43 protein-coding genes, 1 tRNA gene and 1 pseudogene are annotated in these 45,405 nt (G+C 73.5%); 15 read left to right on the top strand and 30 right to left on the bottom strand.

The features are described from left to right. Positions 1–285 (top strand): annotated as a pseudogene (locus GRQ65_RS23055) (hypothetical protein); the annotation flags it as partial. Positions 286–347: 62 nt separating this feature from the next. On the opposite strand, the gene GRQ65_RS19125 reads toward GRQ65_RS23055, so the two are convergent. The 5 genes from GRQ65_RS19125 to GRQ65_RS22250 all read right to left on the bottom strand — a co-directional run bounded on the left by GRQ65_RS19125 (position 348) and on the right by GRQ65_RS22250 (position 5,692). Continuing rightward, positions 348–421: transfer RNA gene (locus tag GRQ65_RS19125), tRNA-Met, on the bottom strand. An 80-nt stretch (positions 422–501) separates the two neighbouring features. Further along, on the bottom strand, positions 502–3,627 hold the full coding sequence (locus GRQ65_RS19120) for a UPF0182 family membrane protein (protein ID WP_160879602.1): 3,126 nt from the start codon (positions 3,625–3,627) through the stop codon (positions 502–504). Beyond that, positions 3,624–4,199: a PPA1309 family protein gene (locus GRQ65_RS19115; protein WP_337191881.1), complete on the bottom strand. Its 576-nt coding sequence runs from the start codon at positions 4,197–4,199 to the stop codon at positions 3,624–3,626. The genes GRQ65_RS19120 and GRQ65_RS19115 overlap by 4 nt, the downstream gene beginning before the upstream one ends. A 3-nt stretch (positions 4,200–4,202) precedes the next feature. Continuing rightward, positions 4,203–5,270: a YlbL family protein gene (locus GRQ65_RS19110; RefSeq protein WP_160879601.1), complete on the bottom strand. Its 1,068-nt coding sequence runs from the start codon at positions 5,268–5,270 to the stop codon at positions 4,203–4,205. Between the two features lie 86 nt (positions 5,271–5,356). Then, a complete protein-coding gene (locus tag GRQ65_RS22250) occupies positions 5,357–5,692 on the bottom strand; it encodes a hypothetical protein (RefSeq protein WP_202388374.1) in 336 nt (111 codons plus the stop codon). 31 nt (positions 5,693–5,723) lie between these two features. Here GRQ65_RS22250 and GRQ65_RS19100 point away from each other — a divergent pair, with 31 nt between their 5' ends. From GRQ65_RS19100 to GRQ65_RS19090, 3 genes are read left to right on the top strand one after another with little or no spacing between them, the layout of a single operon-like run. Further along, complete coding sequence (locus GRQ65_RS19100; RefSeq protein WP_160879600.1) at positions 5,724–6,173, top strand: molybdenum cofactor biosynthesis protein MoaE; 450 nt, start codon at positions 5,724–5,726, stop codon at positions 6,171–6,173. Between the two features lie 31 nt (positions 6,174–6,204). Continuing rightward, positions 6,205–7,545: a zinc-dependent metalloprotease gene (locus tag GRQ65_RS19095; protein ID WP_160879599.1), complete on the top strand. Its 1,341-nt coding sequence runs from the start codon at positions 6,205–6,207 to the stop codon at positions 7,543–7,545. Then, the gene (locus tag GRQ65_RS19090) at positions 7,538–8,149 is read left to right on the top strand and encodes an NUDIX hydrolase (RefSeq protein WP_337191880.1); all 612 of its coding nucleotides are present in this window, start codon (positions 7,538–7,540) and stop codon (positions 8,147–8,149) included. Before GRQ65_RS19095 ends, GRQ65_RS19090 begins: the two co-directional genes overlap by 8 nt. Here the strand turns inward: GRQ65_RS19090 and GRQ65_RS19085 are convergent. From GRQ65_RS19085 to GRQ65_RS19075, 3 genes are all read right to left on the bottom strand, one after another. Further along, complete coding sequence (locus GRQ65_RS19085) at positions 8,128–8,706, bottom strand: M48 metallopeptidase family protein (RefSeq protein ID WP_160879598.1); 579 nt, start codon at positions 8,704–8,706, stop codon at positions 8,128–8,130. The genes GRQ65_RS19090 and GRQ65_RS19085 overlap by 22 nt on opposite strands. 9 nt (positions 8,707–8,715) lie before the next feature. Beyond that, a complete protein-coding gene (locus tag GRQ65_RS19080) occupies positions 8,716–9,786 on the bottom strand; it encodes a PHP domain-containing protein (protein ID WP_237448545.1) in 1,071 nt (356 codons plus the stop codon). A 124-nt stretch (positions 9,787–9,910) separates the two neighbouring features. Next, positions 9,911–10,723: an enoyl-CoA hydratase/isomerase family protein gene (locus GRQ65_RS19075; RefSeq protein ID WP_160879597.1), complete on the bottom strand. Its 813-nt coding sequence runs from the start codon at positions 10,721–10,723 to the stop codon at positions 9,911–9,913. A 137-nt stretch (positions 10,724–10,860) separates the two neighbouring features. Here GRQ65_RS19075 and GRQ65_RS22245 point away from each other — a divergent pair, with 137 nt between their 5' ends. Then, positions 10,861–11,019: a DUF5679 domain-containing protein gene (locus GRQ65_RS22245; RefSeq protein ID WP_202388373.1), complete on the top strand. Its 159-nt coding sequence runs from the start codon at positions 10,861–10,863 to the stop codon at positions 11,017–11,019. Between the two features lie 88 nt (positions 11,020–11,107). Beyond that, positions 11,108–11,905, top strand: coding sequence for a hypothetical protein (locus tag GRQ65_RS19070; RefSeq protein WP_160879596.1), 798 nt, complete (start codon positions 11,108–11,110; stop codon positions 11,903–11,905). Between the two features lie 15 nt (positions 11,906–11,920). On the opposite strand, the gene GRQ65_RS22240 is transcribed toward GRQ65_RS19070, so the two are convergent. From GRQ65_RS22240 to GRQ65_RS19050, 5 genes are all read right to left on the bottom strand, one after another. After that, complete coding sequence (locus GRQ65_RS22240; RefSeq protein WP_202388416.1) at positions 11,921–12,082, bottom strand: hypothetical protein; 162 nt, start codon at positions 12,080–12,082, stop codon at positions 11,921–11,923. Positions 12,083–12,203: 121 nt separating this feature from the next. After that, positions 12,204–12,536, bottom strand: a complete 333-nt coding sequence (locus GRQ65_RS24320) for a putative WhiB-interacting protein (RefSeq protein WP_500690543.1) — start codon at positions 12,534–12,536, stop codon at positions 12,204–12,206. Then, positions 12,440–12,769 carry a WhiB family transcriptional regulator gene (locus GRQ65_RS19060; RefSeq protein WP_160879594.1) on the bottom strand — a complete coding sequence of 110 codons (330 nt, stop codon included), beginning with the start codon at positions 12,767–12,769 and terminating at the stop codon, positions 12,440–12,442. The genes GRQ65_RS24320 and GRQ65_RS19060 overlap by 97 nt, the downstream gene beginning before the upstream one ends. 164 nt (positions 12,770–12,933) lie before the next feature. Then, the gene (locus GRQ65_RS19055; RefSeq protein WP_160879593.1) at positions 12,934–13,122 is read right to left on the bottom strand and encodes a hypothetical protein; all 189 of its coding nucleotides are present in this window, start codon (positions 13,120–13,122) and stop codon (positions 12,934–12,936) included. A 179-nt stretch (positions 13,123–13,301) separates the two neighbouring features. Next, complete coding sequence (locus tag GRQ65_RS19050; protein ID WP_160879592.1) at positions 13,302–15,329, bottom strand: UvrD-helicase domain-containing protein; 2,028 nt, start codon at positions 15,327–15,329, stop codon at positions 13,302–13,304. Between the two features lie 94 nt (positions 15,330–15,423). Between GRQ65_RS19050 and GRQ65_RS19045 the strand changes: the two genes are divergently transcribed. Continuing rightward, entirely contained in the window at positions 15,424–15,672 is a 249-nt protein-coding gene (locus tag GRQ65_RS19045; protein ID WP_160879591.1) for a mycoredoxin, read from the top strand. Positions 15,673–15,678: 6 nt separating this feature from the next. Here the strand turns inward: GRQ65_RS19045 and nudC are convergent, their stop codons facing one another. Beyond that, the gene (nudC, locus tag GRQ65_RS19040; RefSeq protein WP_160879590.1) at positions 15,679–16,626 is read right to left on the bottom strand and encodes an NAD(+) diphosphatase; all 948 of its coding nucleotides are present in this window, start codon (positions 16,624–16,626) and stop codon (positions 15,679–15,681) included. Positions 16,627–16,714: 88 nt separating this feature from the next. Between nudC and aztD the strand changes: the two genes are divergently transcribed. The 3 genes from aztD to GRQ65_RS19025 are packed head-to-tail and all read left to right on the top strand — an operon-like array spanning position 16,715 to position 19,837. Beyond that, positions 16,715–17,977 carry a zinc metallochaperone AztD gene (gene aztD, locus GRQ65_RS19035; protein ID WP_160879589.1) on the top strand — a complete coding sequence of 421 codons (1,263 nt, stop codon included), beginning with the start codon at positions 16,715–16,717 and terminating at the stop codon, positions 17,975–17,977. A 24-nt stretch (positions 17,978–18,001) separates the two neighbouring features. After that, positions 18,002–18,730: a purine-nucleoside phosphorylase gene (deoD, locus tag GRQ65_RS19030; protein ID WP_160879588.1), complete on the top strand. Its 729-nt coding sequence runs from the start codon at positions 18,002–18,004 to the stop codon at positions 18,728–18,730. Between the two features lie 48 nt (positions 18,731–18,778). Beyond that, positions 18,779–19,837 (top strand): FAD-dependent oxidoreductase, encoded by a 1,059-nt coding sequence (locus tag GRQ65_RS19025; RefSeq protein WP_160879587.1) that lies wholly within the window; start codon positions 18,779–18,781, stop codon positions 19,835–19,837. Here the strand turns inward: GRQ65_RS19025 and GRQ65_RS19020 are convergent. From GRQ65_RS19020 to GRQ65_RS18985, 8 genes are all read right to left on the bottom strand, one after another. Continuing rightward, positions 19,810–23,061 carry an ATP-dependent helicase gene (locus GRQ65_RS19020; RefSeq protein WP_337191879.1) on the bottom strand — a complete coding sequence of 1,084 codons (3,252 nt, stop codon included), beginning with the start codon at positions 23,059–23,061 and terminating at the stop codon, positions 19,810–19,812. The two genes, GRQ65_RS19025 and GRQ65_RS19020, sit on opposite strands and share 28 nt — an antisense overlap. A gap of 8 nt (positions 23,062–23,069) precedes the next feature. Continuing rightward, complete coding sequence (locus tag GRQ65_RS23565) at positions 23,070–26,318, bottom strand: ATP-dependent helicase (protein WP_337191878.1); 3,249 nt, start codon at positions 26,316–26,318, stop codon at positions 23,070–23,072. Between the two features lie 42 nt (positions 26,319–26,360). Next, on the bottom strand, positions 26,361–27,029 hold the full coding sequence (locus GRQ65_RS19010) for a lysophospholipid acyltransferase family protein (RefSeq protein WP_337191877.1): 669 nt from the start codon (positions 27,027–27,029) through the stop codon (positions 26,361–26,363). A gap of 42 nt (positions 27,030–27,071) precedes the next feature. Further along, the gene (locus GRQ65_RS19005; protein WP_160879585.1) at positions 27,072–27,404 is read right to left on the bottom strand and encodes an MGMT family protein; all 333 of its coding nucleotides are present in this window, start codon (positions 27,402–27,404) and stop codon (positions 27,072–27,074) included. 49 nt (positions 27,405–27,453) lie between these two features. Further along, complete coding sequence (locus tag GRQ65_RS19000) at positions 27,454–28,326, bottom strand: hypothetical protein (RefSeq protein ID WP_160879584.1); 873 nt, start codon at positions 28,324–28,326, stop codon at positions 27,454–27,456. A gap of 121 nt (positions 28,327–28,447) precedes the next feature. Then, positions 28,448–28,933 (bottom strand): deaminase, encoded by a 486-nt coding sequence (locus tag GRQ65_RS18995; RefSeq protein ID WP_160879583.1) that lies wholly within the window; start codon positions 28,931–28,933, stop codon positions 28,448–28,450. A gap of 34 nt (positions 28,934–28,967) precedes the next feature. Continuing rightward, positions 28,968–29,534, bottom strand: a complete 567-nt coding sequence (locus GRQ65_RS18990; protein WP_160879582.1) for a dihydrofolate reductase family protein — start codon at positions 29,532–29,534, stop codon at positions 28,968–28,970. Positions 29,535–29,538: 4 nt separating this feature from the next. Next, positions 29,539–30,183: a dihydrofolate reductase family protein gene (locus GRQ65_RS18985; protein WP_160879581.1), complete on the bottom strand. Its 645-nt coding sequence runs from the start codon at positions 30,181–30,183 to the stop codon at positions 29,539–29,541. A 61-nt stretch (positions 30,184–30,244) separates the two neighbouring features. On the opposite strand from GRQ65_RS18985, the gene GRQ65_RS18980 reads away from it, so the two are divergent. The 4 genes from GRQ65_RS18980 (at position 30,245) to GRQ65_RS18965 (ending at position 34,867) form a co-directional block, all read left to right on the top strand. Beyond that, on the top strand, positions 30,245–30,664 hold the full coding sequence (locus GRQ65_RS18980; protein WP_337191876.1) for an NUDIX domain-containing protein: 420 nt from the start codon (positions 30,245–30,247) through the stop codon (positions 30,662–30,664). Between the two features lie 376 nt (positions 30,665–31,040). Continuing rightward, positions 31,041–32,621 carry a peptide chain release factor 3 gene (locus GRQ65_RS18975; RefSeq protein ID WP_160879579.1) on the top strand — a complete coding sequence of 527 codons (1,581 nt, stop codon included), beginning with the start codon at positions 31,041–31,043 and terminating at the stop codon, positions 32,619–32,621. A 19-nt stretch (positions 32,622–32,640) separates the two neighbouring features. Continuing rightward, on the top strand, positions 32,641–34,281 hold the full coding sequence (gene abc-f / locus GRQ65_RS24175) for a ribosomal protection-like ABC-F family protein (RefSeq protein WP_160879578.1): 1,641 nt from the start codon (positions 32,641–32,643) through the stop codon (positions 34,279–34,281). Between the two features lie 4 nt (positions 34,282–34,285). Next, the gene (locus tag GRQ65_RS18965) at positions 34,286–34,867 is read left to right on the top strand and encodes a GNAT family N-acetyltransferase (RefSeq protein WP_160879577.1); all 582 of its coding nucleotides are present in this window, start codon (positions 34,286–34,288) and stop codon (positions 34,865–34,867) included. Here GRQ65_RS18965 and GRQ65_RS18960 read toward each other — a convergent pair. The 4 genes from GRQ65_RS18960 to GRQ65_RS18945 form a co-directional block, all read right to left on the bottom strand. Further along, on the bottom strand, positions 34,801–36,276 hold the full coding sequence (locus GRQ65_RS18960) for an MFS transporter (RefSeq protein WP_160879576.1): 1,476 nt from the start codon (positions 36,274–36,276) through the stop codon (positions 34,801–34,803). The genes GRQ65_RS18965 and GRQ65_RS18960 overlap by 67 nt on opposite strands. A 92-nt stretch (positions 36,277–36,368) precedes the next feature. Next, a complete protein-coding gene (locus tag GRQ65_RS18955) occupies positions 36,369–37,607 on the bottom strand; it encodes an MFS transporter (protein WP_337191874.1) in 1,239 nt (412 codons plus the stop codon). Between the two features lie 60 nt (positions 37,608–37,667). Further along, entirely contained in the window at positions 37,668–38,453 is a 786-nt protein-coding gene (locus GRQ65_RS18950) for a hypothetical protein (RefSeq protein WP_160879574.1), read from the bottom strand. Positions 38,454–38,500: 47 nt separating this feature from the next. Then, positions 38,501–39,127, bottom strand: coding sequence for a DJ-1/PfpI family protein (locus GRQ65_RS18945; protein ID WP_160879573.1), 627 nt, complete (start codon positions 39,125–39,127; stop codon positions 38,501–38,503). Positions 39,128–39,189: 62 nt separating this feature from the next. Between GRQ65_RS18945 and GRQ65_RS18940 the strand changes: the two genes are divergently transcribed. After that, the gene (locus GRQ65_RS18940; RefSeq protein ID WP_160879572.1) at positions 39,190–40,527 is read left to right on the top strand and encodes an aminotransferase class I/II-fold pyridoxal phosphate-dependent enzyme; all 1,338 of its coding nucleotides are present in this window, start codon (positions 39,190–39,192) and stop codon (positions 40,525–40,527) included. Here the strand turns inward: GRQ65_RS18940 and GRQ65_RS18935 are convergent. The 4 genes from GRQ65_RS18935 to GRQ65_RS18920 form a co-directional block, all read right to left on the bottom strand. After that, positions 40,524–41,270 (bottom strand): GntR family transcriptional regulator, encoded by a 747-nt coding sequence (locus tag GRQ65_RS18935; RefSeq protein WP_160879571.1) that lies wholly within the window; start codon positions 41,268–41,270, stop codon positions 40,524–40,526. The two genes, GRQ65_RS18940 and GRQ65_RS18935, sit on opposite strands and share 4 nt — an antisense overlap. Before the next feature lie 51 nt (positions 41,271–41,321). Beyond that, the gene (locus GRQ65_RS18930; protein WP_160879570.1) at positions 41,322–42,818 is read right to left on the bottom strand and encodes a carboxyl transferase domain-containing protein; all 1,497 of its coding nucleotides are present in this window, start codon (positions 42,816–42,818) and stop codon (positions 41,322–41,324) included. Next, entirely contained in the window at positions 42,815–43,936 is a 1,122-nt protein-coding gene (gene bar, locus GRQ65_RS18925) for a barbiturase (RefSeq protein ID WP_160879569.1), read from the bottom strand. Before bar ends, GRQ65_RS18930 begins: the two co-directional genes overlap by 4 nt. Before the next feature lie 115 nt (positions 43,937–44,051). Further along, positions 44,052–45,218 (bottom strand): CoA transferase, encoded by a 1,167-nt coding sequence (locus GRQ65_RS18920; RefSeq protein WP_160879568.1) that lies wholly within the window; start codon positions 45,216–45,218, stop codon positions 44,052–44,054. Positions 45,219–45,405 lie beyond the last annotated feature (187 nt).

Here is a 45,405-nt window from a genome sequence, read left to right as displayed (position 1 = left end):
GCCGCCCCCGGCGCCGACCGCAGCTCAGACACCCACGCCCGGGTACGCCACGACACCATCGACGCATCTGGCTGCGTCACCCTGCGCCACAACGGCCGGCTCCACCACATCGGCATCGGCCGGACCCACGCCCGAACCCGCGTCATCCTGCTCGTCGCCGACCTAGAGATCAGAGTCGTCAACGCCGCCACCGGCGAACTCCTCCGCGAGCTCACCCTCGACCCCACACGCGACTACCAACCCACCGGAGCACCCAAAGGACCCACCCGAACAACCCCGAAATGAACAACACCCGGACCTGCAACCGCAGGTCCAGGTGTCGCCGATGTCCTGAGACATCACATGTGTAGCGGGGGCAGGATTTGAACCTGCGACCTCTGGGTTATGAGCCCAGCGAGCTACCGAGCTGCTCCACCCCGCGTCGGTGAACAGAACGTTACCGGTGGGGCGGCCCGAACCCAAATCGGGCCTGCCCCACCGGCGTCACGTCACTGCCTCACGTCACTGGGCGGGCGTCGGCGACGGCGCCGGCGAGGCCGACCCGGCACCAGAACCCGAGCCGGATCCCGAGCCCGTCCCGGAGGCGCTGTCGTCCTCCAGGGCGATGGCCTGCGAGATCAGGTCGCGGGCCTGGTCGTTGCGGCTCTGGTACTCCGCGAGGTCGCCGGACTCGAGTGCCTGCTGGGCGAGCTGGAACTGCTGCTCGGCCTGCGAGAGCAGCTCGGCCACCGTGCTGCCGGGCGTGACCGTCGGCTCGTCCGAGGGGGTCGGCTCGTCGCTGGGGCTCGGCTCCGCCGACGGCGTCGGGGTCTCGCTGCCGGTGTCGCCGCCGGTGCTGACGCCGTTCGTCGGCGCGTTGTTCTGGGCCCGCTGCAGCGCACCACTCAACGTCGTGTCGATCCCGACGCCCCCGCGGTAGGAGACGAGGACGTAGCGCAGGATCGGGAAGTTGGCGTCGCTCGTCGTGTCGCGTGCAGCGTAGACCGGCTCGACGTACATCAGCTCGTCGCCGACGGGCAGCGTGAGCAGGTTGCCGTAGATCGGCGCGCTGCCGGAGCGGTTGAACTGCGCGAGCTCGTCCGCGACGGTCGGGTCGGAGCGCAGGTTGTTGGACACCTGACCCGGGCCCTGCTGCTGCTCGTCGATGACGTCGATGACCCGGATCTGACCGTAGGTGTCGGAGGTCGCGTCGGAGTCGACCGAGACGAACGCCGCGAGGTTGTTGCGCTTGTAGGGCACGAACGTCGAGGTCATCGACCAGGTCTGCCCGTCCGGCACCTCGGCCTCCTCAGCCGTCGCATTGTCCGGAACCAGCCCGGACGGCTGCGTCACGAACATCCGGTACGGCGGCTGCAGGGTGTTGGCGCCGTTCGGGTCGTCCGGGACCTCCCACCGGTTGTTGTCCTGGAACCACGCGTTGGGATCGGTGACGTGGTAGCGCGCGAACTGGTAGCGCTGCACCTTGAACATGTCCTCGGGGTAGCGCAGGTGGTCGAGCAGCGACTCGGGGATGTCAGACTTCGGCTTCACGGTGCCGGGGAACGCCGCTGCCCAGGCGCGCAGGATCGGGTCCTGCTCGTCCCAGCCGTAGAGCGTGACCGTGCCGTCGTAGGCGTCGACCGTCGCCTTGACCGAGTTGCGCATGTAGTTGATCTCGTCGGTCGGGAGCGTGCGCAGCCCGGTCTGGTCCTGCAGCGTGTCGTCGGTCATCCGCTCGAAGGACTCGCGCTCCGAGCCGGGGAACCGGTCGGTGGTCGTGTAGCCGTCGACGATCCACTGGATGCGGTTGTCGATGATTGCCGGGTAGATGTCGTCGTCCAGCGTCAGCCAGGGCGCGACCTTGCGGACGCGGTCGGCCGGGTTGCGCTCGTAGATGACCTCGGAGTTGGCGTTGACGCGCTGGGAGAGCAGGAAGTTCGTGCTGCCGAACTTGATCGCGTAGAGCAGCTGCCGGAACGTCGAGCCGACCGGCACTCCGCCCGCCCCGTCGTAGGTCGTCTCTGCCTCGTTGGTCGCATCCGAATCGTCCGTCGAACCGTCGTTCGGGCCGGTTGCGCGCTGCAGGTCCAGCTCGACGCTCGGCGCGTCCTCGGAGGCCTTCCCGACCACGGAGTAGTTCGGGCTGTTCTCGCCGAAGTACACCCGGTCCTCGTAGCCACCGAGGGCCTGCGCCAGGTCGTCCTGTCCGACCTGGTTGCCCTGCGCCCACTGGGTGTTGTCGATGTTCCCGTCACCACTGGCCTCGAGCTGAGCGTTCTCGGCGTCACGCTGGTTGGCGTACGCCGCGATCACGTCGTTGCCGTGGGTGTAGACGGTGTGCAGGTTGAGCCAGTTGCGCACCTCGCTGCTGAGCGCGTCCTGGTCCAGTTCGCGCACGCCGAGCACGAGCGCCCGGTCGACGCCGTTGATCTCGTAGTGGTCGACGTCGAGGACGTCGGCCACGGAGTAGTAGCCGCGCACCTGCTGGTTCTGCTCGAAGGCGCGGCGCACCAGCTGCGGGTCGACCAGCGGCACCGAGGCGACGCTCGGGTCGGTGGCCGCGTCGACGGCGGTCGCGGGAGTGCCGGCGGCGGGTAGCTCGTACTCCTCCACCGTGTCGATGTCGTACGCCGCGCGCGTGGCCGCGATGTGCTTCTCGATGTAGGGCGCCTCCTTGTCCGCCTCGCTCGGGCGGACCTGGAACTGCTGCACGATGCCGGGCCACACCAGGCCCAGCAGGATCGCGGAGACGACGAGCAGCGCGAGCCCCATCGACGGCAGCAGCCAGGTGCGGCGCCAGACGTTGACGAAGAACAGCACGGCGCAGATGAGCGCGATGCCCATGAGGATCGCCTTGGCCGGGAGGATCGCGTTGTCGGCGGTGTAGGTGATGCCCGTCAGCCGCGAGCCGGAGCGGCTCGCGAGGTCGTAGCGGTCGAGCCAGTAGTCGACGGCCTTGGCGAGCACGAAGACGCCGAGGAGCAGCGAGAGCTGCGCCTGCGCCGCGCCGGACAGGCGGTCGGTCGGCTGCTGCAGCCGGATCCCGCCGTAGAGGTAGTGCACGACCGCGGCGGCGAGCAGCGCGACGACCGCGGCGGCCATCACGAAGTCGACGAGGTAGTGGTACCAGGGCAGGTCGAAGACGAAGAAGCCGATGTCCTTGCCGAAGTAGGCGTCGTCGCGCTCGAAGGGCACGCCGTTGCGCCACAGCATGTACGTGCGCCACTCCCCCGCCCCGGAGGTGCCGGCGAAGATGCCGAACAGCCCGGCGAGGCCCACGACCAGCCAGGTGCGGATCGGCGTCACGGCCTGGCGGTAGCGGTCGAGGCCGCTCTGGTCCTGCGAGGGCGGGTGGAACAGCGGCCGCGTGCGGAAGGCCACCACCATGCTCACGGCCACCACGACGGCCATGAGCAGCCCGAAGACCGCGAAGAGCCCGATGCGCGTCCAGAGCAGCCGGCTGTAGACGCCGGAGAAGCCGATGTCGCGGTACCACAGCACGTTCGTCCAGAAGTTGGCGAACGTCGTGAGGCCGAAGAAGGCCAGCACCAGGACGATGGCGGTGATGACCAGCGCCCGTGAGCGCCGCGAGGGCCCCGGGTCGGCGGGCCCGGTGGCCCGCGGGTCGTCGTCGAACAGCTCGCTCATCGGTCGTCCTCGTCCTCGGGGTCCTCAAGGGTGGCGCCGAGCAGCTCGATGAGCTCGGGCACCAGGTCGGCTCCGCCGACGACCGAGTGGTCGTCGTCGTGGGCACGCAGCCGCATCGCGCAGTACGACGAGCCGTCGCGCATCACGCCGACGACCATCCGCACCTCCTGGCGGTCGGGGTGCTGCGCGGCGTACGCCGCGGCTGCGGTGGGGTCGTCGGGGATGTCGTCGTCGGCGTCGGGCGGCAGCACGAGGCGCTCGACGACGGCGGCGCAGCCGGCCACCTCGGGCCCCCAGGTGATCGTCGCCAGCGTCGACTCGAAGCGGTCCTGCGGCAGCTGCTCCTGCTCGACCGGGGTCAGCGACCCGTCGGCGGAGGCGTCGTCGAGGCCCATCGCGCTGGCGAGGGCGGGCTCGCGGCGCACGAGCTCGGCGGTGTCGACGAGCGCGTAGAGCCGCCCGGCCTGGTCCCAGCCGAGCCCGGCGGCGTGCTTCTCGATCTCGAGCACCGCGACCGCGAGCGCGGGGTCGGTGTCGAGGTCGGCGAGCTCCTCGGACAGGTCGTCGTTCACGCGTCAGCTCCCACAGCTCGGAAGTGTGGCACCGTGGTCTGCCGCCCACGCCTCGATCGCCTCACGAGCGTCGTCGAACGTCGCGACCTTCGCGAGCCGCATGTCCTGGTTGTCGGCCCCGCGGGCGTCGTCGCAGTTGTCGGCGGGCACCAGGAAGAGCTGGGCCCCGGCCTGGCGGGCTCCGACGATCTTCTGCTGGATGCCGCCGATCGGTCCGACGCTGCCGTCGGCCTCGATCTCGCCGGTGCCGGCCACCTCTCCGCCGCCGGTCAACGAGCCGGGCGTGAGGGTGTCGTAGATCGCGAGGGAGAACATCAGCCCCGCGCTCGGCCCGCCGATGCGCGGGTCGATGTCGACGTTGACGGAGAAGGGCAGGTCGTAGCCCTGGCCCATGATGATCCCGATGCGCGGCTTGCCGTCGTCACCCGCCTCCGGCACGACCGGCACGGTGACCTCCTTGCCGTCGCGCAGCACCGTGAGCTGCACGGGCTGGCCCGCCGGGGCCGCGGCGATCGCGTCGGTGATGGCGGTCGAGGCGGCCTGCAGGTCGTCCTGGGCCAGCCGGGTGCCGTTGACGGCGACGAACAGGTCGCGCAGGTCGAGCGCGCCGTCGGCCGGCGCACCGCTGTCGATGCCCTGCACCTCGACGTAGGACGGCACGTCGTAGCCGAGCGCCCGCAGCGCGATGGCCGAGGCGGTGTCCTGCGAGGACAGCATCTGCACCTGCCCCTCGGTCTCGTCCTGCTCCGCGGTGCGGTCGTCGGGGTAGACCGCGTCGCGCGGGTAGACCGCGTCGCTCGAGCTCAGCCAGGACTGCATGACCTCGAACAGGTTGACCTGGGCCGTGCGCGGGGTGACGGACACCGTCGTCATCCGCAGCTGCCCGCTGTCGCGGTAGGTCTTCTCACCGCCGCCGACCTGGATGATCTCCTTGCCGTCGGGTGCGGCCAGGACGTCGACCGTCGGTCCGGGCGAGTAGGTCGTGTAGGGCAGCGGGGCCAGCAGGGCGACGAGCACGAGCGCGGCTGCCAACGGCGTCGCCAGCAGGGCGGCGATCACGCGCTGGTTCATGGCGGAAGCCTCTCAAACGCGTGGTTGCCCGCCAGGACGCACCTGGGCAACCTGTGGACGCGCTGTGGGCCGTGGGACCGCGAGGGTCAGGACGCGCGGCGCTCGCGCCGCTCGCGGCGGTTCTCGTCGACCGGCGTCGCCGGTGCGGCCGGCGGCGCGTCGGGGTTGCGGGGCAGCCCCCGCGGTCGGGGCGGCGTACGCCGGACCGCGACGCCGCTCGACCGGGCCGGCGTCGACCGGTCGCGGGCGCCGGGTCGGGTGCGGGCGCGTCTCAGGCGCGGCTCCTTGTCCAGAGCGGCGCCGAGACGGCGCACGGCCTCGTCCTGGTCGAGCTCGGCGCGCTCGCGGCCGACCCACGAGACCCAGAGCATGGCGACGACGGTGACGACGACCGGCGGCGCGAGCCAGAGCAGGATCTCCACCTCCCCCACGCTAGGTACTAACGTCGTCCGCATGTCGGAGCCCACGCCGGACGAGCAGCACAGCCCAGTGCGGCTCGTCGCCCTGCGCGAGACGCCGCTCGACGTCGACGAGGTCGTCGCCGCCCTCGACGACGACGCCTCCGGCGGCCTCACGCTCTTCGTCGGCCGGGTGCGCGACCACGACGGCGGCAAGGGCGTGCTCGGACTCGACTACTCGGCCCACCCGACCGCGCTCGGCATCCTGCGCGAGGTGTGCGAGGAGGTCGCCGCCGCCCACGAGGTCCACGGCGTCGCCGCGGTCCACCGGGTCGGCTCCCTCGACATCGGCGACGTCGCGGTCGTGATCGCGACGACCTCGGCCCACCGCGGGACGTCGTTCGACGCCTCCCGCGCGCTCATCGACACGCTCAAGGACCGGGTGCCGATCTGGAAGCACCAGCGCTTCGGCGACGGCACCGAGGAGTGGGTCGGTTCGCCGTAGGGGGTGACCGGCACCGGCGTAGTCTCGGGGCATGGCAGACGACCGCTCCGGCTCGGGCGAGGATCCGCAGAACCCCTTCAAGGGCACGCCCTTCGAGCAGCTCTTCGGCCAGATGATGGGCGGGATGATGGGCGGGCCGGGCGGGGCCGGTGGCCCCGGCGGGCAGATGCCCGACCTGGGCCAGCTCTTCGGCCAGCTCCAGTCGCTGCTGCAGCCGCACGACGGCCCGCTCAACTGGGAGGTCGCCACCGACCTCGCGCGCAAGACCGTCGCCCGCGAGCCCGACCCGACGCCGACCGGGACCCAGCAGGACCGCGTCAAGGACGCGCTCGTCCTCGCCGACCACTGGCTCGACGCCACCACGTCTTTCCCCTCGGGGGTCACGACCGCGCAGGCCTGGAGCCGCGCCGAGTGGGTCGTGCAGACCCTCGAGGTGTGGAAGGTGCTCGTCGAGCCGATCGCGCGGCAGTCCGTCGACGCGCTCGGCACGGCGATGCCGCCGGAGGCCCGCGCCCAGGCCGGCCCGATCCTCGGCTTCCTCGGCCGCGCCATCGGCGCCGTGCTCGCCAACCAGGTCGGGTCCGGGCTCGGCACCCTCGCCACCGAGGTCCTCTCGGTCTCCGACGTCGGGGTGCCCCTCGCGCCGGCCGGACGCGCCGCGATCGTGCCGGCCAACGTCGCGGCGTTCGCCGAGGGCCTCGACGTCCCCGACGACGACGTGCTGCTCTTCCTCGCCCTGCGCGAGGCCGCCCACCAGCGGCTCTTCGCCGGCGTGCCATGGCTGCGCGAGCACCTCGTCGGCGCGGTCACGGCCTACGCCGAGGGCGTGGAGCTCAACATCGAGGGCATCCAGCAGCGCGTGGAGGAGCAGATGCGCGGGCTCGACCCCAGCGCGCTCGGCAACCCCGAGGCGATGCAGGAGCTGCTCGACGGCGGCATGTTCGACCTGCCCGAGTCGCCGGCGCAGAAGGCCGCCCTGGCGCGCCTCGAGACCACTCTGGCCCTGGTCGAGGGCTGGGTCGACGAGGTCGTCGGGCAGGCGGCCGAGGGCCGGATGCCGACGTTCGCCAAGCTGCAGGAGGCGATCCGGCGCCGCCGCGCGACCGGCGGTCCGGCCGAGCAGACCTTCGCCACCCTGGTCGGCCTCGAGCTGCGTCCGCGCCGCCTGCGCGACGCCTCGACGCTGTGGGGCTCGCTGCGCACCCGCCAGGGCACCGAGGCCCGCGACGGTGTGTGGATGCACCCCGACCTGCTCCCGACGGCCGAGGACCTCGACGACCCGCTGGGCTTCCGCGAGGACGCCGCCAAGCCGGAGGAGCTCAGCGAGGCCGACTTCGACGCGGAGCTCCGCAAGCTGCTCGACGGTGAGTGAGCCCCACCCGGACGCGCTGCGCGCTGACGCTCTGGAGGTGCTGCGGGCCTGGGAGCCGCCCTCGCCCGAGCAGGCCGAGCTGCGCCAGCGCTACGTCGCGCACCTCGAGGCCCACCCCGACGGCCTCGCCCGCTCCTGCTCGCCCGCCCACGTCACGGCGAGCCTGCTGGTGCTCGACCCGACGCTCCGCCACGTGCTGCTCACGCTGCACGCCAAGTCGGGTCGCTGGTTCCAGTTCGGCGGTCACACCGAACCGGTCGACCGCACGCTCGCGGGCGCGGCGCTGCGCGAGGGGGTCGAGGAGTCCGGGATGGATCGCGACGACCTCGACCAGGACCCGGTGCCGCTCGTGCTCGACGCCCACGAGGTGCCGTTCTGCGGCTCACCCGTCGACGGCGGCGTCACCGTGCACCTCGACGTGATGTTCTGGGCCACCGCCCGAGAGGGCGCGTCCACCGAGGTCAGCGAGGAGTCGCTCGACGTGCGCTGGTGGCCGGTCGACGAGCTCCCCGACCCGGAGCTGTCGGCGTTCGTCGGCGCCGCGGTGCGACGGGCGGGTCGACCGGCGGGTCGGCCGGCGGGTCAGTCGACCTCGCCCTCCTGACCCGGGGGCGGACCGAGCCGCGCGGCGGCCGACCAGCCGAGCAGGTAGCCCTGGGCCCGCTGGCTCTGCGGGTAGCGGTCGACCCAGCCCCAGAACGCCGCGTCGTGGCCCGGCTCGAGCAGGTGGGCCAGCTCGTGGACCAGGACGTAGTCGACCACCCAGCCGGGCATGGCCTGCAGCCGTGCCGAGAGCCGGATGCTGCGGTCGCCCGGGGTGCACGAGCCCCAGCGGTGCTTCTGGTTCTCGACCCAGCGCACCGACGAGGGCGGGGCGAGGCCCCCGAGGTAGCGGTCGCTCAGGGTGAGGGCCCGCTCCATCAGCTCGGCGTCGGAGGCGGGCGGTCGCTCCTCGGAGCGGCGGACCCGGGCGACCATCCGCTCGACCCAGGTCGCCTCCTCGTCGCGGCTCAGCGATGCCGGGAGCAGCACGACGATGCGGTCGCCGTCGCGGTACGCCGACACCGTGCGCCGGCGCCGCTTGCTGCGACGGACCTCGACGAGCGGCTCGGCGCTGCCGTCACCACCGTCCGCCCCGTCCTCGCCCCCGCGGTCCGTCATGGCCGGAGGTTAGCCCTTCGGGTGAGCCCACTCCAGGAGCCGCTCCAGGGGCCAGGTGTTGACGATCCGCTCGGGCTCGATGCCGGCGGCCTCGGCGCGCTCGGCCCCGTAGGCGATGAAGTCGAGCTGGCCCGGGGCGTGGGCGTCGGAGTCGATGGAGAACAGACAGCCGAGGTCGCGGGCGAGGGCGAGCAGGTCGCTGGGCGGGTCGCGCCGCTCGGGGCGGGAGTTGATCTCGACGGCCGTGCCGGTCTCGGCGCACGCCCGGAACACCGCGGCGGCGTCGAACTGCGACTGCTGACGGGTGCCCCGTGACCCCGTGACCATCCGGCCGGTGCAGTGGCCCAGCACGTTGGTCAGCGGGTTGCGCACGGCGGCGACCATGCGCCGGGTCATCGCGCGCTCCTCCATCGCGAGCTTGGAGTGCACGCTGGCGACCCGGACGTCGAGTCGCTCGAGGAGCTCGTCGTGCTGGTCGAGGCTGCCGTCGTCGAGGATGTCGACCTCGATGCCCTTGAGCAGGGTGAACCCGCTCCCGGCGAGGTGCTCGTTGACCGCGTCCACGACCCCGAGCTGGCGCCGCAGCCGGTCGGCACTGAGGCCGTTGGCGATCCGCAGCCGGGGCGAGTGGTCGGTGAGCACCTGGTAGTCGTGGCCGAGCTCGATCGCGGTGAAGGCCATCTCCTCGATCGGCGAGCCGCCGTCGGACCAGTCGGAGTGGGAGTGCAGGTCGCCCCGCATCGCCGCCCGGACGCTCGCCCCGCCCTCGGTGAGCGGGCCGCCGTGCTCGGCCTCGAGGTCGGCGAGGCGCTGCGGCAGCTCGCCGCGCAGCGCGGACACGATCACCTTCGCCGAGCTGGAGCCCACCCCGGGCAGGTCGGTCAGCGTGCCCTCGTCGGCCCGGGCCCGCAGCTCGTCCTCGGGCAGCGGGAGGATGGCCGCGGCCGCGCCTCGGAACGCCTTGACCTTGAAGGTGTCCTCGCGTCCGCGCTCCAGGAGGAAGCCGATGCGTCGCAGCGCTGCGACCGGCCCCCCGTCGTACCCCCCGTCGTCCCCCCCGTCGTGCATCGCCTCGCTCATCTCGCCACCCTACGAGCAGTCGGGCCGCCCGCGCGACGGCTGTGCACAGCCCTCCACACGCTGTCCACACCTGCGTCCACAGTTTTGTCCACAGGCTGGGGAGAACCGTTTGTGGAGGAGCGGCTCAGCGGCCCTCGAACACCGGGGCCCGCTTCTCGCGGCTGGCCCGCACCCCTTCCTGGAGGTCGGCCGTCGCCAGCGTCACGGGCTGGGCGAGCGCCTCCCACTGCAGCGCGGTCTCGAGGTCGCTATGGCCGCCGTCGAGCAGCGCCAGCTTGGTGAGCCGGCTCGCGATCGGCGCCGTCGCGGCCACGTCGCGGGCGATCGACAGCACCTCGTCGCCGAACCCCTCGCCGGACCCGTCGCGCCCGAGCACCCGGGAGACCATCCCCATGCGCAGCGCCTCGTCGGCGTCCACCACCCGACCCGTCAGCAGCAGGTCGCGGGCGTGCGCCTGCCCGACCACCTCCGGCAGCAGGTGGGTGCCGCCCATGCCGGCGTGCATGCCGAGCTTGACGAAGGGCACGCCGAGCTTCGCGCCCGCGGCGGCGTAGCGCAGGTCGCAGGCGAGCGCGAGGCAGAGCCCGGCTCCGATGGCCGCTCCGTTGACGGCGGCGATCGTCGGCACCTCGAGGGTGCGGATCGACAGCCACGAGCGGTAGAAGGGCAGCATCCGCTCGCGCAGGTCGTCGACGGTCGCGTCGGGCTCGCTCGCGATCCACGAGGTGTTGCCGCCCGAGCAGAACGCCGAGCCCTCCCCCGTGACCACGACGACCCGCACGGTGCGATCGGCGCGCAGGGCCGCGATCGCCTCGGTCCACGAGGCCGTCATCTCGTCGGACATCGCGTTGCGCAGGTCGGGGTTGTCGAGGGTGAGGCGGGCGACGCCGTCGGCGGGCCGGTCGAGACGCAGGTGGGTGAGCGTGGGAGCGGACATGCAGCGCAGGCTATAGAGCCGCGACCGGGCGCGCCGTGAGCGATCCCACGCCTCGCTGTGCAGTAGCGTCGCAGCGATCCACCACCCCCGATCACCACCCGATCACCACCCCGATCACCATCAGCGAGGAGTCCGACATGGCCGAGACCTGGAGCGGCGAGTTCTACTGCGTCAAGTGCAAGGAGAAGCGCGAGGCGGAGGGCGAGGTCAAGGTCAGCGAGAAGGGGACCCGCATGGCCAAGGGCGTCTGCCCGGTCTGCGGCACCAACCTCAACCGGATCCTCGGCAAGGCCTGACGCTCTCCCCCTCTCCCGGGGCCGGGCCCTGCAGAGGCCCTGTGGAGAGGGGCCGACGCTCCGCGGTGATCCGTGTGAGCGTGGCTCGGTGACCTGGCTCCTCGTCCCCGGCCTCCGGCTCCTGCGGCGCGACGAGCGCCACCTGCAGGTCGGCCTCGACGCACCGCACGCCGCGGTCCTGCCCGACTCCCCCGGCGTACGACGCCTCCTCGGCGACCTCGCAGCCGGCGCCCCGCTGTCGACCCTCGACGACCAGACCGGCCGCGCCCTCGCCAGCCTCGTGCGCGCCGGCCTGCTCGTCGGCGCGGACGCGGAGGCGGCGCAGACCGCCGCCCGCGCCCGGTGCGCGGTGCACCTCGACGTGCCGCCCGACCTCGAGGCGACGGCCCGCGACCTGACCGAGCGCAGCGGCCTCGGTGCCCCCGTCGCCGGCGAGGCGTCGGTCGCCCTGGTCTGGACGTGCGGCGAGCCCGACCGCGAGCGGCTCGACGCCTGGATGCGCTCCGCGACCCCGCACCTGCCGGTGGCCGAGCTGCCCGGGGGCGAGGTGCGACTCGGGCCCTACGTCGACCCCGGGCGCACCGCGTGTCTGCGCTGCGTCGACGCGCACCTGCGCGAGCGCGACCCGCGTCGGGACCTGCTGGTCGCCCAGCACGCCGACGGTGACCCGCTGCGACCGCTCGCGCCCGACCCGGCCCTGCGCACCCTCGCCCTCGGTTGGGCGGTGCGCGACCTGGCGCTGGCCGCCGTCGGCGACGAGCCTTCCACCTGGTCCGCGGTCGTCACCCTCGGTGAGACCGAGCCGGAGCGGACGGCGTACCGCAGGCACGTGCACTGCGGGTGCAGTTGGGACGAGGAGGTCGCGCAGCGAGCCGCCAGCGCCTGAGCTGCGGGTGCCGGGCTACCAGTGCTCGCTGTCGAGCTTGCCCTCCATCGAGCGCAGGTGCTCGCGCGAGCAGCGGTCGCAGAACCTCAGCTGCCGACCGCGTTCGACCGCCGTGCTCCAGGTCAGCGTGCGCGCCTCGTCGCTCTCCTGGCGTCCGCAGAAGTCGCAGGTGATCACGCGAGCACGCTACTGCGGACGCCGTCGCTCGGACATGACAGAACCGGGCACGACCAGTGGTCGTGCCCGGTTCCGGTGTTCCACCCGCGATCAGGGTGACCCCCGCGGGATCCGCGAGGCTCTACAGGGCGCGGGCCAGGGCGAGACGCGCCTGCAGAGCAGCCCGCTCCGCCTTGCGGCTGAGCCGGCGGGCGCGGGCCAGCTGGTGGCCACGCCGCATCTGGTGCGCCTCTCCCAGGCGCGCGGACATCTGTGCGCGCGCCAGGTTCTCGTTCATCAAGTTCATCTCGGTGCTCCTGCTTCGGTGGTCGGTCATGAGAGGTGAGGTGGTTCCTTCTGGGACTGGACGGGCGTCGGTCAGGCGGCTGACTCGCTCTTGCGAGGGCGACCGCGCGGACGCTTGCGGGCGACGACGACGCCAGCGATGAACAGCTGGCCTCCCCAGACGCCCCACGGCTCGCGGCGCTCGAGAGCGCCGTCGAGGCACAGGGCGCGGACGGGGCAGTCGACGCACAGGGCCTTGGCGTACTCCACGTCGCTGGGCGACTCGGCGAACCAGAGCTCCGGGTCCTTCACCCGGCACGGGAGGTCCGCCGCGTCCACCCCCGAGGCGGCATCGTGCAGGCCGCCCAGTGAGGCCCCGGTGGCCGGCTGGTCGACGGGCCGGTCGAGAACGCTGATGGTCATGTCTTTCACCTCCTCTGCTTCACCTTGATCGCGGATGGTCGTGGTCAGTGGTGCTGGCATCAATCGGTCCTGCTCTCGGACGGTGGTCCGCGCCCGAGAAACAGAAAGGCCGCGGAACCCTGTCGTGGGTTCCGCGGCCTGGAGGCTGCCGATCAGCTGATGTCTCAACTGAGGGGCGGACTCCAGGCAAGGGTCCCCGGGACGTAGGCGACGGTGCGACCCAGGAAGCCCTGGGTGGTCTGGATGGCCTGGGTGCGATCGCGCTCGATGGTCGTGAGGGAGGCGTGGGCGCACGCGGGCATGGCGAAGCCGGACGGGTCGATCACCGTCCACAGGTTCGTGTTGAGCGTCATCGGTTCCACACCTCCGTCTCTCTTCTCGTGCGCCGGGTCGTCAGCCCGTGTGTGCGCGTTCGGCTTGGAGCAGCAAGGTATCGCTCCGCGCGAGTAAGGGGCAAACGATTTAATGGGTATTTCTCGGAAATTGTTCGACCGTGGTGTCCCTCGACCACGGGACACGGGTCCGGGGCCGCTCACTCCACGAGTGCGAGCAGCTCCTCGCCGTACTTCTGCAGCTTCTCCGGCCCGACGCCGCTGACCGCGAGCAGCGCTTTGGGCGACTGCGGACGGCGCGTCGCGATCTCCTCGAGGGTGGCGTTGCTGAAGACCATGAACGGCGCGATCTCCTCCTCGCGGGCACGCTCGGTGCGCCACTCCCGCAGCCGGTCGAAGAGCGCCTCGTCGTAGGGCGCCGGGCAGGTCGCGCAGCGACGTCGGGCCTTGTCGGCGGCGCTCTGCAGGGGCTTGCCGCACTCCAGGCACATCCGGGCGCCCTTGGCCGATCGCTTCGACGGCGCCGGCGCCGCGTCGGCGGGCAGCAGGGGGGTGAGGAAGCGGGAGGGCTTGCGCGAGGCGCGACCGCCGGGGTTGCGGGCCATCGCCCAGGACAGGGCGAGGTCGCGACGGGCGCGGGTCATGCCGACGTAGAGCAACCGCCGCTCCTCCTCGACCTGGGCGGGCGTCTCAGCGTAGGTGATGGGCAGGGTGCCGTCCTGCAGGCCGACCAGGAAGACCGAGTCCCACTCGAGTCCCTTGGCCGCGTGGAACGTCGCCAGCGTGACGCCGTCGGCGACCGGGGCGTGCTGCTCGGCGGCACGCCGGTCGAGCTCGTCGACGAAGGCGTCGAGGTCGCCCTCACCGTCGGCGGCCTCGGCGGCCTGGTCCACCAGCGCCTGCCACGACTCCCAGCGGTCACGGGTCTGCCCGCGGGCGGTCGGCGCCTCGGCCGTCCAGCCCATGCCCGCGAGCACGGCGCGGACCGCCTCGAGCAGCTCGGGCCCGCTGGCCCCGCCCTGGCCGCCGCGGGCGGCCCCGCGGATGCGGGTCACGGCCTCGCGGACCTCGGGGCGCTCGAAGAAGCGGGCGGCGCCACGGATGACGTAGGGGATGCCCCGGGCGGCCAGCGCCTCCTCGTAGGCCTCGGACTGGGCGTTGATGCGGAACAGCACGGCGATCTCGCCGACCTCGCGACCCGAGCGCCGCAGCGCCAGGACCTGGGCGGCGACGTGCTCGGCCTCGTCGACCTCGTCGGGGCGTCCCTCGTAGGACACCTCCGGCCCGGACTGCTGCTGGGAGCGCAGCTGCACGCCCGCACTGGGGGTGCCCTCGAGCAGGGTGTTGGAGGCCTCGACGACCTGGGGCGTGGAGCGGTAGTTGCGCACCAGCTCGACCGAGGTGGTGCCGGGGTGCTTGCGGGCGAAGTCGCGCAGGTAGTCGGCGTTGGCCCCGGCGAAGGAGTAGATGGTCTGAGCCGGGTCGCCGACCACGCAGATCTCGTGGCGACCGCCGAGCCAGAGGTCGAGCAGCGCCGACTGGAGCGGCGAGACGTCCTGGAACTCGTCGACGACGAACCACTTGTACTGCCGGCGCACCTGGGCGGCGACGCGCTCGTCGTCGGCGAGCATGCCGGCGTTGAGGAGGAGCACGTCCTCCATGTCCATGCGGCCCTGCTCGCGCTTGATCGTCTCGTAGGCCGCGAAGACGCGGGCCACGACCTCGGGCCCGTGGTGGGCCACCGTGCGGCCGCGGCGGGTGGCGACCTCGGCGTAGGTGTCGGGCGAGACGTTGCTGACCTTGGCCCACTCGACCTCGGAGGCGAGGTCGCGCAGCAGCGCCTGGTCGACGTTCATCCGCAGCGAGCGGGCCGCGCCGGCCAGCAGGCCGATCTTGGACGCCGTCAGCTCGGGCAGCTCGGTGCCGTGCACGTGCGGCCAGAAGTAGCGCAGCTGGCGCAGCGCGGCGGAGTGGAAGGTGCGGGCCTGCACTCCCCCGGCACCGAGCTGGCGCAGGCGGGTGCGCATCTCGCCGGCCGCGCGCGTGGTGAAGGTGACCGCCAGCACCTCGGTGGGGGCGTAGACGCCCGTCGCCACACCGTGGGCGATGCGGTGGGTGATCGCCCGGGTCTTGCCGGTGCCGGCCCCGGCGAGCACCCGCACGGGTCCGCGCAGGGCCTCGGCCACCTGTCGCTGCTCGGGGTCGAGCGCGTCGAGCAGGTCAGGCACGGAACAACCCCCGGGTCACCATGGTTCACTCGACGGCAGATGCAGTCGAGTCGGTCGATGGACCGAGCCTAGAGGTCGGAGGGGACAACCCGAGATGAGCCAGAGCTTCACGATGTACACCACCCCGTGGTGCGGCTACTGCCACCGCCTGAAGAGCCAGCTGGACCGCGAGGGGATCACCTACGACGTCGTCGACATCGAGCAGGACCCGGCGGCCGCGAAGGTCGTGGAGACGGCGAACGGCGGCAACCAGACCGTGCCGACCCTGGTCTACAGCGACGGCTCCGCGCAGACCAACCCCTCGCTGGCCCAGGTCAAGGAGAAGATCGCCTCGCTGGCCTGAGGCTGCTCACCAGCCCCCGGGCAGCGGAGCGCCGTACCAGTCCTCGACGAGCGAGTGGCTGATGGAGACGCCGCCCGGGAGCACCAGCGTCCCGGCCTCGGCCTCGGCGCGCATCTCGGCGCGGGTGAACCACCGCGCCGCCTCGATCTCGTGCTCGTCGACGGTGATCCGCTCGCTGGTCGCGCGCCCGGTGAAGCCGACCATCAGGCTGGCGGGCAGCGGCCACGGCTGGTTGCCGAAGTAGGTCACCTCCCCGACGTGGACGCCCACCTCCTCGAGGACCTCGCGACGCACGGCGTCCTCGAGGGTCTCGCCGGGCTCGCAGAAGCCGGCGAGCGTCGAGAACCGGCCCGCCGGCCAGACCGCTTGGCGCCCGAGCAGGCACCGCTCGTCGTCGGACCCGGGCTCGCCGTCGGCGATCAGCATGATCACCGCGGGGTCCGTGCGCGGGAACTGCGCCCGACCGCACCGGGTGCACCTCAGCTCGTGACCGGCCGCCTCGGGGCGCAGGTCACCGCCGCAGCGTGGGCAGAACCGCGTCACGTGCAGCCACTCGGCGATGCCGAGGGCGTGCAGGACGAGCGGTGAGGCCACGGCGTCCTCGCGCACCCCGCCCGGGACGTCGCTGGCGTCCTCGGCGAGCAGGGGCAGCACCGACCGCAGGGGCACCCACTCCTCACGGTCCGACCCGTCCGACGCGTGCTCCGGCAGGGCGACGACGGCGAACCAGGTGCGCCCCTCGCGCTCGCCGAGGAGCACCCGCAGCCCCTCGGGAGCCTGAGCCGGCGTCGTCCACGGGACGACCCCGTCGACCGGGCGCACGCGGGTGCCGGCGACGACCAGCACCCTCGTCGCGGGGTCGGACCACTGCTGGTCGAGCCAGGCCTCGTCGCGCCGGTGCAGCGCCGCGCGGTCGTGTGCTCCGGACGAGATGCGTTCGTGCGGGAAGGCCACGTCGTCGAGGCTAGGGCGTGGCCCCAGCGTGTCCCGGCCGACCCAGCCTTTTTGACAATGGTTCTCACTAGTGTTGAGAATCGCTCTCATGAAGCTCCGGCGCACCCGCCTCCCCGTCCTGCTCGCCCTGTCCATCTCCTGGCTCGCCGCCGGGTGCGGTTCCGACTCCTCGCAGCCCGCAGCCGAGCCCGGGACCGACCCCAGCGCCGAGGTGACCGTCCCGACGGTGACCTCCGTCGACGACGCCGTCGCCCGCCTCGCCGTCACCTACGACGGCGGCGTGCTCGTGGTCGGCGCCGACGACGGCGAGGTCCTGGCCGACCTGCCCGCCGAGGGCTACCTGCGGGTCAGCCCGGCCGGGGACGACCGTCACGTCTTCCTGGCGAGCCCCGGCTCGTTCCGCGCGGTCGACCTCGGCGTCTGGACGATCGACCACGGCGACCACGCCCACCACTACGCCGACGACCCCGAGCTCACCGACTTCACCGTGGCCGCGGAGGAGCCGGGTCACGTCGTCCCGCACGACGGCACGACCACGCTCTTCGACGACGCGACGGGCGAGATGACCGCCCTGCCGACCTTCCAGCTCGGCGAGCTCGACCGCGGCGAGCCGGACCTCGAGACCCTCCGGGCCGAGCACGCCCACCACGGCGTCGCCGTACGCCTCGAGGACGGGTGGGTCCACACCGTCGGCACCACGGAGGAGCGCACGGGCGTGCAGCGCCTCGACGAGGACGGAGCGGTCGTCGCCAGCAGCGAGGAGTGCCCCGGCGTGCACGGCGAGACGTTCGCGACCCGCGGCGAGGAGGAGATCACGGTCTTCGGCTGCGAGGACGGGGTGCTGCTGGTCGACGACGCGGGCGTCACCAAGGTGAGCGCGCCCGACGACTACGCCCGGATCGGCAACCTGGCGGGCGCCGAGGACTCGGCGTACGTCCTGGGTGACTACAAGGTCGACGAGGACGCCGAGCTGGAGCGACCGACGCGGGTCAGCCTCGTCGACACCCGCGACGGCTCGCTGCGCCTCGTCGAGCTCGGCACGAGCTACACGTTCCGCTCGCTGGGCCGCACGCCGGAGGGCGACGGTCTCGTCCTCGGCACCGACGGGGCGCTCCACCTCGTCGACGCCGAGCGTGGCAAGGTCGCCTCGTCGCTGCCGGTCGTGGCGGCGTGGGAGGAGCCGCTGGACTGGCAGGAGCCGCGTCCGGCGCTCGAGGTCGTCGGCGACCGCGCCTTCGTCACCGAGCCCGCCACCCGCACCCTGCACGTCGTCGACCTGACGTCCATGAGCGTGGTCGCCTCGCACGAGCTGCCGCAGGTGCCCGACGAGCTCGCGGGCGTCGCCGGCTGAGCTCCGAGGTCCTAGTCTCGCCGGGTGAGCACGCACATCGGCGCCGCGCCCGGCGAGATCGCCCCCCTGGTGCTGATGCCCGGTGACCCCCTGCGGGCCCGGTGGATCGCCGAGACGTTCCTGGACGACGCCCGGTGCGTGACCGAGGTGCGCGGGATGCTCGGCTACACCGGCACGTGGCGGGGCCACCGGGTCTCGGTCCAGGGCTCCGGCATGGGTCAGCCGTCGCTCGCGATCTACGCCACCGAGCTGTTCCGCGACTACGACGTCCAGAACATCGTGCGGGTCGGCTCGGCCGGCGCGCTGAGCGAGCGGGTGGCCGTGCGCGACGTGGTCATCGCGACCGGGGCGTGCACCGACTCGAGGATGAACGTCATCCGCTTCGAGGGCCTCGACTACGCCCCGGTCGCCGACTTCGCGCTGCTGCGCGCGGCCGTCGAGGCGGCGGAGGCGGCCGAGCTGTCGGTGGGCCTGCACGTCGGGCTCGTCCACAGCAGCGACTCGTTCTACCCCGCTCGGCCCGAGCTGGTCGCCCGGCTGGCGGAGTACGGCGCGCTCGCCGTGGAGATGGAGGCGAGCGCGCTCTACACGATCGCGGCCGGGCTCGGGCGCCGCGCGCTCGCGGTCTGCACCGTCTCCGACCACGTGCTGACCGGCGAGGAGACCAGCGCCGAGGAGCGTGAGCGCACCTTCTCCGACATGGTCGGGATCGCACTGAGCGCCGGCACCCGGGTGACCGACGACCTCGCCTGAGCGGGACCGTCCCGGGACTGTCTGAGGCCGCGTCGGCGTTGACCCGGCGTGGACATCCTCGACTCGGTGGTCGTCGGTGCCGGTCAGGCCGGGCTGTCGGCGTCGTACCACCTGGTGCGACGGGGCGTCGAGCACGTGGTGCTCGACGCCGACGAGGCACCGGGCGGGGCCTGGCAGCACCGGTGGGACTCGCTGTCGATGGACGACGTGCACGGCATCGCCGAGCTTCCCGACGCCACCCGCCCGACCGACCACGGGCGGGCCAACACGGTCGTGCCGGCGTACTTCGGTGACTACGAGGCCGCGCACGGGCTGCCCGTGCTCCGTCCGGTCCGCGTCGACGAGGTCCGCGACGCCGGGGACGGGCTGCTCGAGGTCGTCAGCGGCGCGAGGTCGTGGACGACGCGCACGCTGGTCAACGCCACCGGCACCTGGACCCAGCCGTTCGTGCCGCACTACCCCGGTGTCGAGACCTTCGCCGGGACCCAGCTGCACACCCACGACTACGGCGGCCCCGCAGCGTTCGCCGGACGACGGGTGGTCGTGGTCGGTGGCGGCGCCTCGGCCGTGCAGCTGCTGGGCGAGATCGCACCGGTCGCCGCGGACACGCTCTGGGTGACCCGCCGCCCGCCGGTGTGGCGCACCGACGAGTTCACCCCCGAGGTCGGCCGCGCGGCGGTGGCCCTCGTCGAGGACCGGGTGCGCCGCGGGCTTCCGCCGGCGAGCGTCGTGAGCGTCACCGGTCTCGCGCTGCGCGAGCAGGAGCGCGAGGCCGAGCGGCTGGGGGCCTACACGCGCCGGCCGATGTTCGTCGCCGTCGAGCCGGACGGTGTGCGGATGCCCGACGGCAGCCTGTGGCGCTCCGACGTCATCCTGTGGGCCACCGGCTTCCGGCCCGCGGTCGCCCACCTGGCGCCGCTGCACCTGCGTTCACCGCACGGCGGCATCCAGCTCGACGGGACGACGGCCGTCGCGGACCCGCGCGTCCAGCTCGTCGGCTACGGCCCGAGCGCCAGCACCATCGGCGCCAACCGCGCCGGCCGCGTGGCCGCACGCTCTGTCGCGCGGACCCTCGCGGGTCAGCTGAGCAGCGTCTCCAGCGCCTGACGGTCCGGCAGCTCGGGCTCCACCGTCCGCCCGGTGCGGACGTAGTGGAACGCCGCGCGCACCCGCTCGAGCGGCACGCCGCGCAGCTCGGCCCAGGCCACGCGGTAGAGCGCGAGCTGCAGCGGGTCGGCGTCGGCGGAGCGGCTGGTCTTCCAGTCGACCAGCAGGAAGCCCGGACCGTCCGCGGTGGGCTCGTCGTAGACGGCGTCGATGCGACCGCGCACCACCTGCCCGGCCAGCACCAGCGCGAACGGCGCCTCGACGGCGAGCGGCACGCGGTCGGCGAAGGGGCCGGCCTCGAAGGCCGAGACCACGGCGTCGAGGTCGGCGTCGTCGTCGATGCCGTGGTCGGAGCGGCCCGGCAGGTCGTCGGGGTCGAGCAGCGGCTGCTGGTCGAAGCGAGCCTCCACCCAGGCGTGGAACAGCGTGCCGAAGCGGGCGGCCCGGCTCGGCGGCCGCGGCATCGGCCGGGCGAGCTCGCGGGCGAAGGCGTCGGGGTCCTCGCGCAGGCGCACCAGCGCCGTCGCCGAGAGGCTCGAGGGAAGGACCACCTCGACGTGGGGGCTGCGGTCGGCGCGCGCCTCGGTCAGCAGCCGCTCGACCTCGTCGTCCCACTCGGCCGCCCGCGCCGCCTCGATGACGTCGAGCTCCGAATCCTCCGCACCGGGGTCGACGGAGCCGACCAGCTCGGCCGCGGCCAGGCGCCGCGCCGCCTCCTCGCCGTACGGCGTGGGCCAGGGGCGCGACGGGTCCTCGTCGTCGTAGGGGTTGGGGGTGCCCTTGACCGGCTTGTCGAGCCACGCCGGCGCTGGCTCGCCCCACTCGGCGAGCAGGTCGCGCACGACCTGCTGGTAGGGCGAGGGACCGTAGGGCGTGGTGCGCGGCGTCCAGCAGTACGACGTCACGCTGAGCGCGTGGGCGGCGCGGGTGAAGGCGACGTAGCCCAGCCGCAGCTCCTCGAGGGCGTCGTGGTCGCGGGTCGCGGCGCGGTAGGCGTCGAGGGCGGCCTTGTCGTAGCCGTCGAGCTGCGGCAGGTCGACGGCGTCTCCGCGCAGGGGCGCGGGCAGCGTCGCGGGTGAGGTGGTCCACAGCGTGCGCGAGCGGTTGGACGGGAAGCGGGTCTCGCAGACGCCGACGAGGAAGACCGTGGCCCACTCGAGCCCCTTGGACCGGTGGACCGTCAGCAGCTTGACCGAGTCGGCCGCGGTCGGGGTCGCGATGTCGAGGCCGTTGCCCTGGTCGTCCTCGGCGGTGAGGTAGGCCAGCAGCGCGGCCAGCGACACGTCGCCGTCGACCGCCTGGAAGTCGGCGACCGCCTTGACGAACAGGTCGAGGTTGTCACGGCGGGCGGCCGCCGCCGGGCTGACCGCCGACGCCAGCTCGACGTCGACCCCGGTCGTGTCGATGATGCGGCGCACCACGTCGAGCAGCGGCTCGCCGACGTGGCTGCGCAGCATCCGCAGCTCACCGGCGAGCAACGCGAAGCGCTCGCGCGCCTCGGGTGAGTAGGCGTGGTCGGGGCCCTCGCCGGGGTCGACGAGCGCGTCGTCGAGGCAGGTGATCTCGGCAGGATCGACCCCGTCGGCGATCTGCACCAGGTGGGCGTCGAGGTCGGCGGGCTCCGCACTCCTCCCCCGCGCTCCGGCGAGCTCCTCAGCCCTCCGGCTGAGCAGTCGCAGGTCGCGCGGTCCGACGGACCAGCGAGGGCCGGCGAGCAGCGACAGCAGCGCGGCGTTGGCGGTGACGTCGTGCATGAGGTGGAGCACGGCGACGATCTCGGCGACCTCGGGCAGCCGCAGCAGACCGGAGAGACCGACGATCTCGACCGGCACCCCGGCGTGGGTGAGGGCGTCGAAGACCTCCGCTGCGTGGGCGTTGTCGCGGACGAGCACCCCGATGTCGGACCACGCGTCGCCGGCCTCGTGGGAGGTGTGCACCCCCCGGACCAGGGCGGCGAGCTCCTCGCGGTGCGTCTCGAACACCGTGGTCGTGACCCGGCCCGGGGCAGCACCTGGCGCGGCCTGCAGCTCGGCGACCGAGGCGTGCTCCTCGTAGAGCGGGCGGGCCAGGCGGTTGGCGACCTCGAGAATGCGCCGGTCGGAGCGCCGGTTGACCGTGAGGGGGTACGTCGGCACGCCGGCCCGTCCGCCGTCGGCGTCGCGTGCCGGGAAGGTGTCGGCGAAGTTGAGGATGTTGGAGACAGAGGCGCCTCGCCAGCCGTAGATCGCCTGGTTGGGGTCGCCGACCGCCGTGACGGCGTGGCCGCCGCCGAAGAGGCGCGAGAGCATCACGGCCTGGGCGACCGAGGTGTCCTGGTACTCGTCGAGCAGCACGACCGCGAACTTGTCGCGCTCGAGCGCGCCGACCTCGGGCTCCTCGCGGGCCAGCCGCGCGCCGAGCTCGATCTGGTCGGAGAAGTCCATGAGCCCCAGGTCGGCCTTGAGCCGGCGGTAGGCCGCGACCAGCCCGAGCAGCTCGCCACGCCGGTCGACGGCGCTCAGCGCCTTGTCGATCTCGCCGAGGTAGGTCTTGCGGGCCTTGCCGGCCGCCTCCTCCTCCCGCGCCGCGACGAACCCGGCGCGGGCGCGGGCGTCGAAGGCGCGCACGTCGTCGGGGGTGACGAGGTGCTCGCTCATCGCCGAGTCGAGGGCCAGGAGGTTCTGGATGACCGTCTCGGGGTGGTCGCTCAGCAGCGCGACGACACCGTCGTAGCGGTCGACGACCCGGGCGCCGAGCTGGTAGCGGGCGGCGTCGGTGATGACGCGCGTGTCGGGCTCGTGGCCGATCCGCAGGCCGTGGTCGGTGAGCAGGCCGGCGGCGTAGGCGTTGTAGGTCAGCACCGTCGGCTCGAGGACGTCGTCGGTGTCGTTCCCGTCGACACCGTCCTCGCCGGGCCGGACCGGCACCGCGTCGAGCGCGCCGGCGTCGAGCAGGGCCGTGCGGATGCGCGAGCGCAGCTCGCTGGCGGCCTTGGTGGTGAAGGTGAGGCCGAGCACCTGGTCGGGGCGCACCTGCCCGGTCAGCACCAAGTGGACCACCCGGGCCGCCATCAGCGTGGTCTTGCCGGACCCGGCCCCGGCGATGACGACCGCCGGCGTCAGCGGTGCGGAGATCGCGGCCCACTGCTGGTCGCTGGCCTCCCACCCCACCTTCATCGCGGCGGCGAGGTCGCGCGGGGTCTCGATGCGCACCCCGTCTCCGACGGCGGCCACTGAGTCGATCACCGGGTCCATCACTGGGCCACCACCGGCCCGGCGCTCCTGATCGGGCACAGCGGGACGAAGGCGCAGTCGCGGCAGTGCTCGCCCGCGATGGCGGGGAACTCCTCGGCCCGCAGCTTCGACGCGGCCCAGGACAGCCGGGCGCGCAGCTCGTCGCGGGCGGAGCCGTCCTCGTCCTGCACGGACTGGGCCTGCACGTCGGCGGTCGGCCCGCCGTCGGTGAGCCCGAGCTGCACGAGCTCGGCGCCGCCGGCCACGGCCGGCCGCTGGGGCAGCGTCTCGAGGTCGTCCACCGCACCGTGGTCCACGGCGAGCTGGTAGAGCCCGAGCTGGACGTGGCGCTGCACGGCCGGTCCGCTCGGCTTGGTGCGCCCGGTCTTGAGGTCGACCACGACCACCCGGCCGTCGGCGTCGAGCTCGAGGCGGTCGGCGTAGCCCGTCAGTCGCACCTGCTCGCCCGGTCCGCCCTCGGTGCCGGGCAGGTCGATGAGCGCCTTGAACGGCTGCTCGATGCCGAGCAGCGTGCGCGGGTTGTCGTGGTGCCAGCGCAGGAACCGGGTGAGGGCGGCCTGGACCCGCTCGAGCTCGCGCGCCTTGGCCCACGGCGTGCGGAACTCCATGCGGTCCCAGACCGCCTCGACGTGCGCCATCAGGGTCGGGACGTCGTCGATGCCGGCGGCCAGCTCGCCGGCGGCCACGCGCTGGGCCAGCGCGTGGACGATGAGGCCCATGTTGGCCGACTGGTGCTGTCGCACCACGCCCCCGGCCTCGCGGCTGAGGAACCAGCGGGTCGGGCAGACGCTGAAGGCGTCGAGCAGGCTCGGTGAGATCGGGACGGGTCGGTCGGGCTCGCGCACCGGGACCGCCGAGCGCGAGGCGGCACGGGTGCCCCACCAGGTGGCGGGGTCGGCGATCGACACCCCCTCGGCGGCCAGCCGGGCGAGCCGGCGCGCAGCCGCGTGCCGCAGCCCAGGGCTGCCGGCCGGGTCGGCGACGGTGCGGCGCAGCTCGCTCACCAGGCCGCCCATCGACAGGGTGCGCGCGGGGCGCCCGGTCACCGCCTCGACGGTGACCCCGAGCTCGTCGAGGAAGCGGGAGGGCTGCTCGCCCTCGTCCTCGGGTGAGCGGACGGCGGTCACGACCAGCCGCTCGCGGGCGCGGGTGCAGGCGACGTAGAAGAGCCGGCGCTCCTCCATCAGCGCCGCTCGCGCGGTGGTCGGCGGGACCAGCCCGTCGGGACCGATCCGGTCGGCGCCGAGGATGGTCGAGCGGCGGCGCAGGTCGGGCCAGCCGTCCTGCTGCACGTGGGCCACGACCACCAGGCGCCACTCCAGGCCCTTGCTGCGGTGGGCGGTCAGCAGCCGCACGGCCGCGCCGCGGGCGCCGCGCTCGGCGAGCGTGTCGGCCGGGATCTGCTGGGCGACCAGGGTGGCGAGGAACTCGCGCACGCCCACGTGGTCGCGGGTCTCCTCGGCCCGGGCGGCCGCCTCGAAGAGCGCGCAGATCGAGTCGAGGTCGCGGTGGGCGCGACGCGCCGTGCCGCCCCCGCGCTCGACCGAGCGCCGCAGCCGGGTCGGCCAGGCCGTCCCGGACCACAGTGACCAGAGCAGCTCCTCGGCGCTCGCTCCCTCCTCCAGCTGGGCCCGGGTGCGGGCGACGAGCTCGCCCACCGCACGGGCGCGGGCGACCTCCGGTGCGTCGCGACCGTCGTGCCCGTCGAGCAGCCCGTCGAGCAGCCCCGGGTCGAGCACCGCCCGGCGCACCAGCTCGCGCGAGGGCACGGGCAGTCGCCCCTCGGCGGCCGCCGCCTCCTTCTCGCGGACCCGGAGCCGCCGCGCGAGGCGGCGCACGTCGCCCGCGTCGAGGCCCCCGAGCGGACCGGTCAGCAGCGACTCGGCCCGCGACGCGTCGACGTGGTCGACGTGGTCGGGGTCGTCGTTGTCGAGGTTGAGCACGATCCGCAGGGCGTCGACGAGCGGCAGCGCGGCCGGGTCGCGCACGAGCGGCACCTCGTCGCTGGCCACCTCGACGGGCACCCCGGCGGCACCCAGGGCGCGGCGCAGGGGCGGGATCGAGGCGCGTCCGGAGCGGACCAGCACGGCCATCTCGTCCCAGGCGACGCCGTCCTCGAGGTGCGCACGGCGCAGCAGGTCGGCGAGGTGCTCGGCCTCACCGCGGTCGCTGTCGAAGGTGCGCACGGTGACCCGGCCCTCGCCGTGCGGGCCGGGCACGGCCCGAGGGCTGAGGAACGCCGCACGCGCGTCGTCGTCGATGCTGCCGGGCAGACCGATGCGGCCGGCGACCCGCTGGGCGGCGGTGAGGATGCGGGCGCCGAAGCGCCGGGTCGTGGCCAGCGCCACGACCTCCGCGGGGCGTCCGGAGACCTGGGGGAACTCGGTCGGGAAGTCGAGGATGCCGCGCACCTCGGCGCCGCGGAAGGCGTAGATCGACTGGTGCGGGTCGCCGACGGCGACCAGGTTGCGACCGTCGCCGGCCAGGGCCCGCAGCAGTGCGACCTGACCGGGGTCGGTGTCCTGGTACTCGTCGACGAAGACGTGCTGGTAGGTCGCGCGCAGCTCGTCGCGGTGGTCCCAGGCCTCGATCGTGGCGCGGCGGATGAGGTCGGAGTAGTCGACGGCGCCGCGGCTGTCGAGGACGGTGAGGTACTGCTCGAGGAAGGCCCCGGCGGCCACGAACTCCGGGAGGTCGTGCTCGCGCCCGAGCCGGGCCAGGTCGTCACCGTCGAGGCCCTTCTCGCGGGCCCGCGAGAGGACCCCGTGCACCTCGCGGGCGAAGCCGCGGGTGCCGAGCGCGCGGCGCAGGCCGTCGGGCCAGCGCACGGACTCGGGGTGGTCGGTCAGCAGCTCGCGGAGCACGACGTCCTGCTCGGGCGCCGAGAGCAGCCGCAGCGGGCCGACGTAGAGCTCGGCGGGCGCGTAGCGCCGGATCAGGCCGTAGGCGAAGGAGTGGAACGTCGAGCCCAGGCCCGCGCTCATGGTGCGGCCGACCCGGGCGGCGACCCGGTCGCGCAGCTGCTCGGCGGCCTTGCGGGAGAAGGTGAGAGCGAGGACGGAGTCGGGGTGGGCGCCGTCGTCGATGCGGCGCACGATCGCCTCGACCAGCGTCGTGGTCTTGCCGGTGCCGGGGCCGGCGAGCACGAGCAGCGGCCCCGCTGCGTGGTCGACGACGCGCTGCTGCTGCTCGTCGAGGCGCGGCGGCGGGGCCCCGGCCTCGGGTCGCACCAGCACGTACTCGGTCACGGCTCCACCCTGCACCCCGCCACCGACAGTGGACTGCTGGGGTCAGGCGTCGACGGGTCGCTCGTTGTAGACGCCCGCCTCGACCTGCCCGGTCAGCCGCTGGACCGCGGCCATCACCTCGTCGGTGACCTCGCGGCGGGCGCGGCCGGACGGCACGCCCTCGAAGCGACCGGCGACGTGGATCGGCTCGCCGAAGCGCACGGTGATGGGCACGAGGTGCGGCACGCTGGAGCCGACCGGCTGCACGCGCTCGGTGCCCGTGAGCCCGACGGGCACGATCGGCACCCCCGCGGTGAGGGCGAGGTGCGCGACGCCGGTGCGGCCGCGGTAGAGCCGCCCGTCGCGCGAGCGGGTGCCCTCGGGGTAGATGCCGAACGCCTCCCCGCGCCCCAGCACCTCCAGGGCGACGTCGAGGCTCTTGATCGCGGCCCGGGTGTCGTCACGGTCGACCGGCAGCATGCCGAGCCCCTCGAACCACGCACGGGACGCGGCGCCCTTGAGCCCGGTGCCGGTGAAGTAGTCGGACTTGGCGAGGAAGACGACCTGGCGCGGCGCGACCACGGGGATGACCACCGAGTCGACGAAGCTGAGGTGGTTGCTGGCGAGGATGACCCCACCGTGGCGGGGCACGTGCTCGAGGCCGTGGACCGTGGGCCTCCAGACCGCGCGCAGGACCGGCGGGACCAGTCGGTGCATCACGTCGTAGAGCACGGGCCGAGTCTCGCGGCTACCTGCAGGTACGGCGAATCCGTCTCACTCCCGCGTCTCGGGGTCCCAGAACGCCGCCGGCATGTCGACCGCCCCGGTGGAGCGCAGCGGGGTGCCCTCGTCGAGGTAGTGCGGGCGCGCGTTCTCCTCGTGGCTCGGCGGCAGGGAGCCGTCGGCCCGCACGACCCGCCACCACGGCACCGGCGCGCCGTGTCGGGCCAGGACGTTGCCGACCCGGCGCGGTCCGCTGCCGACGACGCCCGCGATCGCGCCGTACGACGTCACGCGGCCCGGTGGGACCTGCTCGACGACGGTGAGCACGGACTCGACGTACCGCTCGCGCGCGTCCTCGGCAGACAGGTCGGGGCCGGTCACCATGCGTGGCACGGTACCGGCCCCGACGGGGTCGTCTCGGTGGAGAGGCAGGTCAGAGGATCGGGTCGAACGGCTCGGTGCCGTTGACCAGCTCGAGCCCGTCGATGCCCGAGTGGGCCTGGGCGAACGCGAGCTCGCGACCGAGGTCGCCGATGTTGTTGGACAGCGGCAGCGGGGCGAGACCCAGCGTCGAGAGGGTGCCGACGGCCTTGCCGTCCTGCGACACGAACGCCGAGCCCGAGTCACCCGGGACGCCCGGGGTCACGGTGTAGAGCGGGTGCGTCCAGCCGCCGGTGGCGGCGTCGTCGCCGAGGCTGGTGCCGGTCTTGGGCGAGAGGGCGGTGATGCCGCCGCGCAGGCTGGAGTTGCCGTACGACCAGACCCGGTCGCCGGCCGCGGTGCCGTCGGTGTCGATGCCGGTCGGGCCGCCCCAGAACGGGATCGACGGGTTGACCTTGCCGGTGTCGGCGGCGTCGACCTCTACCAGGGCGAAGTCGTTGTAGGCGCAGGTGTTGGCGTCGGTGGTGCCGAGGCGGTCCATGGTCAGCCAGGAGGAGTAGACGAGCGTCCCGGCGCCGACCTGGGTGCCCTCGCTGAGGAGGCTGCCGCCCTCGTTGAAGGTGACCCGCGTGCCGAGCGGCAGGGAGTCGGCTAGGCAGCCATCGGTGTCGGTGGCCTCACCGAGGCCCGCGCAGTGGGCCGCGTAGCCCACGTAGACGTTGCTCGCGGCGTCGGTGAAGACGAAGTTGCCCGTGCACTGCGCACCGTCGGTGTACATCTGCGTGCCCGGGGTGATGGTGGCGCTCGCGGCCGGTGCCCACTGCGGTGCGGCGGAGGCCGGCGCGGCGTTGACGGCGGCGGCGCCGAGTGCGACGACGGAGAGGCTGGCGGCCGCGGCGGCCGTGCGACGAAGACGTGTGCTCATCGGGTTCCTTCGGTCGGTCGGGTGCCCGGTCCCGAGACCGGGCGTGACACGACCTCAACGACGCTCACCCGTTCGGGTCACGCCTCATGGCCCGGTCGGGCCATCCGACCCTGGGGTCGCCTCAGGCCTGCTGCCGCTCCCACAGCGCCCGGTGGAGGCTGCGCACGTCGTCCTCGAGCTCGGGCGCGGGGCCGTCGACGGGGAGTCCGGGCGCGACGTCCTGGATCGCCAGGGGCCGGACCGGAGCCGGCCCGGCGCCCCACTGCGCGTGCCAGGCAGTCAGCTGGGCGGCCGAGGCGGCGTAGACGATGCGCCCCAGCCCCATCCAGGCGTGCGCGGCCGAGCACATCGGGCAGTGCTCGCCGGAGGTGTAGACCGTCGCGACGGCCCGTTCCGCCGGCGCCAGCCGGAGGGACCAGCGGGCCAGCTCGATCTCGGGGTGGCGGGTCTGGTCGCCGTCGCCGACCCGGTTGCGGTCCTCGGCGAGCACCTCGCCGCCGGCCGAGACGAGCACCGAGCCGAACGGCTCGTCGCCCGCCTCCAGCGCCTCCCGCGCCAGGTCGACGGCGCGGCGCAGGTGGACGAGGTCGGCGTCGGTGGTGCTCACGTCCCGACGCTAGCCAGCCGCGCCGCCCCGCGTGTCAGCGCGGCCGGTAGCGCAGGAACACCACGCCGTTGCCGAACGCTCGGTGCTCGACGAGCGCGAGTCTGAGCCGGACGTCCACCGGCCAGAACTGCGCACCGCCGGCACCGGCGTCGGGCGTCAGGAAGAGGTGGTACTCGTCGACGAGCCCGGCGCGGACCGCCTCGGCGGCCAGCGTGGGGCCGTTGACGGTGAGGTCGTGGTCGGCCTCGGCCTTGAGCCGCTCGACCGCCACGGGATCGAAGCTGCGCTCGAGGCTCGTGCGCTCGCTCACGACGTCCTCGAGTGTGGTCGAGAAGACGAGCTTGCGGGCCGACTGCCAGCCGCGGGCGAAGTCGACCATCGCCTGCGGCGCGTCCGGCAGCGCATGGGCGGTCTCCCAGAACGCCATCGTCTCGTAGGTGCGCCGGCCGTACAGGTAGGTGCCGACCCCGCGGTAGTGCTCGTCGATGAAGGCGTGCAGCTCCTCGTCGGCGTTGCCGTCGCCGTCCCCGGGCTCGCCCTCGCCCACGACAGCGACCCGCCCGTCCAGCGCCGTGAGCATCGAGTAGATCAGCTGTCCCACGCGCTCACTCCCGCCAGAACAGGTGGTGCACCATCTCGTGCGGACCGGGCACGACGTCGTGCCGGAAGCGGTCCTCCAGCTCGTCGGGCGACTCCCACAGCCGCGAGCCCGCCCCCAGCTCGAGGGGCGCGACGGCGACGTGGAGGGTGTCGACGAGCCCCGCGTCGAGGAACTGCCGCAGCGTCTGCGCGCCGCCCCCGATCCGCACGTCCTTGCCGTCGGCCGCGGCGAGCGCCTGCTCGAGCACCTCCGCGGGTTCGCCGGAGACGAAGTGGAACGTCGTGTCCGAGAGCGTGAACGACGGCCGCGGGTGGTGCGTCATCACGAACACCGGCGTGCGGAACGGCGGCTCGTCACCCCACCAACCCTGCCACTCCTCGTCGGTCCACGGCCCGCGCTGCGGCCCGAACTTGTTGCGACCCATGATCTCGGCGCCCACGTTGCGGTGGAACTCGCGCACCAGGAGGTCGGCGAAGCCGCGGCTGCCGCCCGGCTCGTCCCGCCCGGGGAAGCTCTCCGCCTCGAACGCCCACGACATGAGCTGCCTCGGGTCGGCGTGACCGAACGGCCGCTCGAGGCTCTGTCCCTCGCCCGCGGCGTACCCGTCGCGCGACACCGCGATGTTGTGGGCCCTGACCTGCTGTGCCACTGCTGCTCCTCCTCGATCGTGTCCTGCTCCGACCAGCGCTGCCGTACGGAATCATCGCGTTGTGCGCGAGCGATCGGCGGCAGTCATCGAGCGAGACGGCCGGCTGCTCATGGTGCGCCACCGGAGCCGCGGGCCGACGGGCCGCCACGACGGCGACACCTACCTCACGCTGCCTGGCGGTGGTGTCGAGGACGGAGAGTCGCCGGAGGCCGCCGCTGTCCGCGAAGTCGCTGAGGAGGTGGGACTCCGGGTGACTGCGGCGACCCGTTTGGCCTGGATCGAGCACGGCGCCGGAGCGACAACCGTGTTCCGGGTCGAGGTGGATCCGGGCGATCCCGTGCTCGGCACTGACCCCGAGCTCGCCTGCGACTGCCCTCGCCTCGTCGGGTTGACCTGGGTGGACGCGCCCGCGGCCGCGGTGTGGGACGGCCCCCACGCGAGGGCATGGCTCAAGTTGTCCGACGAGGGAGACCGACACTGAGACGTCCGTGGTTCCAGACAGGACTTCGTCCTTCCTCAACCACCGGGCGCTGGGCTCCCAGCGTCGCCCTGCGAGGTCTCGACGACGCTCGCCAGGGCTCGCTGCTCGACCAGCGGGATCGCCGCCACCGCTGGTCGAGGAAGTCGCGCTGGCGACTGTCTCGAAACCAGTCGGCCAGCACCACCGCGACAGCGTTCCCGGCGAGTGGTTTCGAGACAGGACTCCGTCCTTCCTCAACCACCGGGCGCTCGGCTCCCAGCGTCGCCCTGCGAGGTCTCGACGACGCTCGCCAGGGCTCGCTGCTCGACCAGCGGTGGGCGGCGCCACCTCCGTCAGCGATGGGGAGGAGGGGCCCGGTGGCCGGTAGATTCGAGCGGTGCACGACACCCGCCCACGCCGTACCTTCGCCGTCATCAGCCACCCTGACGCCGGGAAGTCGACGCTGACGGAGGCGCTGGCGCTGCACGCGCGGGCGATCAACGAGGCGGGCGCGGTGCACGGCAAGGGCGACCGCAAGGCCACGGTCTCGGACTGGATGGCGATGGAGAAGGCGCGAGGCATCTCCATCACCTCGGCCGCGCTGCAGTTCGTCTACCGCGACCACGTGATCAACCTCGTCGACACCCCCGGTCACAGCGACTTCTCCGAGGACACCTACCGCGTGCTGTCGGCGGTCGACTCGGCCGTGATGCTGGTCGACGCGGGCAAGGGGCTCGAGCCCCAGACGCTGAAGCTGTTCCGGGTCTGCGCGCTGCGCGGCATCCCGGTCATCACGGTCATCAACAAGTGGGACCGGCCCGGGCTCGCGGCGCTCGAGCTGATGGACCTGATCCAGGAGAAGATCAACCTGCGCCCCACTCCCCTGACCTGGCCGGTGGGCGAGGCGGGCGACTTCCGGGGGGTGCTGGACCGGCGCACGGGCGAGTTCGTGAAGTACACCCGCACCGCCGGCGGCGCGACCCGCGCGCCCGAGACCCGGATGGCGGCGAGCGAGGTCGGCGAGGACGACGCCCAGGTGTGGGCGGCGGCGGTCGAGGAGCACGAGCTGCTCGAGCTCGACGAGGCCGACCACGACCAGGGGCGGTTCCTGGCCGGGGAGACGACGCCGGTCATGTTCGCCTCCGCCCTGCAGAACTTCGGCGTCGCGCAGCTGCTCGACCTCCTGCTCGACCTGGCCCCCGCCCCGGCGGCCACCGAGGGCGTCGACGGCACGGTGCGCAGCCCGGACGACGAGTTCAGCGCGTTCGTCTTCAAGGTGCAGTCGGGCATGAACGCCGCGCACCGCGACCGTCTCGCCTACGCGCGCGTCGTCTCCGGCACCTTCGAGCGCGGGATGGTCGTGACCCACGCGGGCACCGGGCGGCCGTTCGCGACGAAGTTCGCCCAGGCCGTCTTCGGCCGCGAGACCACCTCGGTCGAGAACGCCGAGCCGGGCGACATCATCGGCCTCGTCAACGCCAACGCCCTGCGCGTCGGCGACACGGTGTACGTCGGCGACCCGGTGGAGTACCCGCCCGTGCCGACGTTCGCCCCAGAGCACTTCGTCACCGCGAGCGCCGGCGACATCGGGCGCTACAAGCAGTTCCGCCGCGGCATCGAGCAGCTCGACCAGGAGGGCGTGGTGCAGGTGCTCCGCTCCGACCTGCGCGGCGACCAGAACCCCGTCCTCGCCGCCGTCGGACCCATGCAGTTCGAGGTCGTCGAGGACCGGATGACCCATGAGTTCAACTCGCCGATCCGCTTCCACCGCCTCGACTACCAGCTCGCGCGGCGCACCGACGCGGCCGGCGCGGTCGCCCTGTCGGGCATCCGCGGCGTCGAGGTGCTGCAGCGCAGCGACGGCACCCACCTCGCGCTCTTCGTCGACCAGTGGCGCGCCAAGGTCGTCGCCCGCGACCACCCCGACGTCATGCTCGAGGCGCTGCCGGCCGGCGGCGACGTGGTCGCAGCGAAGTGATGACGGGAGTGAGGGTCAGGTGACGGCGACCCTCGTCGCCAAGGACCTTGCCGGCGGCCACGCCCACCGCACGCTCTTCGAGGCCCTCGACGTCACCGTCGCCCCGGGCGACGTGGTCGGCGTGGTGGGCGCCAACGGCGCCGGCAAGACCACGCTGCTGCGGATCCTCGCCGGCGACCTCGAGCCGCTCGGCGGCACCGTGACCACGGCCCCGGGCGACGCCTTCGTCGGCTGGCTGCCGCAGGAGCACGAGCGGGTGCCCGGCGAGACGGTCGCGGCGTACGTCGCCCGGCGCACGGGCGCCACGGCCGCGACGACGGCGATGGAGGAGGCCGCGGCCGCGCTCGAGGCCGAGGTGAAGGGCGCCGACGACGCCTACGCCGCCGCCCTCGACCACTGGCTCGCCACCGGCGCACCCGACCTCGACGAGCGGCTGCCCGCGACACTGGCCGACCTCGGCCTCGACGTGGGCCCGGACGCGCTGATGACCTCGCTGTCCGGCGGCCAGGCCGCGCGCGCGGCGCTGGCGGCGCTGCTGCTGAGCCGCTTCGACGTCGTCCTGCTCGACGAGCCGACCAACGATCTCGACCTGGCCGGGCTGGAGCGGCTCGAGACGTTCGTGCGCGGGCTGCGCGCGGGCGTCGTGCTGGTCTCGCACGACCGCGAGTTCCTGGCACGCGTGGTGACGCGCATCGTCGAGCTCGACCTCGCCCAGCACCAGGTCGCGGTCTACGACGGCGGCTACGACGCCTACCTCGAGGAGCGCGCGGTGGCCCGCCGGCACGCGCGTGAGGCCTACGAGGAGTTCGCCGAGAAGAAGGCCGACCTCGTCGCCCGGGCGCGCACCCAGCGCGAGTGGAGCTCGCAGGGCGTGCGCAACGCGATGCGCAAGTCGCCCGACAACGACAAGATCCGGCGCAAGGCAAAGGCCGAGTCCTCGGAGAAGCAGGCGCAGAAGGTGCGCCAGATGGAGTCGCGGATCGCCCGCCTCGAGGAGGTCGAGGAGCCGCGCAAGGAGTGGACGCTGCAGTTCACCATCGGCAGCGCGCCGCGCTCCAGCTCGGTGGTGGCGACCCTCGACGAGGTGACGGCCACCCTGGGCGAGTTCACCTTCGGTCCGGCGTCGCTGCAGCTCAGCGCGCGCGAGCGGGTCGGCCTGACCGGGCCGAACGGCGCCGGCAAGACCACGCTGCTGCGCCTGCTGCTCGGGCGCCTCGAGCCCACGACCGGACGGGCCAGCCTCGGCGCCTCGGTCGCGGTCGGCGAGATCGACCAGGCCCGCACCGGCCTGGCCGAGGACCAGCCCCTCGGGGCGGCGTTCGAGGCGGTCATGCCGGACATGACCCCGGCCGACCTGCGCACGCTGCTGGCCAAGTTCGGGCTCAAGGCCGACCAGGTGACCAGCCTCGTCGGGCGCCTCTCCCCCGGCGAGCGCACCCGCGCCGCGATGGCGCTGCTCCAGGCCCGCGGGGTCAACCTGCTGGTGCTCGACGAGCCCACCAACCACCTCGACCTGCCGGCCATCGAGCAGCTCGAGGAGGCGCTGGAGTCCTACGACGGCGCGCTGCTGCTCGTCTCGCACGACCGGCGCCTGCTCGACAACGTCCGCCTCGACCAGCTCTGGCAGGTCGAGGAGGGGCGGGTCACCGTCGTAGTTTGAGGCCGTGGTCCCCACCCCCACCCTGCGCTCCGACCGGCTCCTGCTGCGCCCCTTCGAGGAGCGCGACCGCGAGGACCTCGTGAGGCTGCAGAGCGACGCCGAGGTGCTGCGCTACTGGGACTCGCCCCCGTGGACCGACCCGGCCCGCGCGACGGCGTTCCTCCAGCGCTGCCGCGAGCTCGAGGCCGAGGGCACCGGCGCCCGCGTGGTGGTGGAGCGGGTCGAGGACGGGGCGTTCGTGGGCTGGTGCTCGTTCGTGGGGTACGACGACACGCACCGCAGCGCCACCGTCGGCTACTGCCTGACGCAGGCCGCGTGGGGCCACGGCTACGCCACGGAGGCGACGCGGGCGCTGCTGGACTGGGCGTTCGGGGCCTTCGCGCGGCTGCACCGGGTGCAGGCCGAGATCGACACGCGCAACGCCCCCTCGGGCCGGGTGCTGGAGAAGCTCGGCTTCCGGCGCGAGGGGACGCTGCGGGAGGACTGCTGGGTCGCCGGCGAGGTCAGCGACACCCACGTCTACGGGTTGCTGAGGGGCGAGCTCTCCTCGGTCGAGCGCGAGTCGGAGAGCGTCAGCGCGCCGTAGCCTGCGACCAGCCCGACCACCACCGCCAGGAGGGCGAAGGTCACCCGCTCGCCGTGGAAGTACGTCGCGACGAGGTCGGGGCTCCAGACCCCGGCGGGCAGCCGGGTGGTGACGAGCGCGGCGATCAGCGTGCCGACCACGGCGGTGCCGACGCTGGTGCCGACCTCCTGGGCGGTGTCGTTGAGCGCCGTGCCGATCGAGGTGCGGTTGGCCGGGACGGCGTCGACGAGGGCGACGGCGCAGATCGTCATGACGGTGCGCAGGCCGACGGTCATCACGACCATCGAGACCGCGATGGCGGCGTACCCGTGCTCGACGCCCCAGGCCATCCCGGCCAGCGAGGTGGCGAGCAGCCCGGCCCCGACGAGGCAGGCGAGGCGGTGGCCGAGGCGCTGGGCGAGCGTCTCGGAGACGGGCGTGGCCAGCAGCATCGTGGCGATCATCGGGAGGTTGGCGAGACCGGCCTTCACGGGGCTCCAGCCGTAGGCGTACTGGAAGTGCAGGATCAGCCCGAACATCACCGCGGCCATCGCGATCGAGGTGCCGATCTGCGCGATGGCGGCGCCGCGCACGGTGCCGTTGCGGAACAGGCCGAGGTCGAGCATCGGCTCGGCCGTGCGCCGCTCGTGGCTCACGAACAGCACCGCTCCGGCCAGGGCTCCGGCGATCGCGACGAGGGTGACCGGCGAGAGCCAACCGTGCTCGACACCGCTGGTGAGCGACCAGCAGGCGGTGCCGATGGTCAGCACGCTGAGCAGCGCGCCGGGCAGGTCGAGGGAGTCGTGGGTGAGGCCGGCCGGGTCGTCGGCGGCCACGCCGAGGCGGACGCCGAGCGCCGCGACCAGCGCGATGGGGGCGTTGACGACGAGCAGCCACTCCCAGCCGACGTGGGCGAGCGCCGTACCGCCCAGCAGCGGGCCGAGGACGAAGCCGGACATGCCGACGACGATCATCACGGTCATGGCGCGCATCCGCAGCGCCTTGTCGTCGAAGAGCCGGAAGACCAGCGAGTTGGTGATCGGCGCCATCGCGGCGGCGGCGACGCCCAGAGCGGCGCGCAGGCCGATCAGCTCGCCCGCGGTGTGGACGGCCAGGGCGCCGAGGCTGACGGTGCCGAAGACCGCGAGGCCGACGAGCAGGACGCGGCGGCGGCCGAACCGGTCGGCGACCGCTCCAGCGGTGAGGAGCAGGCCGCCGAAGGTGAGGGAGTAGGCGCCCGTCACCCACTGCAGCGCGGTGGTGCTCGCGCCGAGGTCTCGGCCGATGGTGGGCAGGGCGATCGAGAGCAGCGTGTTGTCGACCATCTCGACGAAGAAGGCCAGGCAGAGCGCGGCCATGGGGATCCAGGCCGCCCGCAGCGAGGGGTAGGTGCGGGCCGGCGGTGGTGCGGTGGTGGTGAGCGTGGTCATGGCGTGACCTCCTGTCGTACGGCGCCCGGGTCACGGGCGGTGATGACAGGGACGCTAGGCAGCGCCGCCTTCAGCGTGCCTTCAGCGTGCCTTCACCGCGGTTTCACCGTGGTCTCACCGGCCCTCGCGGCCCACCAGAGCACCGGCAGCAGCACCAGTGCGAGGAGTCCCCCGCCCAGCGACAGGGCCGCGAAGCTGCTGGCCGCCACGACGACGCCCGACAGCACGCCACCGCCCGCTCCGGCGAGCGCGACGAGGACGTCGATGCTGCCCTGCACCCGCGGGCGGGTGACCGGGTCGGTGGCGTCGACGACGAGGGCGGTGCCGGAGATCAGGCCGAGGTTCCACCCGAGGCCGAGCAGCACGAGCGCCACGACGGTGAGCGTCAGCGAGTCGCCGGGCACCACGGCCGCCGTCAGTCCCGCCGCCAGCAGCACCACCGCCGCGGCCACGGCGACCGCCGTGCGCCCGACCCGGTCGACGAGCGAGCCGGTGACCAGCGACGGGAGGTACATCGCCGCGATGTGCAGGCTGATCACCAGTCCCACCGCGCCGAGCTCGTGGTGGTGGTGACGCATGTGCACCGGCGTCATCGTCATGATCGCGACCATCGTGACCTGCGTCAGCACCATGATCGTCGCGCCGACCCAGGCCCCGGTGCCGACCGGGCCCCCGCCCGCCACCGGCGCGGCCCCCGCGCCCTCCCGTGCGTCCAGCTCGCGCGCCAGCAGCAGCGGGTCGGGGCGCAGCAGCGCCCACAGCACGGCGCCGGCGCTCGAGTAGGCCACCGCGCCCAGCAGGAACGGCCCCGAGAGCGCGGGCAGCCCCAGCGAGGTCGCGAGCCCGCCCAGCGGGTCGACCAGGTTGGGCCCCGCCACCGCGCCGACCGTCGTCGACACGAGCGCGACGCTCACCGCGCGCCCGCGCGTGGCCGGGGTCGCGAGGTCGGCGCCGGCGTACCTCGCCTGCAGGTTGGTCGCCGTGCCCGCGCCGTACACCAGGAAGGAGGCGAACAGCAGCGGCACGCTGTCCACCGCCGCCGCCACGACGACCCCGACGGCGCCGAGCCCACCGGCCGCGAACCCCGCCGCCAGCCCCGTCCGGCGCCCCGCGCGCTGGCTGACCCGGCCCACGACGTACGCCGTCACGGCGGAGCCGAGCGTGAACAGTGCCGTCGGCAGTCCGGCGAGCCCCTCCGAGCCCAGCATCTGCTGGGCCAGCAGCGCCCCCACCGTCACCCCCGCCGCGAGGCCGGCCCCGCCCAGCACCTGGGCCGCCACCACCACGCGCAGTGTGCGGCGCTGCGCTGCCGCGCGTTCCTGCTCGATCACCCGCGGATCATCGCGCACGCCCGGTGGTCGACGAAGGACGGAGTCGTGTCTCGAAACCACTCATGGGTCGACGAGCGTCTCCATGTCGAGGTAGCGCAGATTCGCCTCGTCACCGTTGGCGCCGAGCGACCAGACCATGGTCGGACGGCACGCGCCTGGGAGGTGGACGACGGCCTCGCCACCGACGTGGAAGTGACCGTGGACGAGCAAGCGCGGTGCGACTCCAGTCACCGCCCTGGTGATGCGATCGATCCCGGTCTGCGCGTAGGCGAGTGTCGAGTCGGGCCGACCCCACGGATTGCCCGTGATGATCTCGCCGACCGGCGCCGTGCAGTACGGCGGTCCGGGGCTGTCGTGGGTCAGCATCACGTCCGCCGAACCTCCTGCGACGGTCGCGTCGACGTGGCGCTCCTCGACCACCTCGCTCGGCCACCAGTCGACGCCCTCGGTCAGTTGCGTGACGTTGACCGAAGGGGCACCCCCGAGCGCGACGAACGAGCGCGCGCCGAGCTCCCACCGGTGACCGCGGGGGAGCATCAGGACCCGCTCGCGAAGCCTCAACGGTGCCAGCGAGCCGTCCGGCAGCTGCCACTCGGGCAGTGACCACAGTTCGTCGAGACGCGCCCAGTGCTCGTGGTTGCCACCGATCGACCACATCTCCAGCCCATGGTCGGCGCACGCGGAGTCGATCGCGTCGAGGTAGCCGTCGGGGTCCGGCCCCATGCCGAAGCGCAGGTCACCGAGCTGCAGGACCATCCGGACGTCACCGCGCTCACCGATGACCCGCAGCCGGTCCACCGCCCAGTCGCGGTCACCCTCGAGGTCACCGAGCAGAGCGACGATCACCCGGTCATCATCCCCTCGTGGTTTCGAGACGGCGCTGGCGCGCCTCCTCAACCAGCGGGGGTGGCGACCGCCACCGGGAGGTACGGCGCGACGTTGCGCCAGGCACGCTCTACGTACGACGCCTTCTCCCCCACCGGCGCGACGTAGTGCAGGGCGTCCTCGGCGGCCTCCCGGCCGACGAGGCGGGCGAGGACCCAGGCGGCGAGGTAGGCCGAGGAGAGGCAGCCGCCGGCGGTGGCGAGGTCGCCGCGGGCGAAGAACGGCTGGTCGAGCACCTCGACGCCGGCGGCGACGACCCACGGCTTGGTGGTGAGGTCGGTGCAGGCGGGCACGTCGTCGAGGAGGCCGAGCCGGGCCAGCACGAGCGCGCCGGAGCACTGGGCGCCGACGAGCTGCCGGCCCGGCTCCAGGCCGCTCAGCACGCCCATGACCGCGGGGTCCTCGACGAGCTCGCGGGTGGCGATGCCGCTGCCCACGAGCACCGCGTCGGCGGTGACCGCCTCCTGCAGCGTCGACATCTGCTCGACGACGACGCCGTTCATGGAGGTGACCCGCGGTGCCGGGGTCGCCAGGGTGACGCGCCAGCCGGGCGCGCGGTAGCGGTTGAGGACGCCCAGGGCGATGAGGGAGTCGAGCTCGTTGAAGCCTTCGGCGGTGATGATCGCGATGTGCACGTCCCGACCGTAGGACCGACGGGTCATGACAGTCGAAGAATTGTCCTGCCTACACTCCCACCGTGGCCACGCCCCGCTCGCGCCTCCTGGTCGAGGAGTACGCCGACGCGATCCGCTCCGGTCGCCTGACCAGCGGCAGCCGCCTGCCGACCCACCGGGCGCTGGCCGCGCGGGAGGGCATCGCGGTGGTCACCGCGACCCGGGTCTACGCCGAGCTGGAGGCGCTCGGCCTGGTCTCGCGCGAGCAGGGTCGGGGGACGTTCGTGCGCGACGCGGCGGTGCCGCCCGGGCACGGGGTCGACCAGGTCGACGTGGCGGCGGGCACCGTCGACCTGACCTTCAACCACCCGGCGCTGCCAGGGCAGGCCGACCTGCTGCGCCAGGCGCTGCGCGAGCTGTCGACGGCGGGCGACCTCGACGCGCTGCTGCGCTACCAGCCGCACGAGGGCCGACCCGCCGAGCGGGCCACGGTCGCCCGCCACCTCCTGCGCCACGGCGTCGACGTCGCCCCGGACCGGGTCGTGCTCACCAGCGGCGCCCAGCACGGGCTGGCCGTCACCGTCATGGCGACGCTGCGCCCCGGCGACGTGGTCGCGGTCGACGCACTGACCTACCCCGGCTTCAAGGTGCTGGCGCCGGCCTTCGGCCTCGACCTCGCTCCCCTGCCGGTGACCCCGGACGGCCCGGACCTCGACGAGCTCGACCGGCTCTGCGCCACCCGTCCCGTGCGGGCCGTCTACGCGATGCCGACCGTGCACAACCCGCTCGGTTGGGTCGTCGGCGAGGCGCACCGCCGCCGCCTCGTCGCCGCCGCGCGGCGCCACGACCTGCTGCTCGTGGAGGACGCGTCGTACGCCTATCTCGGCGGGAGCGGCGCGACCCCGCTCGCCGCGCTGGCCCCCGAGCGCACGGTCCACGTGACGGCACTGTCCAAGAACGTCGCGACGGGGCTGCGCGTCGGCTTCCTGGCCGCGCCGGGTGACCTGGTGCCCGCGCTCGCCCGGGCCGTGCGCGCCACCACCTGGAACACCCCGGCCCTGCTCACCGCCCTGGCCTGCCGCTGGATCGAGGACGGCACCGTCGCCCGGCTCGAGGAGGAGAAGCGCGCCGACGCCCGCACCCGTCAGGCCCTCGCCCGGGCCGCGCTCGACGACCTCGGTGCGGTCGCCCACCCGACGTCGTACGTCACCTGGCTGCCCCTGCCACCCGACGGCCGGGCCGACCGGGTCGCCGGCGCCCTCGGCCGCGCCGGGGTCTCGGTGAGCACCGCGGAGCCGTTCGCCACGACGAGCGCGGTGCCGCAGGCGATCCGCCTCGCCCTCGGCTCGGTCGACCTCGAGACGCTGCGCGACAGCCTGGCCGTCGTGCGCCGCGCCGTGCTGGACGACGCGGCCAGCTAGGGCGCGATGGTGAGGTCCACCGCGAGGTCGAAGGTGGCGAGGTCGAAGGTGTTCTTGGCGAGGTAGACCGGCCGGTCGCCGTCGGCGAGGACGACCGTGAGCGAGGCCGGGATGCCGTGCAGCGGCAGCTCCATCCACGAGAGCCGCTCGGTGTTGCGGGAGACCGGCGCGAGCCGCCAGACCTGCGGAGTGAGCCGGGCGCGCACGTCGGCGCCGAGCGTCTCGAGCAGGCTGGGGCGCTCGGACACGACGTGGACGCTGGCGTCGAGGTCGTCGAGGAGCTCCGCGGGGGCGGCACTGGTCAGCAGGAGCTCGAGGCTCGCCGCGAGCAGCACGCCCTCGCGCTCGAAGACCGTCTCCCACACCAGGCACGGCTCGTCGGCCCCGAGCAGGTCACGGGTCCAGGCGCTCGGTCGCTCCACCTCGGCCAGCAGCCGGCGGGCGGGGTGCACCTCGGGGCCGAGCATCCGGTGGAAGCTGGCGGCGAAGCCGACCGGTGCCGTACGCCGCGGCGCGACCCGCCAGCGTCGCCCGCGGTCGCGCACGAGGCGACCGTCCTCCTCCAGGAGCAGCAGCGCCTCGGCGACCGCGACCCGGTCGGCGTAGAGGTCCGCGGCGAGCGTGACCTCGCCCGGGACGAGGTCGCCCGGGCGCAGGCCGGTGCGGGCGATGAGCTCGGAGATCTTGTCGTAGGCCTCGACGTACGCCGGCACCCCGGCGCGGAACGTCTGCTCCTCGCTCACGCGGTCACCCCCCTGCTGGACACTCGTGCACCAGGACCGTAGCGGACGCTCTCAGCCGAGCCGCTCGTAGCGCGCCAGACGCCGTTCGAGCCGGTCGGCGGGGTCGGTGCGGACCAGATGGGCGATCTCGTAGCGCAGCACGTGGGCGAGGCGCGCGCAGAACTCCTCGGGCGCCGTGGCGGGGTCCACGGGCTCGGAGACGATCCGGTCGACGATGCCCGCGGCCAGCAGCTCACGGGCCGAGACGCCCTGCGCCTGGGCGACCTCCGGGGCCCGCGACGGGTCGCGGTGCAGGATCGCGGCGGCACCCTCGGGCGGCAGCGGCGAGAGCCAGGAGTGCTCGGCGCACACGACCGTGTCGGCGGGCAGCAGCGCGAGGGCGCCGCCGCCGGTGCCCTCCCCCATCATCAGGCAGACCGTGGGCGCCTCGAGCATGACGAGGTCGGAGAGGCAGCGCGCGATCTCCGCGGCCAGTCCACCCTCCTCGGCGTCGCGGCTCAGCTCGGCGCCGGCGGTGTCGATGACGCTGACGAGCGGCAGCCCGAGCTCTTGGGCCAGCCGCATCCCGCGCCGGGCCTCACGCAGGCCGGCGGGGCCGAGCGAGGACCCCTCACGGTTGTGACGGCGGTCGTGGCCGAGCACCAGGCACGACGTCGAGCCGAACCGCGCCAGGCAGAGCAGCAGGTGGTCGTCGATCTCACCCTCGGCGGTGCCGCTCAGCGGGATGACGACGTCGGCGGTGTGGCGCAGCAGCTCACGCAGGCCGGGCCGGTCGGGGCGCCGCGAGCGGGTGATGGACTCCCAGGCCGGCACCTCCTCGAGCTCGTCGCGGGGCAGCTCGAGCAGCTCGGGCGGCTCCTCGCGCGCCGACATGAGCACGTCGAGCACGAGCGTGGCGACCGAGGCGAGGTCGTCGACGCCGATGACGGCGTCGATGAGGCCTTTGCTGTGGAGGTTCTCCGAGACCTGCACGCCCTCGGGGAACGGCGCGTCGTAGAGCGCCTCGTAGACCCGCGGCCCGAGGAACCCGACGAGCGCGCCCGGCTCGGCGGCGGTGAAGTGGCCGAGCGAGCCCCACGAGGCGAAGACCCCGCCGGTCGTGGGGTGGCGCAGGTAGACGACGTAGGGCAGGCCGGCGCGCTTGTGGGCCGTGACCGCGGCGGCGACCTTGACCATGCCGAGGAACGCCGGCGTGCCCTCCTGCATCCGGGTGCCGCCGGAGGTGGGGGCGGCGAAGAGCGGGAGACCCTCGCGCGTCGCCCGGCGTACGGCGGCCACGAGGCGCAGCGACGCGGCGTGGCCGATCGAGCCCGCGAGGAAGCGGAACTCGCTGGCGATCACCGCCACCGGACGACCGGAGATCGTGCCCTGGCCGGTGATCACCGACTCGTCGGTGCCGGCCTTGTCCCGCGCAGCGTCGAGCTCGGCGGCGTAGCGGCTGCCGGGAGCGGCGGAGGCGGGCTCCTGCGCCTCGGCGTCCCAGGAGACCCACGACCCGGGGTCGAGGACCCGGTCGAGGAGCTCCCGGGCGCCGAGGCGCTCGCTCACGGAGCGGGGTAGCCCGTGGGCTGGTCGCCGAGGTCGACGATCGCGGCGACCGGGCCGCCGCCGTCGGGACCCTGGTGGGCGGCCGAGACCGACACGAAGCAGGCCGGGTCGCCGGTGACCGAGGCGGTCACGCCGCCGACGGCCGACTTGATCTGGCGGTGCCAGTGCACGTCCGAGTCGTCGAGCATCGCGTTGCGACGACCGCGGACGTGACCGTCCTGGGAGGCCTCGCACTTGAGGAAGACGTTGACCAGGCGGCCCTGCAGGTCGGAGCTGTGCGGGCGCTCGGGCAGCTCGAGACCGGCGCTGCGGATGGCCTCCCAGATGCCGTCGGCGTCGAGCGCGTCGTTCATCACGGAGTGGCCGATGCGGTAGCGACCGCCGACACCGGTGGCGTTGCCGACCACGACGACCTGCGCGCGGTCGAGCTCGACGCCCGAGGAGCAGGAGGCGACCGAGGAGAAGAGCGTGCGGTCCTTGAGGACCTGCTCGTCGGAGGGCATCTCGATCTCGCCGAGTGCGACGGCGATGCCGAGGGCGGTGCCGCCGTTGGAGACGTCCATCGAGTAGAGCGTGTCCTCGGTGAAGACGTCCTTGCCGCGCGACTTGGCGTCCTCGATGGTCGAGAGGGTCAGCAGCGGGGTCTTGGTCTGCACGTAGTGCACGTCGGAGGCGTCGGTGATGCCGGCCCGCTCCATGGCGACCTTCACGGCGTCGGCGACCTTGGTGACCATGCCGGAGCGGCCGATGTCCTCGGGCTGCAGCACCTCGGACATCGCGAAACCGACGGTGAGGCGCGGCTCGTCGCTCGGCTCGGCGTCGGTGGTCGCGAAGATGGTGGCGTGGGGGCTGATGACGCCGTCGGTGCCGCCGGACCAGACGATCGGCACCTCCTTGACCTGGGCCTCGGGGGCGCCCTTGGCGATCAGGACCTCGCGGAACGCGCGGTCGGCGAGGATGCGGGTGTAGTCGTTGACGCCGCCGTTGCCCTCGGTCTTGCCGATGATCGCGATGACGCGGTCGGCCTGCAGGACGCCGTCGTCGATGAGCTTCTCGAGCCCGCTGGCGTCGGTGACGGAGAGGATCGGGACCTTGCGTACTTCGATGGCGCTGGGCATGGGTTCTTCTTTCGTCGGGTCCGACCATCCTGCCGACGTACGTCGCGGGGAGGTACGTCGCAACTGTGGCGGGCTGGGCGGCGGGGTTTGTCAGGTTGTGCCAATCCTCAGCGGGTCAGTCCTCGTCGAGCCACGCGCGGATGGCTGCGTCGTGCTGGCCCAGGGTGGGCGGGGCGACGTGGGTGCTGCGCCCGCCGCTGAAGGGGTTGTCGTCGAAGCGCAGCGGTGAGCCCGGGATGTCGATCTCGCCGAGGGTGGGGTGGTCGACCTGCAGGAGGAGTCCCTGCGAGCGCACCTGGTCCCAGGCGTAGACGTCGTCCATCGAGCGCACCTTGCCCGAGGGGACGCCCGCGTCGGAGAGCAGCGCCAACCAGTGCTCGGCCGGCTGGTCGGCGAAGAGCGCCTCGAGGCGGGTGACCAGCAGGTCGCGGTGGGCGACGCGCTCGGGGTTGGTGGCGAGGCCCTCCTCGGCGGCGTCCCAGCCGAGCGCCCCGCACAGTGCGCGCCAGAGCCCCTCGGAGCCGCAGGCGATCTGGATCGGCGCGGTCTGCGTGGCGAACATGCCGTACGGCGCGATCGAGGGGTGGTGGTCGCCCGCCAGCCCCGGCACCTCGCCGGCCACGGTCCACTTCGTGCCCTGGAAGGCGTGCACGCCGACCATGCCGGCCAGCAGGCTGGTGCGCACGACCCGGCCGGCCCCGGTGCGCTCGCGCTCGTGGAGGGCGGCGAGCACGCCGTAGGCGCCGTTCATGCCGGCGATGAGGTCGGCGATCGGCACGCCCACCTTGGTGGGCTGGGTGGTGCCGGTGATCGACATCAGCCCGCCCTCGCCCTGCGCGATCTGGTCGTAGCCGGCGCGCTTCGCCTCGGGCCCGTCGTGGCCGAAGCCGGTGATCGACAGCACGACCAGACGCGGGTTGAGCTCGTGGAGCCGCTCGACGCTGAACCCGAGCCGGTCGAGCACCCCGACGCGGTAGTTCTCCATCAGCACGTCGGCCCGCTCCACCAGGCGCGCCAGCACGTCGCGGTCGGCCTCGGCCTTGAGGTCGAGGACCAGCGACTCCTTGTTGCGGTTGGCCGAGAGGAAGTACGTCGACTGGCGGTCGTCCTCCGGGCCCACGAACGGCGGCCCCCACGAGCGGGTGTCGTCACCGGTCGGCGGCTCCACCTTGATGACCCGCGCGCCCATGTCGCCGAGCATCATCGCGGCGTGCGGGCCGGCGAGGGCCCGGGTCAGGTCGAGGACCAGCAGGTCGGACAGGGGGCCGGAGGCTTCAGTCACCCCGTGAGGCTACTGACGGCCCGCGCCGGGTCCTATGGCGCAGGTTGCCAAGGTGCGCTCACACGGCTGGTTGAGGAGGCGCGCTAGCGCCGTCTCGAGACCACTGCACCTCCGAGACGTGGTTTCGAGACTGTGAGTCTCTGGTCATCGCCCCGGTGGGGGTGATCGGATCGGGGCTGGTGGCCGC

The sequence above is a fragment of the Nocardioides flavescens genome (assembly GCF_009823805.1).
Classification (GTDB): domain Bacteria; phylum Actinomycetota; class Actinomycetes; order Propionibacteriales; family Nocardioidaceae; genus Nocardioides; species Nocardioides flavescens.
The sequence above is the reverse complement of the archived record's forward strand: the minus strand, read 5'-3'. Positions and strand labels throughout refer to the sequence as shown.

Coding starts and splice junctions, on each gene's coding strand:
- GRQ65_RS19060 (WP_160879594.1), bottom strand. CDS start 12,769: ATGACCATCAGCGTTCTCGACCGGCCCGTCGACCAGCCGGCCACCGGG.
- GRQ65_RS19045 (WP_160879591.1), top strand. CDS start 15,424: ATGAGCCAGAGCTTCACGATGTACACCACCCCGTGGTGCGGCTACTGC.
- GRQ65_RS19095 (WP_160879599.1), top strand. CDS start 6,205: ATGGCAGACGACCGCTCCGGCTCGGGCGAGGATCCGCAGAACCCCTTC.
- GRQ65_RS19000 (WP_160879584.1), bottom strand. CDS start 28,326: ATGAGCACACGTCTTCGTCGCACGGCCGCCGCGGCCGCCAGCCTCTCC.
- GRQ65_RS22245 (WP_202388373.1), top strand. CDS start 10,861: ATGGCCGAGACCTGGAGCGGCGAGTTCTACTGCGTCAAGTGCAAGGAG.
- bar (WP_160879569.1), bottom strand. CDS start 43,936: ATGCCCAGCGCCATCGAAGTACGCAAGGTCCCGATCCTCTCCGTCACC.
- GRQ65_RS19120 (WP_160879602.1), bottom strand. CDS start 3,627: ATGAGCGAGCTGTTCGACGACGACCCGCGGGCCACCGGGCCCGCCGAC.
- aztD (WP_160879589.1), top strand. CDS start 16,715: ATGAAGCTCCGGCGCACCCGCCTCCCCGTCCTGCTCGCCCTGTCCATC.
- GRQ65_RS19085 (WP_160879598.1), bottom strand. CDS start 8,706: ATGACGGACCGCGGGGGCGAGGACGGGGCGGACGGTGGTGACGGCAGC.
- GRQ65_RS19055 (WP_160879593.1), bottom strand. CDS start 13,122: ATGACGCTCAACACGAACCTGTGGACGGTGATCGACCCGTCCGGCTTC.
- GRQ65_RS19005 (WP_160879585.1), bottom strand. CDS start 27,404: ATGGTGACCGGCCCCGACCTGTCTGCCGAGGACGCGCGCGAGCGGTAC.
- GRQ65_RS19100 (WP_160879600.1), top strand. CDS start 5,724: ATGTCGGAGCCCACGCCGGACGAGCAGCACAGCCCAGTGCGGCTCGTC.
- GRQ65_RS19110 (WP_160879601.1), bottom strand. CDS start 5,270: ATGAACCAGCGCGTGATCGCCGCCCTGCTGGCGACGCCGTTGGCAGCC.
- GRQ65_RS18960 (WP_160879576.1), bottom strand. CDS start 36,276: ATGACCACGCTCACCACCACCGCACCACCGCCGGCCCGCACCTACCCC.
- GRQ65_RS19080 (WP_237448545.1), bottom strand. CDS start 9,786: ATGAGCGAGGCGATGCACGACGGGGGGGACGACGGGGGGTACGACGGG.
- GRQ65_RS19075 (WP_160879597.1), bottom strand. CDS start 10,723: ATGTCCGCTCCCACGCTCACCCACCTGCGTCTCGACCGGCCCGCCGAC.